59 protein-coding genes and 1 pseudogene (1 of these 60 running past the window's edge) are annotated in these 55,094 nt (G+C 71.5%); 44 read left to right on the top strand and 16 right to left on the bottom strand.

What is annotated here, in order from left to right; translation table 11 throughout:
* The 4 genes in view from zwf to tkt are tightly spaced (at most 25 nt apart) and all read right to left on the bottom strand, a layout consistent with a single transcriptional unit that may run on beyond the window.
* Positions 1 to 589: the 5' portion of a glucose-6-phosphate dehydrogenase gene (gene zwf / locus AC3A3L_RS17200; protein WP_487641263.1), read on the bottom strand. The gene continues 935 nt to the left of window position 1, outside the view; 589 of the gene's 1,524 nt are visible here — the first part of the coding sequence; its start codon is at positions 587 to 589; its stop codon lies beyond the left edge, outside the window.
* Entirely contained in the window at positions 589 to 2,247 is a 1,659-nt protein-coding gene (gene pgi, locus AC3A3L_RS17195; protein WP_487641262.1) for a glucose-6-phosphate isomerase, read from the bottom strand. The genes zwf and pgi overlap by 1 nt, the downstream gene beginning before the upstream one ends.
* Positions 2,244 to 3,359, bottom strand: coding sequence for a transaldolase (gene tal / locus AC3A3L_RS17190; protein ID WP_487641261.1), 1,116 nt, complete (start codon positions 3,357 to 3,359; stop codon positions 2,244 to 2,246). Before tal ends, pgi begins: the two co-directional genes overlap by 4 nt.
* Before the next feature lie 25 nt (positions 3,360 to 3,384).
* Positions 3,385 to 5,484 (bottom strand): transketolase, encoded by a 2,100-nt coding sequence (tkt, locus tag AC3A3L_RS17185; protein WP_487641689.1) that lies wholly within the window; start codon positions 5,482 to 5,484, stop codon positions 3,385 to 3,387.
* A gap of 223 nt (positions 5,485 to 5,707) precedes the next feature.
* Here tkt and AC3A3L_RS17180 point away from each other — a divergent pair, with 223 nt between their 5' ends.
* From AC3A3L_RS17180 to AC3A3L_RS17170, 3 genes are all read left to right on the top strand, one after another.
* Entirely contained in the window at positions 5,708 to 6,676 is a 969-nt protein-coding gene (locus AC3A3L_RS17180; RefSeq protein WP_487641260.1) for a heme o synthase, read from the top strand.
* Positions 6,677 to 6,925: 249 nt separating this feature from the next.
* Positions 6,926 to 7,849 (top strand): hypothetical protein, encoded by a 924-nt coding sequence (locus tag AC3A3L_RS17175; protein ID WP_487641259.1) that lies wholly within the window; start codon positions 6,926 to 6,928, stop codon positions 7,847 to 7,849.
* Positions 7,846 to 8,337 (top strand): class F sortase, encoded by a 492-nt coding sequence (locus tag AC3A3L_RS17170; protein WP_487641258.1) that lies wholly within the window; start codon positions 7,846 to 7,848, stop codon positions 8,335 to 8,337. The genes AC3A3L_RS17175 and AC3A3L_RS17170 overlap by 4 nt, the downstream gene beginning before the upstream one ends.
* Positions 8,338 to 8,358: 21 nt before the next feature.
* Here the strand turns inward: AC3A3L_RS17170 and AC3A3L_RS17165 are convergent, their stop codons facing one another.
* From AC3A3L_RS17165 to AC3A3L_RS17155, 3 genes are read right to left on the bottom strand one after another with little or no spacing between them, the layout of a single operon-like run.
* On the bottom strand, positions 8,359 to 9,294 hold the full coding sequence (locus AC3A3L_RS17165; protein WP_487641257.1) for a COX15/CtaA family protein: 936 nt from the start codon (positions 9,292 to 9,294) through the stop codon (positions 8,359 to 8,361).
* Entirely contained in the window at positions 9,294 to 10,097 is an 804-nt protein-coding gene (locus AC3A3L_RS17160) for an ABC transporter permease (protein WP_487641256.1), read from the bottom strand. Before AC3A3L_RS17160 ends, AC3A3L_RS17165 begins: the two co-directional genes overlap by 1 nt.
* Entirely contained in the window at positions 10,094 to 11,092 is a 999-nt protein-coding gene (locus tag AC3A3L_RS17155) for an ABC transporter ATP-binding protein (protein ID WP_487641255.1), read from the bottom strand. The genes AC3A3L_RS17160 and AC3A3L_RS17155 overlap by 4 nt, the downstream gene beginning before the upstream one ends.
* A 64-nt stretch (positions 11,093 to 11,156) precedes the next feature.
* Between AC3A3L_RS17155 and AC3A3L_RS17150 the strand changes: the two genes are divergently transcribed.
* The 20 genes from AC3A3L_RS17150 to AC3A3L_RS17055 all read left to right on the top strand — a co-directional run bounded on the left by AC3A3L_RS17150 (position 11,157) and on the right by AC3A3L_RS17055 (position 28,214).
* The gene (locus AC3A3L_RS17150) at positions 11,157 to 12,176 is read left to right on the top strand and encodes an ATP-binding cassette domain-containing protein (protein ID WP_487641254.1); all 1,020 of its coding nucleotides are present in this window, start codon (positions 11,157 to 11,159) and stop codon (positions 12,174 to 12,176) included.
* Positions 12,173 to 13,000 (top strand): ABC transporter permease, encoded by an 828-nt coding sequence (locus AC3A3L_RS17145; RefSeq protein ID WP_487641253.1) that lies wholly within the window; start codon positions 12,173 to 12,175, stop codon positions 12,998 to 13,000. The genes AC3A3L_RS17150 and AC3A3L_RS17145 overlap by 4 nt, the downstream gene beginning before the upstream one ends.
* Before the next feature lie 88 nt (positions 13,001 to 13,088).
* Positions 13,089 to 13,796 carry a helix-turn-helix transcriptional regulator gene (locus tag AC3A3L_RS17140; protein WP_487641252.1) on the top strand — a complete coding sequence of 236 codons (708 nt, stop codon included), beginning with the start codon at positions 13,089 to 13,091 and terminating at the stop codon, positions 13,794 to 13,796.
* Complete coding sequence (gene sufB / locus AC3A3L_RS17135; protein WP_487641251.1) at positions 13,793 to 15,211, top strand: Fe-S cluster assembly protein SufB; 1,419 nt, start codon at positions 13,793 to 13,795, stop codon at positions 15,209 to 15,211. Before AC3A3L_RS17140 ends, sufB begins: the two co-directional genes overlap by 4 nt.
* Before the next feature lie 45 nt (positions 15,212 to 15,256).
* Positions 15,257 to 16,480 carry a Fe-S cluster assembly protein SufD gene (sufD, locus tag AC3A3L_RS17130; protein WP_487641250.1) on the top strand — a complete coding sequence of 408 codons (1,224 nt, stop codon included), beginning with the start codon at positions 15,257 to 15,259 and terminating at the stop codon, positions 16,478 to 16,480.
* Positions 16,480 to 16,815 (top strand): non-heme iron oxygenase ferredoxin subunit, encoded by a 336-nt coding sequence (locus AC3A3L_RS17125; RefSeq protein ID WP_487641249.1) that lies wholly within the window; start codon positions 16,480 to 16,482, stop codon positions 16,813 to 16,815. Before sufD ends, AC3A3L_RS17125 begins: the two co-directional genes overlap by 1 nt.
* Positions 16,812 to 17,570, top strand: a complete 759-nt coding sequence (gene sufC, locus AC3A3L_RS17120) for a Fe-S cluster assembly ATPase SufC (RefSeq protein ID WP_487641248.1) — start codon at positions 16,812 to 16,814, stop codon at positions 17,568 to 17,570. The genes AC3A3L_RS17125 and sufC overlap by 4 nt, the downstream gene beginning before the upstream one ends.
* Before the next feature lie 111 nt (positions 17,571 to 17,681).
* A complete protein-coding gene (locus AC3A3L_RS17115) occupies positions 17,682 to 18,920 on the top strand; it encodes a cysteine desulfurase (protein WP_487641247.1) in 1,239 nt (412 codons plus the stop codon).
* Positions 18,917 to 19,372, top strand: coding sequence for a Fe-S cluster assembly sulfur transfer protein SufU (gene sufU, locus AC3A3L_RS17110; protein ID WP_487641246.1), 456 nt, complete (start codon positions 18,917 to 18,919; stop codon positions 19,370 to 19,372). The genes AC3A3L_RS17115 and sufU overlap by 4 nt, the downstream gene beginning before the upstream one ends.
* Positions 19,369 to 19,752 (top strand): metal-sulfur cluster assembly factor, encoded by a 384-nt coding sequence (locus tag AC3A3L_RS17105; protein WP_268113701.1) that lies wholly within the window; start codon positions 19,369 to 19,371, stop codon positions 19,750 to 19,752. The genes sufU and AC3A3L_RS17105 overlap by 4 nt, the downstream gene beginning before the upstream one ends.
* A gap of 482 nt (positions 19,753 to 20,234) precedes the next feature.
* On the top strand, positions 20,235 to 21,017 hold the full coding sequence (locus AC3A3L_RS17100; protein WP_487641245.1) for an aminoglycoside adenylyltransferase domain-containing protein: 783 nt from the start codon (positions 20,235 to 20,237) through the stop codon (positions 21,015 to 21,017).
* Positions 21,018 to 21,034: 17 nt separating this feature from the next.
* Entirely contained in the window at positions 21,035 to 21,433 is a 399-nt protein-coding gene (locus tag AC3A3L_RS17095; protein WP_487641244.1) for a hypothetical protein, read from the top strand.
* 31 nt (positions 21,434 to 21,464) lie between these two features.
* Complete coding sequence (locus tag AC3A3L_RS17090; protein WP_487641243.1) at positions 21,465 to 22,010, top strand: NYN domain-containing protein; 546 nt, start codon at positions 21,465 to 21,467, stop codon at positions 22,008 to 22,010.
* A gap of 62 nt (positions 22,011 to 22,072) precedes the next feature.
* Positions 22,073 to 22,999 (top strand): ABC transporter ATP-binding protein, encoded by a 927-nt coding sequence (locus tag AC3A3L_RS17085; RefSeq protein ID WP_487641242.1) that lies wholly within the window; start codon positions 22,073 to 22,075, stop codon positions 22,997 to 22,999.
* On the top strand, positions 22,999 to 23,871 hold the full coding sequence (locus AC3A3L_RS17080; RefSeq protein ID WP_487641241.1) for an ABC transporter permease: 873 nt from the start codon (positions 22,999 to 23,001) through the stop codon (positions 23,869 to 23,871). Before AC3A3L_RS17085 ends, AC3A3L_RS17080 begins: the two co-directional genes overlap by 1 nt.
* Positions 23,868 to 24,110 (top strand): helix-turn-helix transcriptional regulator, encoded by a 243-nt coding sequence (locus tag AC3A3L_RS17075; protein ID WP_487641240.1) that lies wholly within the window; start codon positions 23,868 to 23,870, stop codon positions 24,108 to 24,110. The genes AC3A3L_RS17080 and AC3A3L_RS17075 overlap by 4 nt, the downstream gene beginning before the upstream one ends.
* A 20-nt stretch (positions 24,111 to 24,130) precedes the next feature.
* Positions 24,131 to 24,736 (top strand): acVLRF1 family peptidyl-tRNA hydrolase, encoded by a 606-nt coding sequence (locus AC3A3L_RS17070; protein ID WP_487641239.1) that lies wholly within the window; start codon positions 24,131 to 24,133, stop codon positions 24,734 to 24,736.
* 61 nt (positions 24,737 to 24,797) lie between these two features.
* Positions 24,798 to 25,721: an ABC transporter ATP-binding protein gene (locus tag AC3A3L_RS17065; protein ID WP_487641238.1), complete on the top strand. Its 924-nt coding sequence runs from the start codon at positions 24,798 to 24,800 to the stop codon at positions 25,719 to 25,721.
* Positions 25,718 to 27,295 carry an ABC transporter permease gene (locus AC3A3L_RS17060; RefSeq protein ID WP_487641237.1) on the top strand — a complete coding sequence of 526 codons (1,578 nt, stop codon included), beginning with the start codon at positions 25,718 to 25,720 and terminating at the stop codon, positions 27,293 to 27,295. Before AC3A3L_RS17065 ends, AC3A3L_RS17060 begins: the two co-directional genes overlap by 4 nt.
* A gap of 10 nt (positions 27,296 to 27,305) precedes the next feature.
* Positions 27,306 to 28,214, top strand: a complete 909-nt coding sequence (locus AC3A3L_RS17055) for a phosphotransferase (protein ID WP_487641236.1) — start codon at positions 27,306 to 27,308, stop codon at positions 28,212 to 28,214.
* Between the two features lie 9 nt (positions 28,215 to 28,223).
* Here the strand turns inward: AC3A3L_RS17055 and ypfJ are convergent, their stop codons facing one another.
* Complete coding sequence (gene ypfJ / locus AC3A3L_RS17050) at positions 28,224 to 29,159, bottom strand: KPN_02809 family neutral zinc metallopeptidase (protein WP_487641235.1); 936 nt, start codon at positions 29,157 to 29,159, stop codon at positions 28,224 to 28,226.
* A gap of 109 nt (positions 29,160 to 29,268) precedes the next feature.
* Here ypfJ and abc-f point away from each other — a divergent pair, with 109 nt between their 5' ends.
* The 4 genes from abc-f to AC3A3L_RS17030 are packed head-to-tail and all read left to right on the top strand — an operon-like array spanning position 29,269 to position 34,363.
* Positions 29,269 to 30,867 carry a ribosomal protection-like ABC-F family protein gene (gene abc-f, locus AC3A3L_RS17045; RefSeq protein ID WP_487641234.1) on the top strand — a complete coding sequence of 533 codons (1,599 nt, stop codon included), beginning with the start codon at positions 29,269 to 29,271 and terminating at the stop codon, positions 30,865 to 30,867.
* A 30-nt stretch (positions 30,868 to 30,897) separates the two neighbouring features.
* A complete protein-coding gene (locus AC3A3L_RS17040) occupies positions 30,898 to 31,683 on the top strand; it encodes an enoyl-CoA hydratase/isomerase family protein (protein WP_487641233.1) in 786 nt (261 codons plus the stop codon).
* Positions 31,684 to 31,699: 16 nt separating this feature from the next.
* A complete protein-coding gene (locus AC3A3L_RS17035) occupies positions 31,700 to 33,583 on the top strand; it encodes an ABC transporter ATP-binding protein (RefSeq protein ID WP_487641232.1) in 1,884 nt (627 codons plus the stop codon).
* A 9-nt stretch (positions 33,584 to 33,592) separates the two neighbouring features.
* The gene (locus AC3A3L_RS17030) at positions 33,593 to 34,363 is read left to right on the top strand and encodes an SDR family oxidoreductase (protein ID WP_487641231.1); all 771 of its coding nucleotides are present in this window, start codon (positions 33,593 to 33,595) and stop codon (positions 34,361 to 34,363) included.
* Here the strand turns inward: AC3A3L_RS17030 and AC3A3L_RS17025 are convergent.
* Complete coding sequence (locus AC3A3L_RS17025; RefSeq protein ID WP_487641230.1) at positions 34,307 to 35,212, bottom strand: SURF1 family cytochrome oxidase biogenesis protein; 906 nt, start codon at positions 35,210 to 35,212, stop codon at positions 34,307 to 34,309. The two genes, AC3A3L_RS17030 and AC3A3L_RS17025, sit on opposite strands and share 57 nt — an antisense overlap.
* Before the next feature lie 70 nt (positions 35,213 to 35,282).
* Here AC3A3L_RS17025 and moaA point away from each other — a divergent pair, with 70 nt between their 5' ends.
* Positions 35,283 to 36,272 (top strand): GTP 3',8-cyclase MoaA, encoded by a 990-nt coding sequence (moaA, locus tag AC3A3L_RS17020; RefSeq protein ID WP_487641229.1) that lies wholly within the window; start codon positions 35,283 to 35,285, stop codon positions 36,270 to 36,272.
* Positions 36,273 to 36,285: 13 nt separating this feature from the next.
* On the opposite strand, the gene AC3A3L_RS17015 is transcribed toward moaA, so the two are convergent.
* The gene (locus AC3A3L_RS17015; protein ID WP_487641228.1) at positions 36,286 to 36,489 is read right to left on the bottom strand and encodes an acetone carboxylase; all 204 of its coding nucleotides are present in this window, start codon (positions 36,487 to 36,489) and stop codon (positions 36,286 to 36,288) included.
* Positions 36,490 to 36,684: 195 nt separating this feature from the next.
* Entirely contained in the window at positions 36,685 to 36,987 is a 303-nt protein-coding gene (locus AC3A3L_RS17010; protein ID WP_487641227.1) for a DUF3099 domain-containing protein, read from the bottom strand.
* A gap of 76 nt (positions 36,988 to 37,063) precedes the next feature.
* Here AC3A3L_RS17010 and AC3A3L_RS17005 point away from each other — a divergent pair, with 76 nt between their 5' ends.
* From AC3A3L_RS17005 to AC3A3L_RS16985, 5 genes are read left to right on the top strand one after another with little or no spacing between them, the layout of a single operon-like run.
* Complete coding sequence (locus tag AC3A3L_RS17005; protein WP_129473603.1) at positions 37,064 to 37,276, top strand: dodecin; 213 nt, start codon at positions 37,064 to 37,066, stop codon at positions 37,274 to 37,276.
* 44 nt (positions 37,277 to 37,320) lie between these two features.
* Entirely contained in the window at positions 37,321 to 38,058 is a 738-nt protein-coding gene (fabG, locus tag AC3A3L_RS17000; RefSeq protein ID WP_487641226.1) for a 3-oxoacyl-[acyl-carrier-protein] reductase, read from the top strand.
* A gap of 44 nt (positions 38,059 to 38,102) precedes the next feature.
* Complete coding sequence (gene fabI / locus AC3A3L_RS16995) at positions 38,103 to 38,873, top strand: enoyl-ACP reductase FabI (RefSeq protein ID WP_487641225.1); 771 nt, start codon at positions 38,103 to 38,105, stop codon at positions 38,871 to 38,873.
* Positions 38,874 to 38,892: 19 nt separating this feature from the next.
* On the top strand, positions 38,893 to 40,593 hold the full coding sequence (locus AC3A3L_RS16990; protein ID WP_487641224.1) for a Mur ligase family protein: 1,701 nt from the start codon (positions 38,893 to 38,895) through the stop codon (positions 40,591 to 40,593).
* Positions 40,590 to 41,231, top strand: a complete 642-nt coding sequence (locus tag AC3A3L_RS16985; protein ID WP_487641223.1) for a class I SAM-dependent DNA methyltransferase — start codon at positions 40,590 to 40,592, stop codon at positions 41,229 to 41,231. The genes AC3A3L_RS16990 and AC3A3L_RS16985 overlap by 4 nt, the downstream gene beginning before the upstream one ends.
* A gap of 2 nt (positions 41,232 to 41,233) precedes the next feature.
* Here AC3A3L_RS16985 and AC3A3L_RS16980 read toward each other — a convergent pair whose 3' ends face one another.
* From AC3A3L_RS16980 to AC3A3L_RS16970, 3 genes are read right to left on the bottom strand one after another with little or no spacing between them, the layout of a single operon-like run.
* Positions 41,234 to 41,599, bottom strand: coding sequence for a cupin domain-containing protein (locus AC3A3L_RS16980; protein ID WP_487641222.1), 366 nt, complete (start codon positions 41,597 to 41,599; stop codon positions 41,234 to 41,236).
* Positions 41,596 to 44,382 carry a cyanophycin synthetase gene (gene cphA, locus AC3A3L_RS16975; RefSeq protein ID WP_487641221.1) on the bottom strand — a complete coding sequence of 929 codons (2,787 nt, stop codon included), beginning with the start codon at positions 44,380 to 44,382 and terminating at the stop codon, positions 41,596 to 41,598. The genes AC3A3L_RS16980 and cphA overlap by 4 nt, the downstream gene beginning before the upstream one ends.
* On the bottom strand, positions 44,379 to 45,353 hold the full coding sequence (locus AC3A3L_RS16970) for a cyanophycinase (protein WP_487641220.1): 975 nt from the start codon (positions 45,351 to 45,353) through the stop codon (positions 44,379 to 44,381). The genes cphA and AC3A3L_RS16970 overlap by 4 nt, the downstream gene beginning before the upstream one ends.
* A 33-nt stretch (positions 45,354 to 45,386) precedes the next feature.
* On the opposite strand from AC3A3L_RS16970, the gene AC3A3L_RS16965 reads away from it, so the two are divergent.
* Both AC3A3L_RS16965 and AC3A3L_RS16960 read left to right on the top strand, forming a co-directional pair.
* The gene (locus AC3A3L_RS16965; protein WP_487641219.1) at positions 45,387 to 45,932 is read left to right on the top strand and encodes a SixA phosphatase family protein; all 546 of its coding nucleotides are present in this window, start codon (positions 45,387 to 45,389) and stop codon (positions 45,930 to 45,932) included.
* On the top strand, positions 45,929 to 46,714 hold the full coding sequence (locus AC3A3L_RS16960; RefSeq protein WP_487641218.1) for a putative protein N(5)-glutamine methyltransferase: 786 nt from the start codon (positions 45,929 to 45,931) through the stop codon (positions 46,712 to 46,714). Before AC3A3L_RS16965 ends, AC3A3L_RS16960 begins: the two co-directional genes overlap by 4 nt.
* Here AC3A3L_RS16960 and serB read toward each other — a convergent pair.
* Positions 46,704 to 47,921, bottom strand: a complete 1,218-nt coding sequence (gene serB, locus AC3A3L_RS16955) for a phosphoserine phosphatase SerB (RefSeq protein WP_487641217.1) — start codon at positions 47,919 to 47,921, stop codon at positions 46,704 to 46,706. The two genes, AC3A3L_RS16960 and serB, sit on opposite strands and share 11 nt — an antisense overlap.
* A gap of 167 nt (positions 47,922 to 48,088) precedes the next feature.
* On the opposite strand from serB, the gene AC3A3L_RS16950 reads away from it, so the two are divergent.
* Both AC3A3L_RS16950 and AC3A3L_RS16945 read left to right on the top strand, forming a co-directional pair.
* Complete coding sequence (locus AC3A3L_RS16950; protein WP_487641216.1) at positions 48,089 to 48,520, top strand: DUF805 domain-containing protein; 432 nt, start codon at positions 48,089 to 48,091, stop codon at positions 48,518 to 48,520.
* Between the two features lie 31 nt (positions 48,521 to 48,551).
* Complete coding sequence (locus AC3A3L_RS16945; RefSeq protein ID WP_487641215.1) at positions 48,552 to 48,908, top strand: VOC family protein; 357 nt, start codon at positions 48,552 to 48,554, stop codon at positions 48,906 to 48,908.
* Here AC3A3L_RS16945 and AC3A3L_RS16940 read toward each other — a convergent pair.
* A complete protein-coding gene (locus AC3A3L_RS16940) occupies positions 48,905 to 49,639 on the bottom strand; it encodes a hypothetical protein (RefSeq protein ID WP_487641214.1) in 735 nt (244 codons plus the stop codon). The genes AC3A3L_RS16945 and AC3A3L_RS16940 overlap by 4 nt on opposite strands.
* Positions 49,640 to 49,717: 78 nt before the next feature.
* Here AC3A3L_RS16940 and AC3A3L_RS16935 point away from each other — a divergent pair, with 78 nt between their 5' ends.
* The 7 genes and pseudogenes from AC3A3L_RS16935 to AC3A3L_RS16905 form a co-directional block, all read left to right on the top strand.
* The gene (locus tag AC3A3L_RS16935) at positions 49,718 to 50,524 is read left to right on the top strand and encodes an ABC transporter ATP-binding protein (protein ID WP_487641213.1); all 807 of its coding nucleotides are present in this window, start codon (positions 49,718 to 49,720) and stop codon (positions 50,522 to 50,524) included.
* A 29-nt stretch (positions 50,525 to 50,553) separates the two neighbouring features.
* Entirely contained in the window at positions 50,554 to 51,015 is a 462-nt protein-coding gene (locus AC3A3L_RS16930; protein ID WP_487641212.1) for an NfeD family protein, read from the top strand.
* Positions 51,016 to 51,084: 69 nt separating this feature from the next.
* Complete coding sequence (locus AC3A3L_RS16925) at positions 51,085 to 52,239, top strand: SPFH domain-containing protein (protein ID WP_487641211.1); 1,155 nt, start codon at positions 51,085 to 51,087, stop codon at positions 52,237 to 52,239.
* Entirely contained in the window at positions 52,236 to 52,997 is a 762-nt protein-coding gene (locus AC3A3L_RS16920; RefSeq protein ID WP_487641210.1) for a sulfite exporter TauE/SafE family protein, read from the top strand. The genes AC3A3L_RS16925 and AC3A3L_RS16920 overlap by 4 nt, the downstream gene beginning before the upstream one ends.
* 106 nt (positions 52,998 to 53,103) lie before the next feature.
* Positions 53,104 to 53,613 (top strand): hypothetical protein, encoded by a 510-nt coding sequence (locus AC3A3L_RS16915; protein WP_487641209.1) that lies wholly within the window; start codon positions 53,104 to 53,106, stop codon positions 53,611 to 53,613.
* Positions 53,614 to 53,636: 23 nt separating this feature from the next.
* Complete coding sequence (locus AC3A3L_RS16910) at positions 53,637 to 54,575, top strand: calcium/sodium antiporter (RefSeq protein WP_487641208.1); 939 nt, start codon at positions 53,637 to 53,639, stop codon at positions 54,573 to 54,575.
* Between the two features lie 228 nt (positions 54,576 to 54,803).
* Positions 54,804 to 55,094: pseudogene (locus AC3A3L_RS16905) on the top strand (IS481-like element ISAar28 family transposase); the annotation flags it as partial.

Below are 55,094 nucleotides of genomic sequence, written 5' to 3'. Positions count from 1 at the left end.
TCCGGAAGACCGACCCGGACGGGAAGACGCCGTCGAGGGTGCGGTTGAGCTCGCGGGCGGACTCGAGGTCGTGGCCGAACGGCTTCTCCACCACCACCCGGCGCCACTGGTCGGGGCCGGGCTCGGAGAGACCGTGCTCCTTCAGCTGGCCCACCACGGTGCCGAAGAACGCCGGAGGGATCGCGAGGTAGAACGCCATGTTGCCACCGGTGCCGCGCAGCTCGTCGAGCTCCTCGACGGTGCGGCGCAGGTGGTCGAAGGCGGCGTCGTCGTCGAAGTCGCCGGAGACGAAGCGGAAGCCCTCGGACAGCTGGTTCCAGACCTCCTCGCGGAACGGCGTACGAGCGTGCTGCTTGACCGCGTCGTGGACGATCTGCGCGAAGTCCTGGTCGGCCCAGTCGCGTCGGGCGAAGCCCACGAGGCTGAAGCCGGGCGGCAGCAGGCCGCGGTTGGCGAGGTCGTAGATCGCCGGCATGACCTTCTTGCGCGACAGGTCGCCCGTCACGCCGAAGAGCACCATGCCGCACGGCCCGGCGATCCGAGGGAGCCGGCGGTCCTGCGGGTCACGCAGCGGGTTGGCGTAGCGCATCAGCCTCGGTTCTCCTGGTAGTAGCGGATCAGCGACTGCGTGGAGGGGTCCTGCTCGGCGGCCACGGACGCGTCGCCCGAGATCGCCGGGCGCAGCTCCTGGGCCAGCTGCTTGCCGAGCTCGACGCCCCACTGGTCGAAGCTGTCGATGCCCCACACGGCGCCCTGGACGAAGGTGATGTGCTCGTAGAGGGCGATCAGCTGGCCGAGCACCGACGGCGTGAGCGCCGGCGCCATGATCGACGTCGTGGGGCGGTTGCCCGGGAACGTGCGCGCCGACACCAGCTCCTCGGCGACGCCCTCCGCGCGGACCTCGTCGGCACTCCTGCCGAAGGCGAGCGCCCTCGTCTGCGCGAGGAAGTTGGCGAGCAGCAGCTCGTGGACGTCGGTCTCGCCGTCCTCGGTGCGGTCCACGAGGTCGTACGACGGTCGCGCGAAGGCGATGAAGTCGGCCGGCACGAGCCGGGTGCCCTGATGTATCAGCTGGTAGAAGGCGTGCTGGCCGTTGGTGCCGGGCTCGCCCCAGAACACCTCGCCGGTGTCGTAGCCGACGGCCGTGCCGTCCCACCGCACGCCCTTGCCGTTGGACTCCATCGTCAGCTGCTGGAGGTAGGCGGGGAAGCGGTGGAGCAGCTGTGCGTAGGGGAGCACCGCGTGGGTGTGGGCGCCGAGGAAGTTGGTGTACCAGACGTTGAGCAGCCCCATCCGGAGCGGCACGTTGGACTCCGGCGGCGCGGTCCGGAAGTGCTCGTCCATGGCGTGGAAGCCGGCGAGCAGCTCGGCGAAGCGCTCCGGCCCGACGGCGACGACGAGCGACAGGCCGATCGCCGAGTCCATCGAGTAGCGTCCGCCGACCCAGTCCCAGAACCCGAAGGCGTTCTCGGTGTCGATGCCGAAGTCGGCGACCTTGTCGAGGGCCGTGGACACGGCGACGAAGTGCCGCGCGACGGCCTCGGAGTCGTCGGCGCCGGCGGGCAGGTGCTCGAGGAGCCAGGCCCGGCAGAGGCGGGCGTTGGTAAGGGTCTCGAGGGTGCCGAAGGTCTTGCTGGAGACGATGAAGAGCGTCGTCTCCGGGTCGAGGTCCGCGAGCGTCTGGCCGGCGTCGGTGGGGTCGATGTTGCTGATGAAGCGGCACGTCAGGCCGTCCTGGCGGTAGGGCTCGAGCGCCTCGTAGGCCATGACGGGACCGAGGTCGGACCCGCCGATGCCGATGTTGACGACCGTCGCGATCCGCTTGCCCGTGACGCCCGTCCACTCGCCCGACCGCACGCGCTCGGCGAAGGCGTAGACCCGGTCGAGGACCTCGTGGACGTCGGCCACGACGTCCTGGCCGTCGACGCCCAGCGAGGCGTCGGCCGGCAGCCGCAGCGCCGTGTGGAGCACGGCGCGGTCCTCGGTGACGTTGATGTGCTCGCCCGCCAGCATGGCGTCGCGCCGGCCGGTCACGTCGACCTCGTCCGCGAGCGCCAGCAGCGCCGCCTCCACGTCACGGTCGAGGAGGTTCTTCGACAGGTCGACGTGGAGGTCGGCGGCGGCCAGCGTCTGGCGGTCGACCCACTCCGGCGTCAGCGCGGCTCGCAGGTCGGGCTCGTACGACGCCGCGAGCTCCGCGAGCCGCGCCCACGCCTCCGTCGTGGTGGGGTCGACCGCGCTGCTCATGCGCGAGCGGCCTCGAGGGACTTCCCGAGCGTCGTCTGCAGCTCGTCCCAGGCGACGACGAACTTGTCCACGCCCTCCTTGATCAGCGCCTTGATGACGTCGTCGTAGTCGATGCCGGCGTCCTCCAGTGCCAACATGTGAGCCGCGGCGTCGTCGTAGAACGGGCGGACGCGGTCGCCGCGGACCTCGCCGTGGTCGGCCACGGCGTCGAGGGTCTTCTCGGGCATCGTGTTGACGGTGTCCTCGACGACCAGGTCGACGACGTACATCGTGTCGTCGTAGTCGGGGTTCTTCACGCCGGTCGAGGCCCACAGCGGGCGCTGCTTGCGCGCACCCTTCGCCTCGAGGGCAGCCCAGCGCTCGCCGCTGAAGAACTCCTCGTACATCTGGAAGGCCAGTCGCGCGTTGGCGACGCCCGCCTTGCCGCGCAGGTCGGGGTCGGTGCCCGGGCCGTCGGTCATGGCCTCGAGCCGCTTGTCGATCTCGGTGTCGACGCGCGAGACGAAGAAGGACGCGACCGAGTGGATGTCGGCGAGGTCGTGGCCGTTGTCGGCGGCCTGCTCGAGGCCGGTCACGTAGGCCTCCATGACGTTGCGGTACTGCTCGAGGCCGAAGATCAGCGTCACGTTGACGGAGATGCCCGCGGCGATGGTCTCCGTGATGGCCGGCCAACCCTCCTTGGTGCCCGGGATCTTGATCAGGAGGTTGGGTCGGTCGACGATCCGCCAGAGCTCGGCGGCCTCCTTGACGGTCTCCTCCGTGTCGTGGGCGAAGCCGGGGGAGACCTCGATCGAGACGCGGCCGTCGACGCCGTCCGTGGCGTCGAAGACCGGGCGCATCACCTCACAGGCGTCGCGCACGTCGTCGGTGGTGATCACCTGCGTGGCCTTGTCGACGTCGGCGCCCGCGGCGGCGAGCTCGCGCACCTGCGGGTCGTAGCGCTCGCCGTCGGCGAGGGCCGCCTGGAAGATGGCGGGGTTGGAAGTGACACCCACGACGTGGCTGTTCTTCACCAGGTCCGCCAGGTTGCCGGTCTCCAGACGCTCGCGGGAGAGGTCGTCGAGCCAGATGGACACCCCGGCGTCGGCCAGGGCCTTGAGACGGTCGTTCATGTGGTGCCTCCTGAGGTTCGGTGGGTCAGTCGGTCAGGGTGCGCAGGCTGTCGCGGGCCGCGTTGGCGACCGCCTCGCCCGTGATGTCGAACTCCTCGTAGATGCGGGCGAAGTCCGCCGAGGCGCCGTAGTGGTCGATGGAGACGATGCGGCCGTGGTCGCCGACGTACTCCCGCCATCCCTGCTTGACGCCGGCCTCGACCGAGACGCGGGCCTTGACGGTGGGCGGCAGGACGCTCTCGCGGTAGGCCTCCTCCTGCTCCTCGAACCACTCGAGGCAGGGGAGGGACACCACGCGGGCGCGGATGCCGTCGGCCGCGAGGAGCTCGCGGGCGGCGACCGCCACCTGCACCTCGGAGCCGGTGCCCATGAGGATCACGTCGGGCTCGCCCTCGTCGACGTCGAGCAGCACGTAGCCGCCGCGGTGCACGTTGGAGGTGTCGCTGAAGCCCTCCTCGCCGCGCGGGAAGACGGGGACGTTCTGGCGGGTCAGCGCGATCCCGGCCGGGTGGTCGGTGCGCTGGAGCACGGCGTGCCACGCGGCAGCGGTCTCGTTGGCGTCCGCGGGGCGTACGACGTCGAGGCCGGGGATCGCGCGCAGGGCGGCGAGGTGCTCGATCGGCTGGTGCGTCGGGCCGTCCTCACCGAGGCCGATGGAGTCGTGGGTCCAGACGTAGGTGACCGGCAGGCCCATCAGCGCCGCGAGCCGCACCGACCCACGCATGTAGTCGCTGAACGTCAGGAAGGTGCCGCCGAAGACCCGCGTGCCGCCGTGGAGCGCGATGCCGTTGAGGATGCCGCCCATCCCGTGCTCGCGGATGCCGAAGTGCAGCACCCGGCCGGCGAGCGGGTCGCCGGTCCACTGGTCGGTCGAGCGGCTCTCGGGGATGAACGACGGAGCATCCTCGATGGTCGTGTTGTTGGACTCGGCGAGGTCGGCCGAGCCGCCCCACAGCTCGGGCATCACCCCGGCCACGGCGTTGATGACGGCGCCGGACGCCTTGCGGGTCGCAACGCCCTTGGGGTCGGCGTCGAAGGTCGGCAGCGCGTCGACGAGACCGGCGGGCAGGGCGCGGGTCTGCATGCGCTCGAAGGTCTGGACGGCCTCGTCGGACGCCGCACCCTTCCACGCGTCGAAGCGCTCCTGCCACGCGGCCTGCTGCTCCTTGCCGCGGGCGACGAGGGAACGGGTGCGCTCGATCACGTCGGTCGGCACCTCGAAGTGCTGCTCGGGGTCGAAGCCGAGCACCTCCTTGGTGGCGGCCACCTCCTCCTCGCCCAGGGCGGAGCCGTGCGACTTGCCGGTGCCCTGCGCGTTGGGCGCGGGCCAGGCGATGACGGTGTGCAGGACGATGAGGCTGGGCCGGTCGGTGACCTCGTCGGCGGCGCGGACGGCGGCGTAGAGCTCGGGCACGTCCTCGACGTACTCCGTGCCGCCGTTGGTCCAGTCGACGTGCTGCACGTGCCAGCCGTAGGCCTCGTAGCGCGCACCGACGTCCTCGGTGAACGCCACGTCGGTGTCGCCCTCGATCGAGATCTGGTTGGCGTCGTAGATCATCGTGAGGTTGCCGAGCTGCTGGGTGCCGGCGATCGAGGAGGCCTCGGCGCTGACGCCCTCCTCCAGGTCGCCGTCGGAGCAGATGGCGTAGACGTGGTGGGTGAAGGGGGAGTCGGCCTCGGCAGTGCCGGCGTCGAGCAGGCCGCGCTCGCGGCGGGCCGCCATGGCCATGCCGACGGCGTTGGCGACACCCTGGCCGAGCGGGCCGGTGGTCGTCTCGACTCCGGCCGTGTGGCCGTACTCGGGGTGTCCGGGCGTCTTGCTGCCCCACGTGCGCAGGGACCGCAGGTCCTCGATCTCGAGGCCCCAGCCGCCGAGGAAGAGCTGGGTGTAGAGGGTGATCGAGCTGTGTCCGCACGACAGCACGAAGCGGTCGCGACCGGTCCAGTGCGGGTCGGCGGGGTTGTGCCGCATCACCTTCTGGAACAGCAGGTACGCCGCCGGCGCGAGGCTCATGGCCGTGCCGGGGTGGCCGTTGCCGACCTTCTGGACCGCGTCCATCGCCAGGACCCGGGCCGTGTCGACGGCCCGGCGGTCGATGTCGTCCCACTCGAGGGTGGCGGGCAGGGCGGACTTCTTGGTCAACGCAGTTCCTCTCGTGGAGTGCAACCGGGTGCAGTCAGGATCACAGCCCAGCAGGGGTGGCCTCGACTGCGACCCTATCGTCGTGGCCGAGTAGACTCGACCGTGCCCGAGGGTCGTCCCGGACGCCGGAACAGCTGGCCGTTCATCCTTCGGTTCCCCTGCGCTCCGCGTCCCATCCGCCCACGTCCTCCCGAGGTTCTCCACCGTGTCCCACGCCGGCCCGAACGCTGCTGCGTCCGCCCGGCCGTCGACCGGTGACCCGGGTTCCCCGGCGGAGGCCCCGAAGACGTGGCGCGACGTGGTCGCCGCCTACGTCGGGCTGACCAAGCCGCGCGTGATCGAGCTGCTGCTGCTGACGACCGTCCCGGTGATGTTCTACGCCGCGCGCGGCGTGCCGGACCTCGACCTGGTCGTGTGGACCGTCCTGGGTGGCACGTTCTCCGCCGGTTCGGCCTCGGTCTTCAACTGCGTCTACGACCGCGACATCGACGAGCAGATGCGTCGGACCCGCCGGCGGGCGCTGCCGCGCCACATCGTGTCGCCACGGGCAGCGCTGGTCTTCGGGTTCGTGCTCGGCATCCTGTCGACGGTCGTGCTCTACCTCGGCGTGAACGGTCTGTCCGCGCTCCTGTCGGTCACCGCCATCGCCTTCTACGTCTTCGTCTACACGATGCTGCTGAAGCGGCGCACGACCCAGAACATCGTCTGGGGTGGCATCGCGGGGTGCTTCCCGGCGCTGATCGGCTGGACGGCCGTGACCGGCTCGCTGGCCTGGACGCCGGTCGTGCTGTTCCTCGTCGTCTTCTTCTGGACGCCGCCGCACACGTGGGCGCTGGCGCTGCGCTACCGCGAGGACTACGCGAACGTCGACGTGCCGATGCTGCCGGTCGTCAAGCCCGCCAGCGAGGTCGGCCGCCAGGTCGTGGTCTACAGCTGGGTGATGGTCGCCACCTCGCTCCTCCTGTGGCCGGTCGCCGGGACGAGCCTGGTCTACCCGGTCGCGGCCGCCGCCCTGGGCGCGGTCTTCCTGGTCGAGGCCCACCGGATGTGGAAGCGCGCGAAGGGCTCCGAGGCCCTGTCGGAGATCAACCCGATGCGGCTGTTCCACGCGTCCAACCTCTACCTGTCACTGCTCTTCGTCGCCGTAGCACTCGATCCCCTGCTGGTCCGGTAGCGCATCTCGCAGGTCTTGTCAGGAGAATCCGACAAGTCTGGAGATCATCTTGAGACAACGTGCCGTGTCCACGGACGCAATCCCACGTTGAATGCTCCGCAGGGGGAGGCAGCGGGCCACCCCCGCGGGAGCAGGGGGTAGTTCTGCATGTCTTCATCACGTGAGCGACGACACCGGACCGCGGCCGCGGCACGGGTGGGGGTTCGTCGCCGTCCGATCCATCGCGGTGTCTCGAGGGCCGTCACCCTCGTGCTGGCCGTATGCTTCGCCGTCGTCGGCGTGGCCGGGGCCGCCAGCGCCCACCACAACACGATCACGGGCGACGTGGTCTGCAAGACGGGCGGCGGCTGGGCGGTCAGCTGGCGGGTCGAGAACAGCGAGGCGCGCACCGAGTGGATCACCGCGTCCAACCGACCCGGCGTCGTCCCGGTCAACACGCAGCTGACGGCCAACCAGACGCGCACCTTCTCCGAGACCGTCACCACCAAGCCGACCTCGCAGCTGACGCTGACGCTGTCGGCGAAGTGGAGCAACGGCGCCACCAACACCAGCTCCGGCTACATCCCGGTGTCGAAGTTCCAGGACGCCTGCAACGTCACCACCGTCCAGCCGCCGAGCATCCCGGTCGTCGACGACTGCGGCCCGGGCAACGCCCACTACGGCACGGTCCCGTCCGGTCCCTGGACGTCGGTCACGAACCCCGACGGCAGCGTCACGGTGAAGGCCAACCCAGGCACCCAGTTCCCGGGCGGCAAGACCAGCATCACCTACCCGACCCCGACCGACAGCAACGAGCCGTGCCCGACGCCGCCAGTCGTCCCGCCCACGCCTCCGGTGCAGCCCCCGGTCGTGACCCCGCCGGTCGTCGCTCCGCCGGAGGTGCTGCCCGCCGAGGCACGCGCCGTGTCGGCCCGGGCCCGCAAGATCGACAAGTGCGGCACCCGCGGCGACGTCTACAAGGTGGTCAAGCGGACGGGCGTCGTCTACACGTCGAAGGGCACGGTCCTCCGACAGGGCGTGTGGCTCAAGGCGGGCGCGAAGCGCGTCGTCGTCCGTGCCCACGCGGCCGACGCGTCCTACCGGCTCCAGGGGAAGCAGCAGTGGCGGATGACCTTCCGCACCCGCCCGTGCGCCAAGGCCCCGGAGGTCGCACCCAGCACCGGACAGCGATGACCCGCTCCCGGGCTGCCGGGATCGTCGCCGCGGTGGTGCTCGGCGCCACCGTGGTGGCCGGTCAGGGCGCGGCACACGCCGCCCCTGACCGGCTGACGATCGCGCGCACCGGCACGGACGCCAGGATCATCAGGGTCCCGGCGCGCAACGACACCCTGGCGGTCGGCAACCAGCTCCGCGGGGCCGTCTACACCTGGTCGAAGGGCGACCCGCCCTGCGACCCCACCGGCAGCACCGTCTACGCCGGTCACGCCTGGCGGGCCGGCAACGGCGTCGCCGACCGGTGGGGATCGCTGCGCCGTGGCGACGTCATCAAGGTCGCCGGATGCCGGTTCGAGGTCACCCGTCGTGAGTACTGGCCGGCGTCACGGCGGATGGGCTCGCTCTACTCGGTCGCCGGGCCCGCGCGGATCGTGCTCGTCGGCTGCAAGGCCGACGACTACTCGCGGCGCACGGTGGTCTTCGCGCGCAAGATCGGCCGGTCCTGACCGGACGCCCACGCGCCGGGGCTACGACGGACCGATGCGGGTCGCGGCGTGGGTCTGGGTCACGCCGTCGGCGCGGGCCTCGTCGGAGCCGCGGTGGGGCAGCACCGCGAGCGCGATGCGGGCCAGCCCGGCGGCGAGGAGGCCAGCGCCGAGCATGTGCAGGGCGACCAGCCCGACCGGCAGGTCCAGCCAGTACTGCACCCAGCCGAGGACGCCCTGCAGCACCTCGATGAGCAGCACCAGGGCGGTCACGCGCGCCAGCCACCGGTGCCCCCCGCGCAGGGCCGCGACCAGCAGGGCGACGGTCAGCGCGACGAGGACGTAGACCGCCGTCGCGTGGACCTGCGAGACCGTCGCCGGGTCGAGGCCGTTGCGGGGTGAGTCGGTGTCGCCCGCGTGGGGGCCGGCGCCGGTCACGATGGTGCCGAGGTAGAGGACGACCCAGCCGGACGCGAACGTCGCCCAGGCGAGGGCTCGCGGGAGCAGCGGGGCGAGGTCGCGCGTGGGGCTGCGCAGCTCGTCGACGAGCGCGACGCAGACCGTGATGATCGCCATCGACAGCATGAAGTGGCCGGAGACGACCCACGGGTTGAGGTCGGTCAGCACGGTGATCCCGCCGAGCACCGCCTGCAGCGGGATGCCCAGGCCGATCACGAACGCCAGCCACGTCGCGCGGCGGTGGCGCGCCCCGAGGGCGGCGAGGAAGCACAGCACCGCGACGGCGGCCAGGACGAAGGTCAGCAGGCGGTTGCCGAACTCGATGGCACCGTGCAGGCCAAGCTCGCCGTGGGCGACGTACGACGCGTCGGTGCAGCGCGGCCACGTCGGACAGCCGAGCCCGGAGCCGGTGAGCCGCACGGCCGCGCCGGTGACGACGATGCCGATGTTGGCGAGCAGGTTGGCCACGGCGAGCGGCCAGAGGAACCGCGCGAGGCGGTCGAGCAGGGTGCGTCCCATCATTCCCACCTGAAGGTCTTGGCCGTGAGCAGGGCGCCGACCAGCGCCCACGCGGCGAGCACGAGCAGGGATCGGCCGTCGATCTCGGCGTGCACGAGCGCGGAGCGCATCGCCTCGCCGAGGGCTCCGGACGGCAGCCACTGGAGGAGCCCGCCGGCGGCGCCGTACGTGCTGGTCGGCAGGACCACGCCACCGCCGGCCATGAGGAGCAGGTAGACGAGGTTGGCGAGCGCGAGGGTCGCCTCGGCGCGCAGGGCGCCGGCGACGAGGAGCCCGAGGGACGCGAAGGCGGCGGTGCCGAGGGCCACCGTGAGCACCAGACCGAGCACCGTCCGCGGCGGATCGGCCAGCGAGGGCTCCCAGCCGAGGGCAAGCGCGACCACGACGAGCACGACGAGCTGCAGGACGACGACGTTGAGCAGTGCCAGCACCTTGCCGAGGAGCAGGCCGTGGCGGGGGAGCGGCGAGGAGCCGAGGAGCTTGATCACGCCGTAGCGGCGCTCGAATCCGGTGGCGATGGCCACCGAGGTGAACGAGGTCGACATCACGGCCAGGGCCAGGACGCCCGGCGTGAGGAGGTCGACCGGCGCGTGCCCCTCGAAGGTGCTGCCGAGGCGACCCGCCGCGGCGACGCCACCCACCAGCACGATCACCGGGATCACGATGGCGAGCAGCAGCTGCTCGCCGTTGCGCAGCATCAGCCGCGCCTCCATCCGGGCCTGCGCCACCACCATGCGCCGGAGGCCGGCGCCGCCGGGGGCGGGTGCGAAGGTGCCGGTCCCGCGGCTGTCCACGGTGCTCATGAGGGGGTCCCCGCGGCGTTGTTCGGAGGAGCGGAGCGGGGGAGAAGAACGTCGTGGGGTGTCTCCAGCTCCCGTCCGGTGAGCTCGAGGAAGACGTCCTCGAGGGTGCGCTGGCCCAGCGTGAGCGTCTGCGGCAGGACGGCGTGCTCCTCGCACCAGCGCGAGACGCGGCCGAGCGTGGTGGCGTCGGCCGGGCCGTGGATGAGCATGCTGACCTCGTCGAGCTGGCGCACCTCGGTGAGCGGGCCCAGCTCGGCGCGCAGCGACTCGGGCGCGCCGTCGGGGAAGGGCCGGTTGACGACCAGGCGGATGGTCGCCGAACGACCGCCCCGGGTGAGCTCGGCCGGGGTGCCGGAGGCGATCAGCGTGCCGCGGTCGATGATGTGGATGCGGTCGGCGAGGTGCTCGGCCTCGTCCATGTGGTGGGTCGTCAGGACGACCGTGACGCCGTCGGCGCGCACCTCCTCGAGCATCTCCCACGTCGTGCGCCGAGCCTGGGGGTCCATGCCGGCGGTCGGCTCGTCGACGAACACGAGCTCGGGGCGGCCCACGAGCGCGATCGCGAGACCGAGGCGCTGCTTCTGCCCACCGGAGAGCCGGCGGTAGGGCGTCCGACCGCACTCGGCCAGGCCCAGGCGGGCGACGAGCATGGCCGTGTCGAGCGGGTGCGCGTGGAGGGAGGCCATGTGCTCGAGCATCTCGACCGCGCGTACGCCGCTCCAGGCGCCGCCGCTCTGCAGCATGACGCCGATCCGCGGCAGCAGCCGCGCGCGGTCGCGCTGCGGGTCGAGGCCGAGCACGCGGACGGTGCCCCGCTGCGGCACCCGGTAGCCCTCGCAGGTCTCGAGCGTCGTGGTCTTCCCGGCGCCGTTGGGACCCAGCACGGCGGTGATGGAGCCGCGCGCCACCTCCAGCGACAACCCGTCGACGGCCACCTTGTCGCCGTACGCCATCACCAGGCCGTCGATCTCGACGGCGGGGGAGGCGGCTGGCACGCCTCGATTCTAGGTGCGCCTTGTCGGGAGGCCGCTGTCGGTCCCCGCGACTAGCGTGGTCGCCATGACGCGATCCCCAGCGATCGAGGCCGAGGGCCTCGTCAAGCACTTCGGTGACACGGTGGCCGTCGACGGGGTGTCCTTCGTCGTGCCCGAGGGCACGGTGCTCGGCCTGCTCGGGCCCAACGGCGCCGGCAAGACGACCACCGTCCGGATGATGACCACGCTCACCCGTCCGACGGCCGGCACGGGTCGCGTCGCCGGCCACGACATCCTGACCGACGCCGCCGCGGTGCGTCGCAGCATGGGGCTGACCGGTCAGGCGGCCACCGTCGACGAGCTCCTGACCGGCCGGGAGAACCTGCGCCTCATCGGCAGCCTCTACGGCCTCGACCCGGCCTACATCCGGCGCGCGAGCGACGAGCTGCTCGAGCGCTTCTCGCTCTCCGACGCGGGCGACCGCACGGCCAAGACCTACTCCGGCGGCATGCGGCGCCGGCTCGACCTCGCGGTCAGCCTCATCGCGACGCCACCCGTGCTGTTCCTCGACGAGCCGACCACGGGCCTCGACCCGCGCTCACGGGTGGAGCTGTGGGAGGTGCTGCGCGAGCTCGTCGCCGACGGCACCACCCTGCTGCTGACCACGCAATACCTCGAGGAGGCCGACCAGCTCTCCGACAACATCGTGGTGATCGACCGCGGCACGGTCATCGCCGAGGGCACCCCGCTGCAGCTGAAGGACCAGTCGGGTGCCGCAGCCCTCGTCGTGACGGTCTCGCACGCCGGCGACCTGCAGACGGCCGAGGCGCTGCTGCGTCCCCACGCGCGGGAGGTGCACGTCGACGTGGGTGCCCGCCAGCTCACGGCGCCGTCGGAGGGCCTGGCCCACATGACGCGCGTCGCCGGGATCTTCGACGAGAGCGGCATCGTGCTCGACGACATCGGGCTCAAGCGCCCGAGCCTCGACGACGTGTTCCTCCACCTCACCGGGCACCGTGCCGCGCACGAGCCCGACGAAGGCGTGGGCGACGGGGGCGACCACACCGACCAGCTCGACCAGACCGCAGGAGGCAGGGCCCGATGACCACCACCCTCGAGCGACCGGAAATCCGCACCACCGGGCTGCCGGCCCAGTCGTGGGCCATCGCCCGCCGCAACTTCCTCCACATCAGGCGCATGCCCGAGATGCTGATGGACGTCACGATCCAGCCGGTCATGTTCGTGCTGCTGTTCGCGTTCGTCTTCGGCTCGTCGATCGACGTGGCGACGCCCGCCGGATACCGCGCGTTCCTGCTCCCCGGGATCATGGCGCAGACCGTCGCCTTCGCCTCGTTCATCGTCGCCGTCGGGCTCACCGCCGACCTCGACAAGGGCATCGTCGACCGGATGCGGTCGCTGCCGATCAACCCGGCCGCCGTGCTGGTGGGCCGCAGCATCTCGAGCCTGGCCCACGCCTCGATCGGCCTGGTCGTGATGTCGTTGACCGGGCTCGTCATCGGGTGGCGCATCCACACCGACGTCCTCCAGGCGGCCTTCGGCTACCTCCTGCTCCTCGGCTGGGGGTTCGCGATGATCTGGGTCGGCATCTGGGTCGGCTCGGCGATGCGCTCCGTCGAGGCGGTCAACGGCGTCATGTTCGCCACGATGTTCCCCATCACCTTCCTGGCCAACACGTTCGCGCCGACCGACCAGATGCCGACCGTCCTGCGGTTCATCGCCGAGTGGAACCCGATCTCGTCGCTGACCCAGGCCGTGCGCGTGCTCTGGGGCAACGACCAGCCGCTCGCGGAGGGGGCCGCGTTCCCGATGCACCACCCGATCCCGTTCACGATCGGCTGGATCATCCTCATCACGGCCGTCGTGGCGCCGCTGGCCATCCGCACCTTCCGGTCCCGCACCTCCGACTGACGCGAGCCGGCGGTGGGTCCGCGGTGGGCCAGGTCACTTAGGTGACCCTTGCTTGAACGCCGGGAAGCAATAACGACACACTGGCGTTGTGGAATTCGTGAGGACGTCGACGGCACAGCGCGAGGGCGATGCGCCCACGCGTGACCGCGTGGCCCGCACGATCCTGGAGAACGGCCCCTCGACCGCCGCCGACCTCGCCCTCCGGCTCGACCTCACACCCGCCGCCGTACGCCGCCACCTCGACCACCTCGCCGACGAGGGGGTCGTGGAGTCGCGCGACCAGAAGGTCTACGGCACCCGCGGACGCGGTCGTCCCGCGAAGGTCTTCGCGCTCACCGAGGCGGGGCGCGACAGCTTCGACCAGCAGTACGACGACCTCGCCGTGCAGGCCATGCGGTTCCTGGCCGAGACGCAGGGCGAGGACGCCGTGGTCGAGTTCGCGCGGCGCCGGGTGGCGTTCGTCGAGCGCGACTACGCCGCGATCATGGCGGCCGACCCCGACCTGACGCCCGCCGAGGCGCTCGCGCGGGTGTTCACCCAGAACGGCTACGCCGCATCGGTGCGAGAGCTCCCGGTCGTGGGGGAGCAGCTGTGCCAGCAGCACTGCCCGGTCTCCCACGTCGCCCACGAGTTCCCGCAGCTCTGCGAGGCCGAGACCGAGGCGATCGCCTCCGTGCTCGGCACCCACGTCCAGCGGTTGGCGACCATCGCCCACGGTGACGGCGTGTGCACCACGTGCATCCCCCAGACCCTCAAGACGGACCGGAAGACGGACCCGACAAAGGAGCAGGCATGACCTCGATCGAAGAACTCAACCCCGAGCTCAAGGGCATCGGCAAGTACGAGTTCGGCTGGGCCGACCGCGACGACGCCGGCGCCGCCGCGACCCGTGGTCTCAACGAGGACGTCGTGCGCGACATCTCCTCCAAGAAGTCGGAGCCGCAGTGGATGCTCGACCTGCGCCTCAAGGGCCTCAAGCTGTTCCACCGCAAGCCGATGCCGACCTGGGGCTCCGACCTCGGCGCGATCGACTTCGACAACATCAAGTACTTCGTGCGCTCCTCGGAGAAGCAGGCCACGTCGTGGGAGGACCTGCCCGAGGACATCAAGAACACCTACGACAAGCTCGGCATCCCGGAGGCGGAGAAGCAGCGCCTGGTCGCCGGTGTCGCCGCCCAGTACGAGTCCGAGGTCGTCTACCACTCGATCCGCGAGGACCTCGAGGAGAAGGGCGTCATCTTCGTCGACACCGACACCGCGCTGAAGGAGCACGAGGAGCTCTTCAAGGAGTACTTCGGCACCGTCATCCCGGTCGGTGACAACAAGTTCGCCGCGCTCAACACCTCGGTGTGGTCGGGCGGCTCGTTCATCTACGTGCCGAAGGGCGTCCACGTCGACATCCCGCTGCAGGCCTACTTCCGGATCAACACCGAGAACATGGGCCAGTTCGAGCGGACGCTGATCATCGCCGACGAGGACTCCTACGTGCACTACGTGGAGGGCTGCACCGCGCCGATCTACTCCTCCGACTCCCTGCACTCCGCGGTCGTCGAGATCGTCGTCAAGAAGGGCGCCCGCGTCCGCTACACGACCATCCAGAACTGGTCGAACAACGTCTACAACCTCGTCACCAAGCGCGCGACCTGCGAGGCCGGCGCGACGATGGAGTGGGTCGACGGCAACATCGGCTCGAAGGTCACGATGAAGTACCCCGCCGTCTACCTCATGGGCGAGCACGCCAAGGGCGAGACGCTCTCGATCGCGTTCGCCGGCGAGGGCCAGCACCAGGACGCCGGCGCCAAGATGGTGCACGCCGCGCCGCACACCTCGTCGTCCATCCTGAGCAAGTCGGTGGCGCGCGGCGGCGGTCGTACGTCGTACCGCGGGCTGATCCAGGTCAACGAGGGCGCCCACGGCTCGAAGTCCAACGTGCTGTGCGACGCGCTCCTGGTCGACCAGATCAGCCGCAGCGACACCTACCCCTACGTCGACATCCGCGAGGACGACGTGTCGATGGGCCACGAGGCGAGCGTCTCCAAGGTCTCCGACGACCAGCTCTTCTACCTCATGTCGCGCGGCATGGAGGAGGACGAGGCGATGGCGATGATCGTGCGTGGCTTCGTCGAGCCGATCGCCAAGGAGCTGCCGATGGAGTACGCCCTCGAGCTCAACCGCCTGATCGAGCTGCAGATGGAAGGGGCCGTGGGCTGACGCCCGCTGCCGCTGACCCGTTCGACGTACGTAGAAAGTAGATCCTTGACCGTCACCACTGATTCCGTCCGCTCCGCGCTGGAGCAGGGCCCCGAGCACGGCAAGGTGGAGAGCCACCTCCACCCCGCCGGCTCGTTCGACGTCGCCGACCACGAGGTCCCGACCGGCCGCGAGGAGATCTGGCGCTTCACGCCGCTCAAGCGGCTGAAAGGCCTGCACGCCGACGCCGAGTTCATGCGCTCGGCGACCTCGTGCACGTGGAACACCCCCGCGGGCGTGCGCATCGAGGGCGTCTCCGGCGACGAGGCCCGTGGACTGCGAGGCATCTCCGGCCTCGTGCCCAACACCCGCTGGGCGGCCCGCGTGCTGGCCGAGGTCCCCGCGAGCCTGCTGATCGACGTGCCCGCCGACACCGAGGTGGCCGAGCCGATCGTCGTCGACCTCGACGGCGAGGACGCCACCGTCACCGAGGCCGGGCACGTGGCGATGCGCTTCGGAGCGCACAGCAAGGCCATCGTAGTCCTCAACCACACGGGCTCCTCGACGGTCGCCGCGGTGGTCGAGGTCGCGGTGGGTGACGGGGCCGACGTCACGGTCGTCTCGATCCAGGACTGGGCCGACGACGCCGTGCACCTCGCGCACCACCAGGCCCTCGTGGGTCGCGACGCGACCTACAAGCACGCCGCGATCTCCTTCGGCGGCGACGTGGTCCGCATGGACGCCAACGTCACCTACGACGGTCCCGGCGGCTCCGCGGAGCTCCTGGGCCTCTACTTCGCCGACGCCGGCCAGCACATCGAGCACCGGATCTTCGCCGACCACACCGCCCCGCGCACCAAGTCCCACGCGGTCTACAAGGGGGCGCTGCAGGGCGAGAAGGCGCACACGGTCTGGGTGGGCAACGTGCTCATCCGGAAGGTCGCGGAGGGTATCGAGACCTACGAGGAGAACCGCAACCTGGTTCTCACCGACGGCTGCCAGGCCGACTCGATCCCGAACCTCGAGATCGAGACCGGCGAGATCGAGGGCGCCGGGCACGCCTCGACGACTGCTCGCTTCGACGACGAGCAGCTGTTCTACCTGCAGTCGCGTGGCGTCTCCGAGCAGGAGGCGCAGCGCCTCGTCGTGCACGGCTTCTTCAACGACCTCATCCGCAAGGTCGGCGTGCCGTCCATCGAGGACCGCCTCCTCACCACCGTCGAGGCCGAGCTCGCCAAGAACGTCCTCAAGGACGTCGGCTCGCTCGCCGCGTTCGGATCGGACGACTGATGGCGTTCGAGCGCGCCTGCGCACTCGACGAGATCCGGGCCGACCAGGGCCTCGCGGTGACCTTGGGTCGCTACGAGGTCGTCGTCGCCCGCGACGGCGACGAGGTCTTCGCGCTGGAGAACGAGTGCAGCCACGCCGCGGTCGCCCTCAGCGAGGGCGAGGTCGCCGACTGCCAGATCGAGTGCTGGCTGCACGGGTCGATGTTCGACCTGCGCACCGGCAAGCCCACCAACCTCCCTGCGACCGAGCCGGTCGCCACCTTCCCGATCGAGGTACGCGGCACCGACGTGTACGTCGACACCGAGACCACCCTGAACGGAGTCACCCCCGCATGAGCAAGCTCGTCATCACCGACCTCCACGTCACCGTCGACACCGAGGACGGCCCCAAGGAGATCCTCAAGGGCGTCACCCTCACCATCAAGGAGGGCGAGACCCACGCCATCATGGGGCCCAACGGCTCGGGCAAGTCGACGCTCGCCTACTCGATCGCCGGCCACCCCAAGTACACGATCACGGGCGGCACGGTGACCCTCGACGGCCAGGACGTGCTGTCCCTCTCGGTCGACGAGCGCGCCCGCGCCGGCCTGTTCCTCGCCATGCAGTACCCCGTCGAGGTCCCGGGCGTCTCGGTCGCCAACTTCCTGCGCACCGCGAAGACGGCCATCGACGGCGAGGCACCCAAGCTGCGCACCTGGGTCAAGGACGTCAACGGCGCCCTCGAGGCGCTCAACCTCGACTCGTCGTTCTCGCAGCGCTCGGTCAACGAGGGCTTCTCCGGTGGTGAGAAGAAGCGCCACGAGATCGCCCAGCTCGAGCTGCTCGACCCCAAGGTCGCGGTGCTCGACGAGACCGACTCCGGCCTCGACATCGACGCGCTCAAGATCGTCTCGGAGGGCGTCAACCGCTTCCGCCAGCGCGAGGGCAAGGGCGTCCTGCTCATCACCCACTACACCCGCATCCTGCGCTACATCGAGCCCGACTATGTCCACGTCTTCGTCGACGGCAAGGTCGCCGAGTCCGGCGGCAAGGAGCTCGCCGACCAGCTTGAGGCCGAGGGCTATGACAAGTACCTCACGGCGGCGCGATAAGCGGCGCTGGGCTGCGTTGTCGTCACTCGACGACCCGCTCCGCTCAAAGGTCGCCTTCGCTCCTCCGCCTTGACCAGCACCGCTTCTCACACCGCCGAAAGGGGTAAGCCGATGGAAGGACTGCTCCCGGATCTCGACGTGATCCGCAAGGACTTCCCGATCCTCGAGCGCACGCTCGCGGGCGGAGTGCCGCTGGTCTACCTCGACAGCGCCAACACCTCGCAGAAGCCGCAGGTCGTCATCGACACGATGGTCGACCACCTCGAGCGGCACAACGCCAACATCGCCCGCGCCATGCACCAGCTCGGCGCGGAGTCGACGGAGGCCTACGAGGCGGCGCGCGACCAGGTCGCGGCGTTCCTCAACGCGCCGTCGCGCAACGAGGTGATCTTCACCAAGAACGCCACTGAGGCGCTCAACCTGCTGGCCCGCACGATCGAGCTCGGCCCCGGCGACAACGTCGTCATCACCGAGATGGAGCACCACTCCAACATCGTGTCGTGGCAGCTCGCCTGCGAGCGCTCGGGCGCGGAGCTGCGGTGGTTCGGGCTGACCGACGACGGTCACCTCGACCTGTCGAACGCCGACCAGCTGATCGACGACCGCACCAAGGTCGTCGCCTTCACCTGGGTGTCCAACATGCTGGGCACGATCAACCCGGTGACCGACCTCGTCGCCCGCGCCAGGGCCGCCGGCGCGCTGTCGGTCGTCGACGCCTCCCAGGCCGCGCCGCAGCTGCCGGTCGACGTACAGGCGACGGGGTGCGACTTCCTGGTCTTCACCGGCCACAAGGTGACCGGCCCGACCGGGATCGGCGTCCTGTGGGGACGTGAGGCGCTGCTCAACGAGCTGCCTCCCTTCCACGGCGGCGGCGAGATGATCGAGACCGTGACGATGGCCCGGTCGACCTTCGCCAAGGCGCCGCACCGCTTCGAGGCCGGCACCCCGCCGATCGTCGAGGCCGTCGGCCTGGGCGCGGCCGTCGACTACCTCGGCCACATCGGCCTCGACGCCATCCACCGCCACGAGCAAACGATCACGGCGTACGCCCTCGACGGGCTGCAGTCCGTGCCGGGCCTCACCGTCCTCGGCCCGCTCGACGCCACCCGGCGCGGTGGCGCGATCTCGTTCGAGCTCGCCGGCGTGCACCCGCACGACATCGCGCAGGTCCTCGACTCGCGCGGCATCGCGATCCGGGCCGGGCACCACTGCGCCAAGCCGGCGCACGCCCGCTTCGGCGTGCAGAGCTCGAGCCGGATGTCGTCCTACCTCTACACCACGCCGGCGGAGATCGACGCGCTCGTCGAGGGCCTCCACCACACCCGCAGCTACTTCAAGGTGGACGGATGAGCACCGACCTCGACGCGCTCTACCAGGAGATCATCCTGGACCACTACAAGAACCCGCACCACAAGGGCCTGCGCGACCCGTTCGAGTCCGAGGTGCACCACGTCAACCCGACCTGCGGCGACGAGGTCACCCTCCGCGTGCACCTGTCCGACGGTGTCGTCGAGGACGTGTCGTACGACAGCGTCGGCTGCTCGATCTCGCAGGCGTCGGCGTCCGTGCTGACCGACCTCGTGATCGGCAAGCCCGTCGACGAGGCCATGGGGATCCACCAGACCTTCCTCGAGCTCATGCAGGGCAAGGGACAGGTGGAGCCCGACGAGGACGTCCTCGAGGACGGTATCGCGTTCGCCGGTGTCGCCAAGTTCCCCGCGCGCGTGAAGTGCGCACTGCTCTCCTGGATGGCGTGGAAGGACGCGACCACCCAGGCCCAATCAGAAGGAGCCCCCTCATGACCGACACCCAGGGAATCGACCACGGCGACCTCCCCGACGTGCCCGAGGCCGGGCAGGGCGGCGGCACGTCGACGGTGACCGTCGACGACGTCACCGAGGCGATGAAGGACGTCGTCGACCCCGAGCTCGGGATCAACGTCGTCGACCTCGGCCTCGTCTACGGCGTGCACCTCGACGAGCACAGCAACGCCGTCCTCGACATGACCCTCACCTCGGCGGCCTGCCCGCTGACCGACGTGATCACCGACCAGACCGAGTCGGCCCTCGAGGGCCTCGTCGGCGACGTCGCCATCAACTGGGTCTGGATGCCCCCGTGGGGCCCGGACAAGATCACCGAGGACGGCCGCGAGCAGCTCCGGGCGCTCGGCTTCAACGTCTGAGCCTCGGCTGCACCTCTTGCACGTTCCGCACGAGCGGTGAGTGGGACATGTTCCGGACGTCCCACTCACCGCTCGCCCCCATTTCGGGCGGCCCCTCCCTAGGGAGGAACGTCCCCTGTGCCGGGCCCGCGGCGCTTACGGCGAACCGCCTGAGCGGTGTCCCAGCCACATTCCTGCTGCGCGCAATGTGGCTCAGCCACCGCCCGCCAGCGTGGCGACGTACGACACGCGCCTGAGCGGCGCCCCAGCCACATTCCTGCTGCGCGCAATGTGGCTCAGCCACCGCCCGAGCGGTGAGTGAGGCATGTTCTGTACGCCAGGAACCTGTCTCACTCACCGCTCGCGCGCATCACCCGACGTACGTAGGCCTCGAGCGGAGTGCTGGAGGCACTCGACGCCGCCGGAGCGCCCTCAGTCACCGCCCGACGGAGCAGGCCGATAATCCGTGGCGCCGGCGCCCGCCCCGAGCGCACACTCCATCCGTGCTCAACCCCCACCCCACGCGCTACGCCGAGCTCAACGGCGTGCTGCACGACCTCGTGACCGGTGCCCAGGAGGCGCTCGGCGGGTCGTTCGTCGGTGCGTACCTGCAGGGGTCGTTCGCGCTCGGGGCCGGTGACCTGCACAGCGACTGCGACTTCGTCGTCGTGGTGCGGGAGCGGCCCGACGGGGAGCAGGAGGCCGCGCTGCGTCGCCTCCACGCCGACCTGCCGCACCGCGACGGCTTCTGGCACGGCCACCTCGAGGGGTCGTACGCCGTCGCCGGTGACCTCGCGACCGTCGCCGGGCTCGGGCGGGAGTGGCTCTACGTGGACCACGGCTCGGACGTCATGTCGTGGTCGGAGCACTGCAACCAGCCGTGGACCCGCTGGATCCTGCGCGAGCACGGCATCACGCTCGTCGGCCCGTGCCCGGAGCAGCTGGTGGAGCCGGTCCCGGACGACGTGCTCCGGGACAGCGCGCGGGCGGGCCTGGCGACGCTCACCGACGACGTCCTGGGCTGGTGCCCACCGACCGTGGCGTGGTGCCAGCGCTACCTCGTCGTGCAGGCCAGCCGCAGCCTCTACACGATCCGCACCGGAGAGGTGGCCAGCAAGAGGGACGCGCTGCGGTGGGTGATGGTGCACGGCGACCCCGGCTGGCGTCCGCTGCTCCAGCAGGTCCTCGCCGACCGCGACCTCGGGCTCGACCCGCAGGCGCCGCCGCGGCCGGGGTCGATGGAGGCCGCGCGGGACTACGCGGCGTACGTCGCCCGCGTGGCCTGACTGGCTACCCTTCGGGCATGGATCCCGAGGTCGAGCCCAGCGCCGTCGAGCTGTCCGAGGTCGAGTTCGACCACGAGGAGCTGCGGGTCTTCTGGGACCTCGCCCGCTTCCACGCCAAGCTCAACGCGGCCCCGACCTACTTCGGTCCGACCACGCTGGAGTCCGTGCCACCGCCTGCGTGGGCGTACGGCGACTCGGCGGAGGAGTCCGACGCCTACGTCGCGACGGTGCTCGCCGCCGACGAGGGCAGCACGACGGCGGCGGTGGGCGACTACGCCGGCGACCTCCCGCAGGAGGGAGTCCTCTCGATCCTCTGCGACGGATCCGGCCGGCCGCGGGCACTCGTCGAGGTCAGCGACGTCAGCGTCACCGGCGACGAGGTGACCGAGTCGTTCAGGGTCGTCTACCAGGCCTGAGCGCTTCCCGGGCGTGTGGGAGAGTCCTCGCATGGCTGAGCGGATGACCTACCTCCTCGTCGACGGGGAGAACATCGACGCCACCCTGGGCACCTCGATCCTGGGCCGGCGTCCGCGTCCCGAGGAGCGGCCGCGCTGGGACCGGTTGCTGGAGTGGGCCGAGCGGGCCTTCGACCAGGACGTGACCGGCCTGTTCTTCCTCGCCGCCAGCACCGAGCTCCCGATCAGCTTCGTCCAGGCCCTGCTCGCGATCGGCTTCAAGCCGATCCCGCTGAGCGGCGAGGGCAAGGTCGTCGACATCGCGATCCAGCGCACCGCCGAGGCGTTGGTCGACCGACCCGCGGACGTGGTGCTGGTCAGCCACGACGGCGACTTCGTCGACCAGGTCTCGGCGCTCTGCGACGGCAGCCGCCAGGTCGGCGTCATCGGGTTCACCGAGTTCGTGAACTCCCAATTCCGCAACCTGCCGGGCCTGCGCATCTTCGACCTCGAGTACGACCTCGGGGCCTTCAACACCGCCCTGCCGCGCGTCCGGGTCATCCCGATCGACCAGTTCGACCCGCTCGAGTTCCTCTGAGCCCGGATCCTGTCGATGTAGCATTCTTGCTACATCGATAGCACTGGAACTACATTGGTCGGGTGAGCACCGCACCCGGTCCCGCCATCGAGGTCCGCGACCTGCGCATGCGCTACGGCGACAAGGACGTCCTCACCGGCGTCGAGTTCTCCGTCGAGCCCGGTGAGGTGGTCTGCCTGCTCGGCCCCAACGGCGCAGGCAAGACCACGACGATCGAGATCCTCGAGGGCTTCCGCGACCGCTCGGCCGGCGACGTCCGGGTCCTCGGGGAGGACCCCCGGCGGGCGAGCGAGGAGTTCCGCGCGCGCACGGGAGTGGTGCTGCAGTCCTGGCGCGACCACGCGCGGTGGACGCCGCGGGCGTTGCTCGACCAGGTGGGCGGCTACTACCGGCCGTTCTCCACCCCGGACCGGTCCCGACCGGTTCCCACCGACGAGCTGTTGGAGGTCGTCGGCCTCGTCGACCTCGCGGACCAGAAGATCGCCACCTTCTCCGGAGGTCAGCGCCGCCGGCTCGACGTGGCCATGGGGATCATCGGTCGGCCGGAGCTGCTCTTCCTCGACGAGCCGACCGCCGGCTTCGACCCGCAGGCGCGCCGTGACTTCCACCAGGTCGTGCACCGCCTCGCGGACCTCGAGCACACCACGATCCTCCTGACCACCCACGACCTCGACGAGGCGGAGAAGCTCGCCGACCGGGTCCTCGTGCTCGCCGGCGGTCGCATCGTCGCGGACGACACGGCCGAGCAGCTGGCCCTGCGTGCCGCACTGGGCGTCGAGGTGAAGTGGACGCGCGGTGGCGAGCGCTTCGTCCACTCGACCGACGACGCGACCGACTTCGTCCGCCGGCTGCTCAACGAGCCCGGTGAGCCGGTGGTCGACCTGGAGGTGCGTCGGGCGAGCCTCGAGGACGCCTACCTCGACCTGGTCCAACGACACGAGGCGGGACAGGCCGACGAGGCGGTCCGCGCCTTCACGGAGGTGATGTGATGAGCGGCACGACGTCGACAGGTCCTGTCGTCCCGCACGCCGTGGGCCTCGGCCTGCGACGCGGGTGGACGGAGTTCGTCCTCAGCCTCCGCAGCTCCCAGGACCAGTGGTTCTACCTGTTCACCGCGTTCCTCGCCGTGGGCTACCTCTACCTCCGCCGGGACACACCCGTCGACGACACGGGGCTCCTGCTCCCGTCGGTCGCCCTGCCCAGCATCCTCGCCGGCCTCATCGCGTTCGGCCTCGTGATCGGTCCCGCCTACAGCCTGGCGATGGAGAAGGAGGACGGCACCCTGCTGCGCGCCAAGGCAGTCCCGCACGGGCTCGTGGGCTACTTCTCGGGCCAGCTCGTGTTCCACTCCGCCAGCCTGGTCCCGCAGGCGGTCGCGGTCCTCGTCCCGAGCTTCCTGCTCTTCGACGACCTCATGGCCCACCCGAGCGGCTGGTTCACCGTCCTGTGGGTGACGGTCCTCGGCCTGCTCGCGCTGCTTCCGATCGGCATGATGATCGGCGCGCTGGTGCCGTCGGTGCAGAAGGTGGGCATGTGGGGGATGCTCCCGGTCATGGCGCTGGCCGGCATCTCGGGGATCTTCTACCCGGTGCAGGCGCTCTGGGGCTGGGTGCAGGTGGTCGCCCAGGTGTTCCCGATGTACTGGATGGGGCTCGGCATGCGCTCGGCCTTCCTGCCCGACAGCTACGCCGCCGCGGAGATCGGCGGATCCTGGCGCACGCTGGAGACCGTGGCGGTGCTGGGCGTCTGGGCGGTCGTCGGCGCCGTGGTCGCGCCGGCCCTCCTGCGCCGGATGGCGCGGCGCCAGTCCGGGTCCACCGTCGCAGCGGCCCGCGAGGCCGCGGTGCAGTGGACCCGATGAGCGACGTCGTGCACAACCGCATCGCGCTGCTGCGCGCCGAGCAGGGCGTCTCGCGGCGCGACCTGGCTTCCGCGCTCGGCGTCCACTACCAGACCGTGGGCTACATCGAGCGCGGTGACAACAGCCCCAGCCTCGACCTCGCGCTCCGCATCGCGGCGTTCTTCGAGGTGCCGGTCGAGGCGGTGTTCTCGCTGACCCCGTTCCCACGGATCAGCGACCAGTCCGGCCACACCGCCTGACCGGCCGCTAGCGTTCAGTCGTGCCGTCCGTCCTGGTCCCCGTCGCGCGCTGGGAGCGGTGGGTCGCCAACTTCGCGACCGGTCACGGTGGGGCCGAGCTGTCGGTGTCCGACGGCGGGCTGAGCGGGGAGGCGGTCGACGGCTCCCACTTCACGGCCCGGCTCCCGTTCGCGAGGGCGTACGACGGTGCGCCGGGGGCGAGCGAGTTCGCGGCGGCGGCCGGTGCAGCGGGGGAGTGGGGCGTGCTCCTCGTGCGCAAGGGCGGCTTCGCGATCGCGCGCCTGGACGGGCCCACGCTGGTCGAGCACAAGATCGGCCAGCGCCACGTGCAGGGACGCACCAAGGCCGGCGGCCAGAGCCAGCAGCGCTTCGCCCGCCGGCGCGACAACCAGGCGCGCCAGGCCTACGAGGCGGCCGCCGACCACACGGCGCGGATCCTGGGCGGCGTACACCTCGTCGTCACCGGCGGTGACCACGCTGCGGTGGATGCCGTGCTGGCCGACCCGCGCCTGTCGTCGGTGACGGTCGTGGCCCCGTGGCTGCCGGTGCCGGACCCGCGCCGGGCCGTCCTCGACCGGGCGATCGAGGACGCGCAGTCGGTCGCCGTCGAGGTGACCAACGCCTGACGCCGACGAGACACACCGAGGCTGGCGACACCCGGAGCTCGGCCCCGATACCGTCAGGTGCGTGAGCAACGCGATCGAGGTCAGGGACCTGGTCAAGGAGTTCGGCACGACTCGGGCGCTCGACGGCCTCGACCTCGAGGTCGCCACGGGGGAGGTGCACGGGTTCCTGGGCCCCAACGGTGCGGGCAAGTCCACCACGATCCGGGTGCTGCTCGGCCTGCTACGGGCCAGCTCCGGCTCGGCACGGCTCCTCGGCGGTGACCCATGGGGTGACGCAGCCACGCTGCACCGGCGTCTCGCGTACGTCCCGGGCGACGTGACGTTGTGGCCCAACCTCACCGGGGGTGAGGTCATCGACCTGCTCGGCCGGCTGCGCGGCGGCATCGACGAGAAGCGCCGCGCCGACCTGGTCGAGCGCTTCGAGCTCGACCCGTCCAAGAAGGGACGCACGTACTCCAAGGGCAACCGGCAGAAGGTCGCCCTCGTCGCCGCCCTCGCCAGCGACGTCGAGCTGCTGCTTCTCGACGAGCCGACCAGCGGTCTCGACCCGCTGATGGAGGCAGTCTTCCAGCAGTGCGTCGACGAGTTCCGCGACCAGGGAGGCACGGTGCTGCTCTCCAGCCACATCCTCGCCGAGGTGGAGCGGCTGTGCGACCGCGTGAGCATCATCCGCTCCGGTCGGTGCGTCGAGTCGGGCACCCTCACCGAGCTGCGCCACCTCACGCGCACGACCGTGCGCGCGGAGACCGACCGGCCTGTCGACGGCCTGGCCGACCAGGACGGCGTGCACGACCTGCTCGTCGAGGGGCACCGGGTCGCCTTCGAGGTCGACACACCCGCGCTGTCCGCTGCGCTCGCCGTCCTCCAGGAGGCCGGGCTGGGTTCGCTCACCGCGACGCCGCCGACGCTCGAGGAGCTCTTCATGCGGCACTACGGCGACGACGTGGCCGCGGCCGCAGCAGAGGTGGAGGTCGACGCGCCGTGACCGGGACCTGGTTGCTCCTGCGTCACTTCCTGCGGCGCGACCGTCTCGTGGTGCTCGCCTGGGCGGCCGGCATCACCCTGCTCTACTGGTCGCAGGCGGTCAGCGTGAAGGGCCTCTACGCGACCCAGGCGGAGCTCGACAGGGCCGCCGCAGCCATGGAGGCCAACGCGGCCTTCGTCGCGATGGCCGGTCCTGCGCGGGCGCTCGACACGATCGGCGGGCAGGTGACGTGGCAGTCCACCGCCTTCGGCGCGATCACGGTCGGGCTGATGTCGATGTTCCTCGTCGTGCGGCACACGCGTGCGGAGGAGGAGTCCGGGCGGGACGAGATGCTGCGTGCCTCCGCAGTCGGGCGGGAGGCCACCACGATGGCCACCGTCCTCGTCGCCCTGGTCGCCAACCTCGTCACCGGAGGCCTGGTCGCCGTCAGCCTGGCGACCTTCCCGCTCGCGGTCGCCGACTCCGTCGCGCTCGGCGTCGGCCTGGCGGCCGTCGGCATGGTCTTCGCAGGAGTCGCGCTGCTCGCCGCCCAGCTCACGTCGAGCGCGCGGGCGGCGTACGGCATCACGGGCGCCGTCATCGGTGCCGCGTATGTCCTACGGGCCGTGGGCGACCTCGGCTCACCGGTCCTGACCTGGCTCTCGCCGATCGGCTGGTACCAGGGCATGCATGCCTTCTCCGGGCTGAGGTGGTGGCCACTCCTGCTGCTTCTGGCCGCGGCCGCCCTCTTCGTGGCGGCCGCCGGTGCCACGTTCCGACGTCGTGACCACGGTTCGGGGGTCCTCGCCGCGCGTCCCGGCCCGAGCCGGGCGGCCGAGCGGCTCACGACCCCGTGGGGGCTGGCTTGGCGCCTGCAGCGCGGGTCGCTGATCGGCTGGGCCCTGGGCCTCCTGCTCACCGGACTCTCCTACGGCTCCCTGGGCAGCGACGTCGGGGACCTGCTCGGCGACTCCGACGCGACCCGCGAGGTCTTCGCGCAGGGAAGCGGCGACCTCACCGACGGCTTCTACGCCACGGCCATCCTGATGCTGGCCCTCATGTCCTCGGGGTACGCAGTCTCGGCGGCGCTGCGCCCCCGCCACGACGAGGCGTCCGGAGTCGTCGAGGTCCTCCTGGCCACCGGCCTCTCGCGGCGCCGATGGCTGCTGACGCAGGTGCTCTTCACCGTGTGCGGGACGGTCATCGTGCTGCTGGCCGCCGGAGTCGGCCTCGGCGTGGGGTACGCACTGACGACCGGCGACGCCAGCGTGGCCGGCACCTACCTGGTCGCACTCGCGCCCTACCTCGCGCCCGTCCTCGTGCTCAGCAGCCTGGCCTGGCTGCTCTTCGGCATCCGCTCCCGCCTGGCGCCGTTGGCGTGGGTGGGCCTGCTGTTCGCCGTCGTGGTGATGCTCTTCGGGCAGGTCCTCCGGATGCCGGAGTGGCTGCAGGACATCTCGCCCTTCCACCACCTGGCGCTGACACCGGTCGAGGACGTCCGGTGGGCACCGGTCGCCGGGCTGGCGCTCGTCGCCGTCGCGCTCAGCGCGGCCGGGGAGCTGCTCTTCCGCCGTCGCGACGTGGAGGTGCACTAGCGTCACGCCCATGTGGCAGCCGGAGCCGGGATGGCAGCGCCTCCCGGGTGCAGGTCCGGCCACCGTCGGCGTGTGGTCGGCCACCCACCTCGGCCAGGACGTGGTCGTCAAGCGGCTGCGCCGGCCCGAGGCGCACGACGCGCCGGGCGTCCTCGTCCCGGGCGACGTGAACTACTGGCGGCGTGCCGCCGACGTCGCCCTCAGCGGCGTGGTGACCGACGCGCCCGGGCTGCGCGAGGCGCCGGTCGTCCGCGTGGACGAGGACGAGGAGGGCATCACCCTCGTCCACGAGCGGGTCGAGACCGCCGACCCGCCTGGGCTGTGGCTGGCCGCCTGCCTCGGACGCTTCGCCGCAGTCGACCTCGGGGACCACCCGTGGCTCGCGCGCGACCAGCTGCGCAGCCGGCTCCGCCTCGTCGAGCGCCGCGGTGGCTGGCGCACCCTCGCCCGCACACCGGTCGCCGACATCGCCGACCACCTGTGGTCGCGCCGCGACATGTGGCTGGACCGCTGCGACGCCCTCCCGCAGGTGGCGCAGCACGGCGACCCGTCCGCCGCCAACATCCCGGGGCGCCACGGGGACGGCGCCGTCGCGATCGACTGGGCCCACCTCGGCCGGGGACCGGTCGGCGCCGACCTCGGCTACCTGTCGCTGGCGACCCGCGAGGACGTCGAGCCCCTCGTCGAGGCGTACGTCGCCGCGCTGCCCGCCGGCCTGGCGACGAACGAGGACGTCGTGACGGGAGCGCGCGTCATGGCCGTGTACACCGCCCTGACCCGGCTCGACTGGGCGCTCGCCCGGGTCGCCGAGGGCGAGGGGGCGCTGGCCGGCAAGTTCCGCCACCCCAGCGTCGCGCCGTACATCCGCTCCATGCAGCGCCAGGTCGGCCAGATCGAGGCGCTGCTCAGCGACCGCTGAGCGCCCCGGTCAGAGCGAGGAGGCCGAGAAGGTGTCGCACGCCTCGAGCGTGCCCTCCTGGTAGCCGCGGGTGAACCACGCCATCCGCTGCTCCGACGAGCCGTGCGTCCATCCCTCGGGGTCGACGCCCTGGCCGGACTTCTGCTGGATCCGGTCGTCGCCGACCGCCTTGGCCGAGTCGAGCGCCTCGCGGATGTCGCCCTCGTCGAGCCCGGTCAGGATGCCGTCGCCGCCGCTGGCGTCCTTCGTCCACATGCCGGCGTAGCAGTCGGCCTGCAGCTCGAGGCGCACGGCGTCGGAGTCGGCGCCCTTCTGGGTGCGGACCTGGCCCATGGTGCCCATCAGGTTCTGGATGTGGTGGCCGTACTCGTGGCCGAGGACGTAGGGCTCGACGAAGTCGCCGCCCTGGCCCCCGAGCTGCCCCTCGAGGACGTCGGCGAAGAAGGTCGTGTCGAGGTAGATCTGCTGGTCGGGCGGGCAGTAGAACGGGCCCACCTGCGACGACGCCTGGCCGCAGCCGGTCTGGACGGCGCCGGCGAAGGTCCTGATGTCGGCCGGGGTGAACTCCGTGCCGGCCTGCTCCGGGAGCGTCTCCGCCCAGTACTGCTCGAGCGAGAGCGCCACGGCCTTGCGGGCGCAGTCGGCGTCGGTGTTCGCGTCTGCGCCGGTCTTGCAGTTCGCGTAGCGCTCGTCGCCGGTGTCGATGCCGTCCGGCTCGCCCTGTCCCTGGCCCTGCGGGCTGGCGCCACCATCGCCGCCGGGCAGGCCGCCGCCCATGCACTGGGTCAGCACCACGAACAGGATGATGATGATGAGGCCGCCGATGCCGCCGCCGGCCCGGGTGCCGCCGGGCAGCGGGATGCGCATCGGGCCGCCCCCACCACCGCCGCGACCGGCGTCGCTGACGCGGCCCCCGCTGATGTCGGCCTTCGGGTTGAAGCGCATGGGGGTTGCCTTTCCGCAGGTCATGGGGTCGATCCGACCTCTGCGCACAGTAGCGCGTGCGTCGCCGATGGGACTCCTTGCTCCACCCCTTCGTAGGATGTCGCCCGAGATGATCACCGCCCAGAAGCTCGAGGTCAGAGCCGGCGCGCGGCTCCTCATGGAGGACGTCACCTTCCGCATCGCCGCAGGCGACAAGGTCGGCCTCGTGGGGCGCAACGGAGCCGGCAAGACGACCCTCACCCGCATCCTCGCCGGCGAGGGCCAGCCCGCCTCGGGACAGGTCCTGCGCAGCGGCGACATCGGCTACCTGCCGCAGGACCCCCGGGTCGGCGACCCGGCGGTGATCGCCCGCGACCGGATCCTGTCCGCGCGCGGCCTCGACGAGGTCGTACGCCGCCTGCGCGAGGCCGAGGTCGACATGGCGAGCGATGACCCGAAGGTCCACGAGCGTGGCATGAAGCGGTGGTCCCGCGCCGACGCCGAGCTGCACGCGGGCGGTGGCTACGCGGCCGAGTCCGAGGCCGCGCAGATGGCTGCCGCGCTCGGCATCGAGGAGCGCCTGCTCGCCCAGCCGATCGGCACGCTGTCGGGCGGCCAGCGCCGCCGGGTCGAGCTCGCGCGGATCCTGTTCTCGGGGGCCGAGATCATGCTGCTCGACGAGCCGACCAACCACCTCGACGCCGACTCGATCGTCTGGCTCCGCGACTTCCTCAAGGCGCACCGGGGCGGCTTCGTGGTCATCAGCCACGACAACGCCCTCCTCGAGGCCACCGTCAACAAGGTGTTCCACCTCGACGCCAACCGCGCCGTCATCGACGTCTACAACATGGGCTGGCACAACTACCTGACCCAGCGCGAGGACGACGAGAAGCGCCGCCGGCGCGAGCGCCAGAACGCCGAGAACAAGGCGAAGGTGCTGACCGACCAGGCCAACAAGATGCGGGCCAAGGCCACCAAGGCGCAGGCTGCGCAGTCGATGCTCAAGCGGGCCGAGAAGATGATGGCCGGCATCGAGACCGAGCGACAGGCAGACAAGGTCGCGCGCATCGCCTTCCCGGAACCGGCGCCGTGTGGCAAGACGCCGCTGATGGGCACGGAGCTGTCGAAGTCCTACGGCTCGCTCGAGGTCTTCACCGCCGTCGACCTCGCGATCGACCGGGGGAGCCGCGTGGTCATCCTCGGCCTCAACGGCGCCGGCAAGACCACGATGCTGCGGATCCTCGCGGGAGTCGACCAGCCGGACACCGGTGAGGTGGTGCCGGGCCACGGGCTGAAGATGGGCTACTACGCCCAGGAGCACGAGACGCTCGACGTCAACCGCACCGTGCTGGAGAACATGCACAGCGCCGCGCCCGAGCTCACCGACACCCAGGCACGCTCGGTGCTCGGCTCGTTCCTCTTCTCGGGCGACGATGCCCACAAGCCGGCCGGTGTGCTGTCCGGCGGCGAGAAGACCCGACTGGCGCTCGCGATCCTCGTGGTCTCCAGCGCCAACGTGCTGCTGCTCGACGAGCCGACGAACAACCTCGACCCGGCCTCCCGCGAGGAGGTGCTCCACGCGATCCGGAGCTACACCGGGGCGATCATCCTCGTCACCCACGACGAGGGTGCCGTCCGCGCGCTCGACCCCGATCGCGTGCTGCTCCTGCCCGACGGCGACGAGGACCTCTGGAGCGAGGACTACGCGGACCTGGTGTCCCTCGCCTGAGGGTTACTCACGAGTAGTAACCTGCTCGACATGACTCCCGAAGAGCTCGCCGCGGTCGGCCTCCGCCTCGAGGTGGACGGCCCCGTCGCCACGATCACGCTCGACCGGCCCGAGGTGCGCAACGCCCAGACCCCGGCCATGTGGCTGGCGCTGGCCGAGGTCGGTGCCGCGCTGCCCGACGCCGTACGCGTCGTGGTGGTGACGGGGGAGGGCGACACCTTCTCGGCCGGTCTCGACCGCGCGATGCTCGACCCGGCCAACGCGGGGGAGGGCACCGTGCTGGGGTTGCTCGCCCTGAGCGACGAGGAAGCCTCGGCCCGGATCGGGGAGTTCCAGCGCGGCTTCACCTGGCTGCGCGACCCGCGCTTCGTCTCCGTCGCCAAGGTGCGGGGGTACGCCATCGGCGCCGGCTTCCAGCTGGCGCTCGCCTGCGACCTGCGGGTCGCCGCCGACGACGCGAAGTTCTCCATGAAGGAGTCGGCCCTCGGGCTGGTGCCGGACCTCACGGGAACAAAGCCGCTGGTGGAGCACGTTGGATACGCCAGGGCCCTGGAGATCTGCGCCACCGCTCGGGTGGTGGAGGCTGCCGAGGCCCAGGCCATCGGGCTGACCACCCACGTCGTCCCGACGGCCGACCTCGACCGCGCCGTCGCCGACCTCGCAGCCGCCCTGGCTGCGCCGATGCCCGACGTGGTCACCGAGACCAAGTTGCTGCTGCAGGGCGCCGCGGACCGCGGCCTCGACGAGCAGCGCCGCCTCGAGCGCGAGGCCCAGGTGCGGCGGTTCCGCGCCCTGGCCGCAGCGCTGGGAGGCTGAGGCGAAGGGGAACCCGATGTCGATGATGGGAGCCGGTGGACCACCCTGGCGGCACCTGCGCCAGGACCGCAGCGTGGTCGAGAACCGGATCGAGCGGGAGACGGTCCGCCGCGTCATCGGCTTCGCCAGGCCGCACCGTCCGCTGATCGTCGCATTCCTCCTCGTCACGGTCGTCGACGCCGCCCTCGTGGTGCTGCCGCCCCTGCTGCTCGGCCTGATCATCGACAAGGGCGTCAGCCAGGGCGACGTGTCGGTCGTCATCGGGCTCGCGGCGCTCGTCGCGCTCGTTGCCGTGGTCGACTCCTGCTTCGGCCTGGTCACCGGCTGGCTCTCCAGCCGCATCGGCGAGGGACTGATCTACGACCTGCGCACCCAGGTGTTCGCCCACGTGCAGCGCCAGTCCCTGGCGTTCTTCACGCGCACGCAGACCGGTGCCCTGGTGAGCCGGCTCAACAACGACGTCATCGGTGCGCAGCGAGCCTTCACCTCGACGCTCCAGGGCACCGTCTCCAACATCATCTCGGCGATCGTCGTCGGCGTGACCATGCTGTTCCTCAGCTGGCAGGTCACCCTGCTGTGCCTCGCGCTCTTCCCCGTGCTGCTCGTCGCCTCCCGGGCGGTCGGCAACCGGCTCGCCGGCCTCTCCCGCGAGCAGATGGACGGCAACGCCGACCTCGGCAACGCGATGACCGAGCGCTTCAACGTGGGCGGCGCCATGCTGCTCAAGCTCTTCGGCCGCCGCGAGGAGGAGGACGTCGTCTACGCCGAGAAGGCCGCCGTTGTGCGCGACCTCGGCGTCCGGATCGCCCTCCTCACCCGCATCTTCTTCGCCGCGATGACGCTGGTGCCCCAGCTGGCAGTCGCGCTGGTCTACGGCATCGGCGGCTGGCTGGCCATCCGCGGCGACCTCTCCATCGGCACCATCGTCGCGCTCGGCGTGCTGCTCCTCCGTCTCCTCGGGCCGCTGCAGGGGCTCTCCAACGTGCGCATCGACGTGATGACCGCGCTGGTCAGCTTCGACCGGGTCTTCGAGGTCCTCGACCTGCCGTCGCTCATCCAGGAGAAGCCGGACGCCGTCGCGCTCGCGCCCACCGCCTCCCGCCTCGAGTTCGACCACGTCGCGTTCACCTACCCGCGCGCCGACCAGATCTCGCTCGCCTCGCTCGAGACCGTCGCGCGGACTGAGTCGCGCGACACCGGCCAGGTGCTCCACGACGTGACGTTCACCGCCGCTCCGGGCCAGATGGTCGCCCTCGTCGGGCCCTCGGGAGCCGGCAAGACGACGGTCACCCACCTCGTGGCCCGGCTCTACGACGTCGAGTCCGGCGCGGTGCGGGTCGGTGGCCACGACGTCCGCGACGTCACCCTCCAGTCGCTGGAGGACGTGGTCGGCTACGTCACCCAGGACGCGCACATGTTCCACGACACCATCCGCGCGAACCTCCTCTACGCCCGCCCATCGGCGTCCGAGGCCGAGGTCTGGGAGGCCCTCGAGGCCGCCCAGGTCGACCGCCTGGTCCGGTCGCTGCCCGACGGCCTCGACACGGTCGTCGGCGACCGGGGCTACCGGCTCAGCGGGGGAGAGCGACAGCGGCTCGCGATCGCGCGCCTGCTGCTCAAGGCGCCCGCCATCGTGGTGCTCGACGAGGCCACCGCCCACCTCGACAGCGAGTCCGAGGCCGCCGTCCAGCAGGCGCTCGACGCCGCGCTCGAGGGACGTACGTCGCTGGTGATCGCGCACCGGCTCTCCACCGTGCGCAACGCCGACCTCATCCTCGTCCTGGACGACGGTCGGGTCGTCCAGCACGGCACCCACGCCGAGCTGCTCGCCGCTGGCGGGCTCTACGCGACCCTCCACGCCACCCAGTTCCGCGAGGAGAAGGTCGAGCTCCCCGGCTAGGGTCGAAAAATGGACCTGCAGCTGACCGATCGAGTCTTCATCGTCACCGGAGGGGCCCGTGGCCTCGGCCGCGCGAGCGCCGACGTGCTGGTCGCCGAAGGCGCGCGCGTGGTGCTGTCCGGCCGGTCGCAGGAGTCGCTCGACGAGGCGGCCGCGGCGCTCGACGAGGTCGCGGGACGCCGGGCAGCTGTCGGCGTCGTGGCGGACAACGCGGACCGTGGGACCCCGGGACGGCTGCTCGCGGCCGCCGACGAGGCGTTCGGCCGCGTCGACGGTGCGCTGATCAGCGTCGGCGGGCCGCCGAAGGGTCCGGTCACGACGATCTCCGACGACCAGTGGAGCGCCGCCTTCGAGTCGGTCTTCCTGGGCGCCGTACGCCTCGCGCGCGAGGTCGGCACCGCGCTGCCCGAGGGTGGCTCGCTCGGCCTCGTGCTCTCCTCCAGCGTGCGCGCGCCACTGCCCGAGATGGCGATCTCCAACGGCCTGCGGCCCGGTCTCGCGATGGTCGCCAAGACCCTGGCCGACGAGCTCGGCCCTCGCGGCGTGCGGGTCAACGGCCTCCTGCCCGGCCGGATCGCCACCGAACGGGTCGCGGAGCTGGACGCCTCGACCGGCGACCCGGAGGCGGCGCGACGGGCCGCGGAGGCGTCGATCCCGCTGGGTCGCTACGGCGAGCCGGGGGAGTTCGGCGCGGTCGCTGCCTTCGTCCTGTCGCCGGCGGCGTCATTCCTGACGGGCGTGATGCTCCCGGTCGACGGGGGACTCCTCCGAGCCCTGTGAGTCGTCCGGCTCGTCGCCGGAGTCCAGGCGCTCGCGCCACGTACGACGTCGGGGCCGTGCCGGCTCCGGCCGGCCGCTGGGCGTCGTCCCCGGCGCGGGTGCCTCCTTGTTGCCCCACGGACCGCGGCCGCCGCGCCACTCGTCGTAGATGAGGTAGAAGAAGCCGAAGATCGCCATGGCGCCGAAGAACCACCACTGGAGGCCGTAGAAGAAGTGCGGCCCGTTGTCGAGCTCGGGGAGCTCGACCGGCTCCAGCGCCGTCGCGGGCTCTGGCGACTCCGAGCGCAGGTCGACCCAGCCGCCGAGCACCTCGCGGTCGAGCGCCTCGCCGATGCGCGCGCTGTCGACGGCGCGGGTGGACTGGTCGGTGACCTCGGTGCTGTCGCCCTCGGCGTCACGTCGTACCCACCCGGTGACGTCGACCTCGCCCTCCGGGGGCGCGGGCACGTCGGCGGTCGACGCCCCGCGGTTGTCGGTGGCGAACCAGCCGCGGTCCACCAGCAGGCTGGTGCCGTCGTCCAGCTCGAGGGGTACGACGACGTCGACGCCGGCCGCACCCTCGCGGGTCCGGTAGCGCACGATGACCGTGTCCTCGACGGCGTACGTCCCCGTGGCCTCGACGATGCGCCACTCGTCCGCCGCGGCGACCCGCCGGCCGGGGGCCAGCACGTCGGCGACCGGGTCGGCGCCGGCCTCCTCGTTGCGCTGGATGATGTCGTTGCGCTCCTGCCGGTCGGCGAGCCGGTGGAACTGCCACTCGCCGAGCCGCCACGCGACCCATGCCAGGAAGACCACCACGAGCGCGAAGGCGATCCAGCGGCGCGAGACCAGGAACCGCAGCTTGTGCACGCGGCGAGGCTATCCGTCCCGTCCTGAGCGTCCGGCGGGTGGTACGGCACCCGTCGTTAGACTTGTGACCGTGACGACACCCCTGGCGGACCGCTTCGGTCGCGTGGCCACGGACCTGCGGGTCTCGCTGACCGACCGGTGCAACCTGCGCTGCAACTACTGCATGCCGGCCGAGGGCCTCGACTGGCTGCCCACCGAGCAGACGCTGACCGACGACGAGGTCGTCCGGCTGATCACGATCGGCGTGGAGCGGCTCGGCATCCGCGAGGTGCGGTTCACCGGCGGTGAGCCGCTGCTGCGCCGCGGGCTGGTCGACATCGTCGCCCGGACGCACGCCCTCGGCGTCGAGACGTCACTGACGACCAACGCCCTCGGGCTCACCCACACGGCGCAGGCCCTCGCCGACGCCGGGCTCGACCGGATCAACGCGAGCATCGACACGGTGCGTCCGGAGACTTTCGCCACCATCACGCGCCGCGACCGCCTCAAGGACGTCGTGGCCGGCCTCGAGGCGGCCAAGGCCGCCGGGCTGGGTCCGATCAAGCTCAACGCCGTGCTCCTGCGCGGCACCAACGACGACCAGGCCGCCGAGCTGCTGCGCTGGAGCATCGAGCACGGCTACGAGCTGCGCTTCATCGAGCAGATGCCGCTCGACGCCCAGCACGACTGGAGCCGCGCCGCGATGGTCACGGCCGACGAGATCCACGAGGCCCTCGCCGCCGAGTTCACCCTGACGCCGCACGGCGCACCGCGGGGAAGCGCGCCCGCCGAGCTGTTCGACGTGGACGGGGGACCTGCCACCGTCGGGATCATCGCCTCGGTCACGCGCCCCTTCTGCGGTGACTGCGACCGGGTGCGGCTCACCGCCGACGGCCAGGTGCGCAACTGCCTCTTCGCACGCGAGGAGTCCGACCTCCGTACGGCGCTGCGCTCCGGCGCCGGCGACGAGGAGATCGCCGAGCGCTGGGTCATCGCGATGCGCGGCAAGCGGGCCGGCCACGGGATCGACGACGAGACGTTCCTCCAGCCCGACCGCCCCATGTCGGCCATCGGCGGGTAGTCGCCGGCGTACGTCAGTCCGCGGGCGCGTGCGGGACGACGTCCTTCAGGAACCCGCGCGCACCGAGGAAGTCCGAGAGCGAGGCCCGGTGCTCGTCGCAGGCGAGCCAGGACTTGCGGCGCTCGGGGGTGTGGATCTTCGGGTTGTTCCACTGCAGGTCCCACACGGCGTCGGCCTGGCAGCCCTTGGCCGAGCAGATGTCACGGTCGAGCTCCATCGGCGTCCTTCCGGCGGGGGCCTCGTCGCCGCGCGGGGGCGGCGTAGACGTGAGAAGTGCCGGACAGCCACGGGGGGAAGCTGTCCGGCACCTCGATGCAGACGCAGACGGGGGATGCTGCGCTCGCGTCGAAGATCATTCCATGGGACTGGGTGAAAACCAAACTTTCGTCACGGCGTCGTCGTGTCGGCGTGGTCAGGGGTTTCCTCGGTCTTCATCTTCGCCTGCCGTCAGTTCGTGGGCGCCGGCGTTGGTCGGCAGGCTGAATCCGTCGTCCCGCTGGTCGTTGGCGTTCGCCATGATGACCGCGAAGAGAGGCAGGAACACGGCGGCGCCGACCAGGACCCACCGCAGGACGCCCGGGCCGACCGCGACGGCGGCCACGAAGCACACGAGCCGGATCGACATCGAGATGGCGTAGCGGCGCTGGCGCGACCGCATGTCGTCAGCGGCGCTGCTGCGAGCCGTGGTGATGCGCACGGCGTCGGACTTGGCCATGCTCCGAGTCTACGTCGCTAGGCTCGCAGGACCACGGGCCGGTGGCGGTCCGCGCAGCCGTCGACCAGGAGGAACCATGACCAACCGCACCTATCGCGTCACGGAGATCGTCGGCACCTCGCCCGACGGCATCGACCAGGCCATCCGCAACGGCATCGAGCGTGCCGGCCAGACGCTGCGCCACATCGACTGGTTCGAGGTCACCCAGGTCCGCGGCCAGGCCAAGGACGGGGCCGTCGAGCACTTCCAGGTCGGGATGAAGGTGGGCTTCCGCCTCGAGGACGAGTGACGGGATTGACCGATACCCCCCGGTAATCACTAGCGTCGGGGAGCGTGAGCGAGATTCCCGGATCCAGCACCCCGACCGAGCCGCGATCGGTCCTGGTGACCGGCGGCAACCGCGGCATCGGCCGCGCCATCGCCGAGGCGTTCATCGCGCAGGGTGACAAGGTCGCGGTCACGACGCGCAACGGCGGCGCCCCCGAAGGTGCCCTCGACGTCCGCTGCGACATCACCGACGCCGACCAGGTCGAGGCAGCCTTCAAGCAGGTCGAGGAGGCGCACGGCCCGGTCGAGGTCCTCGTCGCCAACGCCGGCATCACCAAGGACACGCTGCTGCTCCGGATGAGCGAGGACGACTGGTCGTCGGTCATCGACACCAACCTGACCGGTACCTTCCGGCTGGCCAAGCGGGCGGCCAAGGGCATGCTCCGGCTGCGTCGCGGACGGATCATCCTCATCTCCTCGGTCGTCGGGCTGCTCGGCTCCGCCGGTCAGGTCAACTACGCCGCGTCCAAGTCCGGCCTCGTCGGCATGGCCCGCTCGCTGGCGCGCGAGCTCGGCAGCCGGTCGATCACGACCAACGTGGTGGCGCCCGGCTTCGTCGAGACCGACATGACCGACGTCCTGACCGACGACCAGAAGACCGCGATCAGGACGCAGGTCCCGCTGGGCCGCTACGCCTCGACGGCCGAGGTGGCCTCGGCGGTCACCTGGCTCGCCTCCGACGGCGCGTCCTACGTCACCGGCGCCGTGATCCCGGTCGATGGCGGCCTCGGCATGGGCCACTGATCCTCCTCCTGCGAGACACGACCACTGACGAAAGGCCCAACGACATGGGAATCCTCGACGGCAAGCGCATCCTCGTCGCCGGCGTCACGATGGACAGCTCCATCGGCTTCGCGACCGCCAAGATCGCCCAGGAGCAGGGCGCGACGGTGCTGATCTCCAACTTCGGCCGCGCGCTGGGCATCACCAGGCGCATCGCGAAGCGCCTCCCGCAGGAGCCGCCGGTGCTCGAGCTCGACGTGACCGACGAGGACCACCTCGCGGGCCTCGCCGACCAGGTCCGCGAGCACGTCGACGGACTGGACGGCGTCGTCCACTCCATCGCGTACGGCAACCCGGAGACGTTGCTCGGCGGGAAGTTCATGGACGGTCCGTGGGACGACGTGGCGCAGGCCGTGCAGGTCTCGGCGTACTCCCTCAAGTCGCTCGCCGTCGCCACCAAGCCGCTGCTCTCGCGGGGCTCGTCGATCGTCGGGCTCACCTTCGACGCCACGACCGCGTGGCCGGCGTACGACTGGATGGGCGTGGCGAAGGCGGCGCTGGAGAACACGTCTCGCTACGTCGCCCGTGACCTCGGTCCGGAGGGCATCCGCTGCAACCTCGTGTCCGCCGGCCCGCTGAAGACCCTGGCCGCGAAGGCGATCCCGGGCTTCGAGGACCTCGAGTCGTCGTGGAAGGACCGCGCGCCGCTCGGCTGGGACGAGACCGACCACACGCCGACCGCACAGGCCGTGTGCGCGCTGCTCAGCGACTTCTTCCCGGCGACCACCGGTGAGATCGTGCACGTCGACGGCGGCTTCCACGCGATGGGCCTCTGACGTTCGGTAGTTTCCCCGCGTGACCTCTCTCGTCGAGCTGCGCGTCCTCGAAGGCCCGAACCTCTACTTCCCGCGCGCCGCGGTGAAGCTGACGCTCGACGTCGCGACGATCACCGAGGCCGGCGAGGAGGCGGTGCTGCGCTTCGCCCGTCGCATCGGGCTCCGCACCACGCGCCCGGGCGCGCCGGGCTCGGGCTTCCGGCAGCGGTTCGCCCTGCGGGCGGTCGAGCGGCTGGTCCGGGCCATCGCGGCGGAGGCGGGGACGCGTCGCCTCGCCGTCCGCGTACGTCCCACCAGCGACCCCGACGTCGTGATCGTCGCCTTCCCGTGGCGCAACCGCGGCCGGGCCCGGGCGCTCGGCGAGGCGGTCGCCCACGCCCTCGACGCCCTCCCGACGCCCGACGTCGAGGAGGCGGTCAGCGCAGCGGCCGCCGAGGTCGCGGCCGCCCCCCGAGGCGACCGGCCCGGCACCATCACGCCGACCATCCCCGTGGTGGCGGTGACCGGCACCAACGGCAAGACCACGACCAGCCGGATGATCGCGCACATCGCGCGCACCAGCGGGCTGGTCGTCGGGTGGTCCAACACCGACGGCATCTACCGCGACGGGGTGCTCGTCGAGGCGGGCGACTACTCCGGGCCCTCGGGCGCCGGGCGTGCGCTCGGGCTCGAGGGCGTGCAGTTCGCCGTGACCGAGACCGCCCGCGGTGGCATCCTGCTCAAGGGCATCGGGATCACCCGCAACGACGTGTCGGTGGTGACCAACGTGACCGCCGACCACCTCGGCCTCCAGGGCATCGACACGGTCGACCAGCTCGCCGAGGTGAAGTCCGTCGTGCCCCGGATCACCCGCAAGGACGGCTGGTCGGTGCTCAACGGCGACGACCCGCGGGTGCTGGCGATGCGCGGCGTGATCTCGGCCCGGCCGTGGATCTTCAGCCGCGACCCCGACTCGCCGGCGGTGCGCGAGGTGCTCACCGACGGCGGCCGGGCCACGACCGTCATCGACGGCTGGATCACCGTGCTGGCGCCCGGCGTCGACCCCGATCCGCTGGTCGAGCTCGTCGACGTGCCGATGACGTTGGCCGGGCTGTCGCGCTTCAACATCGAGAACGCGCTCGCCGCGGCCTCGGCAGCCCTCGCGGTCGGTCTCGCCCGCGACGCCGTGGTCGCGGGCCTCACGTCGTTCCGCCCCGACGCCGAGCACAACCCGGGCCGGATGAACTTCTTCTCGCTGCCGGCCGGCGACGGTGGAAGCGTGTCGGTCGTCATGGACCTCGCGCACAACGAGGCCGGGCTCGAGGCGCTGCTGGAGATCATGTCGGGCGTACGACGTCCCGGCGCCCGCCTGCTGCTCGGCCTGGGTGCCGTCGGCGACCGCACCGACGAGCTGATCGACGCGCTCGGCGAGATCGGTGCCAAGGGCAGCGACGTCGTGGCCATCGGCCACAAGGAGTGGTACCTCCGCGGTCGCACCATGGACGAGATCGACGCCCTCCTGCGGGCGGGCGCCGCCCGGGTCGGGGTCACCGACATCGACACCTTCACCACCGAGGTCGCCTGCCTCGCGGCCCTGGTGGAGCGCGCCGAGCCGGGCGACGTCGTCGGCCTGATGTGCCACGCGGAACGGCAGGAGGCCTACGACTGGATCGCCGAGCACGGCGGCACGCCCGACAGCCCCGAGGTCCTCTCCCAGAAGGTGCGGGCGGCGCAGGGGTGAGCGACGGCTGGGCCCGGGTGTACGACGCCCTCGCGCCGACGTACGACGAGATGACCGCCGGCAACGGCTGGTCGGCCAACCGACGCGTCCGGGACCTGCTCGCCCCGCTCGGCCTGGCGCCGGGGCGGGTGCTCGACCTCGGTGCCGGTACCGGGCAGACCGCGACGATGCTCCGCGGGCTCTTCCCCGCAGCCACCCTGACGCTCGTCGACCCGTCCTCCGGGATGCTGGAGCAGGCCCGCGGCAGGGTGGCGGGTGCCGAGGTGGTGACGGCGGACGCCGCGTCGTTCCTCCGTGGTGACGACCGCGAGTGGGACCTCGTCGCCGCGGTCGGCTTCCTCGAGCTGGTGCCCGACCTGTTCGAGGTGTTCCGGCTGGCGGCATCGCGGCTGGCGCCCGGCGGCCACCTCGTGGTGAGCCACGAGCCCCTCCTCGACGACGGGTCCGTGCAGGCGTCGCCGGTCAGCGTCGTGGGTGGCGACCAGCGGGTGCGCCGCCACCCGCGTGAGGAGGTCGAGCGTCACGCGGCGTCGTACGGCCTCGAGCGCGTCGCGTCGGACGACGGGGTCGCCTTCGAGCGCAGCGGGGGCGGTGGCCCGGCTGTCAATGAGCTCGTGGTGTGGCGCGTCGAGCGGTGAGGTCAGGTGTCGCCCGGGTCCACCTGCTCGCCGGGCGCGCCGATGTCGAGGTCGCCCTCGACGATGAGGGCGGAGAGCCCTGACGCCGAGCGGGTCTCGTGCGGCTCGCCGGGCTCCCAGACCGCGGCCTGGCCGGGGGAGAGGCGCCGTACGGAGCCGTCCGCCCCACTGACCTCGGCCTCGCCGGCGAGGACCACCAGCAGCTGGCGCCCGACGGCCGGGTGGCGCCCGATGACGCCGCCGGGTGCGAGCGCCACCGACACGAGGTGGGCGTCGGCGCTCAGCCCGAATGCGCCGACGGAGAAGCCGCGGCTCCCGTGCGCCTCGATCGGGCGGTGCGGGAGGTCCGTCAGGTCGAGGATCCTCACTCGCCGGCCGCCGCCTGGTCGGCCGGGGGCGTGTAGTCGGGGTCGGCGGACGGCGCGTCGGGGTTGGTGGTCGAGCCCGCCTGGGCGACGTCCGACCAGTTCTCCAGCTCGGCCATGACCTCGGCGTGCTTGTCGACGCAGACCACGACGAGGTCGCCGCGGTTCGCGCGGCTCATCGCGTGGCGCACGGCCTCGATCTCCTCGAGCACGAGCTCGGCCTGCTTGCAGCGGGCACCCTCGGCCATCGCAGCGCGTACGCCGTCGAGGACGAGCTGGGCGGTCGCCCCGCGCTCGCGGCCGCGGAGCGCCACGTCCTCGCGCACGATGCACACGTCGAAGTGCTGCGCGGCAATCTGGCCGAGCTCGCGCATGTCCTGGTCGCGGCGGTCGCCGGCGGTGGCGATGATGCCGATCCGCGAGGGCCGGGCCAGGTCGTGCGACGACTCGAGCGACTCGCCGACACGGTCCACGAAGTCGCCCAGCATCTTCATGCCGGGCGCGTTGTGGCAGTAGTCCACGATCACGTTGACGCCGTTGACCTCGACCTCGTTGAGGCGGCCGGGGGAGAGGTAGTAGTTGGTCGAGAAGGTGCGCAGGCCCTGCCGGATGTCGTGCAGCGGCGCCCCTGCGGCGAAGGCGGCGGCCGCCGCGGCCAGCGCGTTCTGCACGTTCATCCGCGCCCGACCACTGAACGTCGACGGCAGCAGGTGGGTCCACGCCAGCTGCATCGCGCGGCGGCCGTGCAGCACCACCATCATCTCGCCGCGGTCGCTGGGGTCGAGCACGATCGCCTTGCCGCCCCGGCGGCAGTGCGCGTCGATCATGTCGCGCACCTCGCTGCCGGGCTCCTCCATCGAGAACCACACCACCTGGCCCGAGCACTTGCGGCGCATCTCGCGCACCAGCGGGTCGTCGGCGTTGAGCACGGCGTGGCCGTCGCGCGGCACGGCCTCGACGATGACCGCCTTCACGTCGGCGAGCTGCTCGACGGTGTCGATGCCGCGCAGGCCGAGGTGGTCGGGCTGCACGTTCAGGACGACAGCGACGTCGTTGCGCTCGTAGCCGAGGCCCTCGCGCAGGATGCCGCCGCGGGCGACCTCGAAGACGGCGAAGTCGACGCGTGGGTTCTGCAGCACCATCCGCGCCGACCGCGGACCGGACGCGTCCGCACGGATGAGCAGCCGCTCGTCGATGACGACGCCGTCGGTCGACGTCATGCCCACCTTGCGCCCCATCCCCTTGAAGATGTGGCTGATCATCCGGCTCGTGGTCGTCTTGCCGTTCGTGCCGGTCACCGCCACGATCGGGATCCGCGACGTCGCCCCGGGCGGGAAGAGCATGTCGACCACCGGCTTGGCGATGAACTGCGGCTCGCCGATCGTCGGGTGCGTGTGCATCCGGAAGCCGGGTGCGGCGTTGACCTCGCAGATGGCGCCGCCCGCCTCGCGGACGGGCTGGGTGATGTCGGGACAGATGAAGTCGATGCCGGCGATGTCGAGGCCGACCATCCGCGCGGCCTCCTCGGCGATCTCGACGTTCTCCGGGTGCGCCTCGAAGGTGCGGTCGATCGAGATGCCGCCGGTGGACATGTTGCCGGTCAGGGCGAGCTTGACCATCTCGCCCTCGGCGGGCACGGAGTCGAGCTTGTGCCCCTGGTCGGCGAGCACCTCGATCGCGGCGTCGTCGACCTTGATCCGGGTGAGCACCTTCTCGTGGCCGACACCGCGGCGCGGGTCCGCGTTGGTGAGGTCGACGAGCTCCTGCACCGTCGACGTGCCGTCACCGGTGACCGAGGCGGGCACGCGCTCGGCGATCGCGACCATCCGCCCGTCGATGATCAGGCAGCGGTAGTCCTTGCCGGTCACGAACGACTCGACGATGACGTTGCCGCGCCGTGACTGGCCGTGCGCGATCGGGAAGGAGGCGCGTACGTCGGCCTCGTCCTGCAGGTCGAGGCACACCCCTCGCCCGTGGTTGCCGTCGAGCGGCTTGAGCACGACGGGGTAGCCGATGCGGCGGGCTGCGGCGACCGCGCCCTCCTCGGTGCGGACCGACTCCTGCTTGGGCACCGGAAGCCCCGCCGCGCCGAGGAGCTTGGTGGTCAGGTCCTTGTCGGAGGCGATGTCGACGGCGATCGACGAGGTCTCCGACGTCATCGTGGCGCGGATCCGCTTCGCGTGGACGCCCTGGCCGAGCTGGACGAGGGAGTACTGGTTGAGCCGGATCCACGGGATGTCGCGCGAGACGGCCTCGTCGACGATGGCCTGGGTCGACGGTCCGAACGCCGTACGCTCGGCGCGGCGGATGAAGTCGTCGCGCTCGGTCTCCCAGTGGAAGTCGGGGTCGCCCTCGACGAGGTGGTTGACCAGGCGGACGGCGAGGCGGCCGGCGGTCAGGCCGACGTTCTCCTCGATGTAGCCGTAGATGATGTTGTAGCGACCGGGCTGGCCCTTGACCTGACGGGTCTTGCCGCGCCGGATGTCGTGGCCGACGAGCTGCTGCAGCGCGAGCGCGACGTGCTCGGCGACGTGCCCCAGCCAGGTGCCCTCGTTGAGGCGCTCGAGGAAGCCGCCGCGGCGCCCGCGCGAGCAGGAGTGCTCCCGCAGGCCGGGCAGCATCGCGACCAGGTCGTCGGTGAAGCCGGGGATCGTGTTGGTGGGGAACTGCTCGAGCGAGCCCAGGTCGACCACGAGGTGGATCGACTTGTCGTAGGACCAGACGTTGGGCCCGCGGTAGACGCGGGTCTCGACGATCTCCAGGTCCGGCGTGGGTCGCTCGCTCATGCATCTTCTCCTTGGTCGGAGGCGGGGGTCTGGGGGGTGCGGCGCAGCTTGAGCCGCCGGCGGATCGCGGCGGGGGTCGCGTCGGCTGCGGCGATGTCGCGGGCCAGCTGGCGCAGGTCGCGGCTGGCCTCTTCCAGCTCGTCGGCGTCCTCGGGCTGGACGGACGGCTCCTGCGGCACGAGCGCGCGGGTGGTGAGGTTGAAGACGGTGCCGGCGGGGAGCGTGTGGAACACGACGCCGCTCGCCAGCAGCGGCGACGACCGGGTCGCCTCGTAGGCGTTGGACACCATGCGCGACCCGTCGAAGATCGTCACCGCGCCCTTGCCCAGCACGCGCATCACCAGCTCGTCGTCCAGGTCCTCGACGAGGCCGCACGTGTCCTCGTCGACGCCGATGCCGAGCAGCTGTGGACTCTGCGCCACGATCATCAGCAGCCGGCCGTAGCGGTTGCGCTGGTCGAAGTGCTGGTCGATGACGGCCGTGTCGACCAGGCCGAGGCCGGCTGCCACCTGGGTCATCCGCTGCTTCGGCGTCGCGCCGCCCACGCCGAAGGCGACCATGTGGGAGGACTGGATGCTGGCCCCCGCCGAGGTGCCGGCCACCACCGCGCCGCGCTCGTGGGCGCGCATGATCGCGTCGCCGACCGGGGTACCGCAGACGATGGACGACAGCTTGAGCTGGTTGCCGCCGGTCATGAAGATGCCGGTGGACTCGTCGACCGCCTTCACCAGCGACGGGTCGTGGGCCTGGTCGCGCGACTCCGGACGTACGGCGTCCACGCGGGCCGCGCCGAACTTCGTGAAGAGCGCGTCGTACACGTCGACCACCTCGCGTCCGAGCGAGGAGGCCGTCGGGATCACGGCGATGCGGGCGTCCCGCCCTCCGCTCAGGGCGACGAAGTGCTTGAGGATGGTGGGCTTGCGCACCTTGTCCTCGGCGCCCCCGATGATCATGAGTGGTCCCCTGGGCATGACAGGCAGGCTAGCGGCTGGAAGGGTGAGGGAATGCAGGAGTCAGTGAGGGACACGTCGGACGCCGTCGCGCGCCGCCTCGTCGTCATGCGCCACGCCAAGGCCGAGCACAGCGCGAGCACCGATCACGCGCGTGCCCTGGCGGAGCGGGGGATGGGCGACGCGAAGGCGGCCGGACGCTGGATGAGCGACCACGGCGTCGAGCCGGACGCCGCGCTGGTCTCCGACGCTCTCCGCACCCAGCAGACGTGGCAGCAGGTCGCAGCCGGAGCGGGCTGGGACGAGGGCATCGTCCTCTTCTCCGACGCCCTCTACGCCGCCGGCACCGACTCGGCGTTCGACCTGCTGCGCGAGGTCGCCGACGACGTACGGACCCTGGTGGTGATCGGTCACAACCCGACGATGGGGTCGCTCGCCGAGCTCGTCGACGACGGCGAGGGCGACACCGAGGCGACGACGGCCATGCTGACGCGTGGGTTCCCGACCTCGGCCGTGGCGGTCTTCACCATCGAGGGTGCCTGGTCCGACCTCGGTCCCGGCACCGCGCGGCTCGACGCCTTCCACGTCGGGGCTGCATGAGCGATCCACGCGTCGTGGCGCGGTTGCGCGCTGCCGGCTGCGTGTGGGCCGAGGAGGAGGCGGTGCTGCTGGAGGAGGCCGCGACGTCGACCGACGAGCTCGACGAGCTGGTCGCGCGACGGGTCGGCGGCGAGCCGCTGGAGACGGTGCTGGGCTGGGTGGAGTTCCTCCGCCGCCGGCTCGCCGTCGCCCCCGGTGTCTTCGTGCCCCGGCGCCGCACCGAGCTGCTCGCGAGGACCGCCCTGAGGTGCACCGCTGCCGTGACGGCGCCTGGCCGCCCCGTCGTGGTGGAGATGTGCTGCGGTGTCGCTCCGGTGGCCGCGACCCTGGAGGGCGCCGGCGCCGATGTGCACGGGTCCGACGTGAGCGCGACGGCACTCGCGTGCGCCCGGTCCAACGCCCCGTCCGCTGCGCTCCACCTCGGTGACCTGTACGACGCACTGCCGTCCCGCCTGCTCGGCCGGATCGACGTGCTCGCCGCCAACGCGCCCTACGTCCCCCGCGACCGGGTCGCCGACATGCCGCCGGAGGCCCGCGACCACGAGCCGCTCGTGGCACTGGACGGTGGCGCGGACGGCACCGACCTGCACCGTCGGATCGCTGCCGACGCCGCCCGCTGGCTGGCGCCCGGGGGAGTGCTGCTCATCGAGACCAGCCCCGGACAAGCGCACCTGACGACCGGTGCGATGGCGGCCGCCGGGCTCTCGACCCACGTCGAGACCGACGACGAGGTGGGCGGGTGCGTCGCGGTCGGCGTACGCCCCGACGGCGTCAGCCGATGAGCGGCGGCGCGGGTGTCGTGATGCCGACCGCCGCGTCGGCCTCCTCGATCTGCTCGCGCGAGATGCCGAGCAGGTAGAGGATCGCGTCGAGGTAGGGCACGTTGACGGCGGTGTCGGCGGCGTCGCGCACCATCGGCTTGGCGTTGTAGGCGATCCCGAGCCCGGCGGCGTTGAGCATGTCGAGGTCGTTGGCGCCGTCGCCGATGGCGATCACGGCGTCGAGGGGTACGCCGACCTCGCCGGCGAACTCGCGCAACGCTGCCGCCTTGCCCGCCCGGTCGACGACGTCGCCGACGATGCGGCCGGTGAGGCGGCCGTCGACGACCTCGAGCTCGTTGGCACGCGCGAAATGGATGCCGAGGTCCGCGGCGAGGCGGTCGGTGATCTGGGTGAAGCCGCCGGAGACGATCGCGAAGCGGTAGCCCAGGCGGCGCAGCGTGCGCACCATCGTGCGGGCACCGGGCGCGAGCACGATCGAGTCGTAGACCTCGTCGAGCGCGGACTCCGGCACGCCCTCGAGCAGCGCGACCCGCTCCCGGAGGGACGCCTCGAAGTCGAGCTCGCCGCGCATCGCGGCCTCGGTCACGCGGGCGACCTCGGTCTCCTGGCCGGCGTGGGCGGCGAGCATCTCGATGACCTCGCCCTGGATCAGGGTCGAGTCGACGTCCATGACGATCAGCCGGATGCCGCGCCGGTGGAGGGAGTCGCGCTGGACGGCGAGGTCGATGCCCTGCTTGACCGCCTCCACCGACAGCAGCGGGCGCAGGGTGTCGGCCGGAGCGCCCGAGACGTGCAGCTCGATGGCGGTGACGGGGTAGCGCGCCATCCGCTCGATCTTGTCGATGTTGGCGCCCGAGTCGGCGATGCGACCTGCGATCGCGGACATCGCCGAGGCCTTGAGCGGGCTGCCGATGATGGTGATGTGCGAGCGCTCGCCCCGCCGGCTGCGGTTGTCGCCGGCGCCGCGGTCCACCTCGACCACCATGTCGAGGTCGGCGGCGGTGCGCTCGATGACGTCGCGCAGCTTCTTCCAGTCCCGCGGCGCGGTGACCAGGATGCCGAGCACCAGCCTGCGTCGCAGCACGATCTGCTCGATGTCGATGACCTCGACACCGGCGCCGGCGAGCGCGGCGAAGATCGCTGAGGTGACGCCAGGTCGGTCCTTGCCCGTGAGGGTGACCAGGAGAGTCTTCGGCTCGTCTTCCATCGTGTGACGAAGGCTAGACCCGCTGACGGGGCGGGCGGCGCCGGGTCCGCGCCTCGGGCGATCCCTCGACAGGGCGCTGGCGGGCGGCGGCGCGGTCCCCTACGTTGGTGCTGCAGGCGGTCCGGGCGTCGAACCGCCCACAGAACCGGGGGTGTGGCATGGACTTCATGACGGCAGTGCGCACGTGCCTGTCCAAGTACGTCGACTTCTCGGGCCGCGCGCGGCGCTCCGAGTACTGGTACTTCGCGCTCTTCTCCTTCCTGGTCAGCATCGTCACCAGCGTCCTCGACATCGTGCTCGGCACGGACTACGACGGCAGCACCAGCGGTGGTCTGATCAGCACCCTCGTGAGCCTCGCGCTGTTCCTGCCCAGTCTCGCGGTCGGCATCCGGCGGCTGCACGACACCGGTCGCAGCGGGTGGTGGATCCTCATCGGCATCATCCCGATCATCGGCTGGATCCTCCTCCTTGTGTGGTTCTGCACGGACTCCAAGCCCGACAACCAGTACGGCCCCAACCCCAAGGGGGCCGGGTCCGGCTACGCCGGTGACTACCCGCCGCCCCCGCCGGCCTACGGGAGCGGCCAGTACGGCGGCTGACGGTGTCGGTGGCCCGTCCTAGCGTCAGGGCATGAGCCAGACCCACCACACCATCGACTACATCGAGATCAACGTCTCCGACCTGGCCGCGGCGCGCGAGTTCTACTCCCGGGCGTTCGGGTGGACCTTCAACGACTACGGCCCGACCTACTCCGGCATCCGCGCCGCGTCCGGCGAGGGCGAGGTCGGCGGCCTCAACTCAGGCGGGACGCCGGGGCCGGGCGGCCCGCTGGTCCTGCTCTTCTCCGACGACCTCGACGCCACGGTGCTCGCGGTCGAGTCGGCCGGCGGCACCGTCACGTCCGGCCCCTACGAGTTCCCGGGCGGGCGCCGGTTCGAGTTCAGCGACCCGAGCGGCAACGTGCTGGGGGTCTGGGCGACGTCCTAGCGGTCCGGCCACACCTCGGGCGAGCAGGCCGCCACGATCGCGCGCCGGGCGGCCCGGCCCAGCGGCTGCAGGAGGTCGCGGCGTCGCTCCACCTCGTACGACGAGAGCGCGCCGCCGTCGTCGACGAGGGCGAGGTCGACGATGGCCCACGCCTGCAGGCCGCGCGCCGCGAGGTCGACGCACCGTGGGGGAGTGCCGAGCGGGGCGTCGAGCTCGGGACGGCGGTGCAGGTTCATCAGGGCGTCGGCGGCCTCGGGGCGCCACTTCGCCACGTCGAGGTCGGCCAGGTCGCCGGCGGTGCCGACGAGGGTGGCGCGGAGCGTGCGGTCGGCGTCGCCGACGTCGGGCAGCTGGCGCCGCGACGCCTCGAGCGGACGCCACTGCACGGTCTCGCCCTGCTGCTCGGGCACCAGGCCCAGGTCGCCCACCACGACGGCCTGTCCGGCCTCGAGCGCCGCGGTGTTGAAGTCGCGCGGGCCGCCCAGGCCGAGCGGGTCGCCGTCGACCGGCAGTGCCAGTCCGGCGTACGACGCCCCGGTGCCGCGTGCGCGCACCAGCAGGTCGAGCGCGGAGCCGCCCGCCAGCAGGTGGGTGTCGTCGGCGAGGACGTCGAGCACGTGGTCGGTCTGCTCGTGGCCGCGCAGCCACGCGGTCAGCCACCAGGCGAGGGTCGCCGAGTGGGGCAGGGCGTGGGGGAGGGCATCGGACTGGGAGTGGGGCGTGCGCGACATCGCGGGCGAGGCTACTCGCCGGCCCGCACCGCCGTGTCCGGGACGGCACCGTGGCCCGTGCTGGATAGGGTGACGCGCATGGTCGCCGTCATCGAGTTCGCAGGGGTCACGGTGCGCCGGGGCCAGTCGCTGCTGCTCGCCGACGTCGACTGGCTGGTCGAGGAGGACGAGCGCTGGGTGGTCCTCGGTCCCAACGGCGCCGGCAAGACCACCCTCCTCCAGGTCGCCGCCGCGCAGCTGCACCCGACCTCGGGCGTCGCCGGCATCCTCGACGAGGTGCTCGGCACCACCGACGTCTTCGAGCTGCGCCCGCGCATCGGCCTCACCAGCGCCGCGCTCGCCGACCGCATCCCACGGTCCGAGCTGGTCAAGGACGTCGTCGTGTCCGCCTCCTACGGCGTCCTGGGCCGCTGGCGCGAGGAGTACGCCGACCTGGACCACGACCGGGCCGCCGCGCTGCTCGCCGAAGTCGGTGCCGACCACCTGGCCGAGCGCACCTTCGGCACCCTGAGCGAGGGCGAGCGCAAGCGCGTGCAGGTGGCCCGCGCGCTCATGACCGACCCCGAGCTGCTGCTGCTCGACGAGCCCGCCGCCGGTCTCGACCTCGGCGGACGCGAGGACCTGGTGGCGACGTTGTCGCAGGTGGCCCTCGACCCCGACTCCCCGGCGACAGTGCTGGTCTCGCACCACGTCGAGGAGATCCCGCCCGGCTTCACCCACGCGCTGCTGCTGCGTGAGGGCCGGGTCGTCGACTCCGGCCCGGTCGACGACGTCGTCACCGCCGAGTCGCTGTCGGAGACCTTTGCGATGCCGCTGGTGCTGACCCGCTCGGGCGATCGCTTCGCGGCACGCCGGCGCCCCGCCGAGCGCGTCGCTCCCGCCTGACCTCACGCCCCACTGGATAGGCTCGCGCCATGGACTGGATCCGCGACCACCTCTGGGAGACCTGGCTCGGTCTCTCGATCGTGCTGGGCGTGGTGGAGATGTTCAGCCTCGACCTGATCTTCGCGATGCTCGCGGCCGGAGCCGTGGTCGGCATGGTCGTCGCGATCATTGGCCTGCCCGTCGCCGTGCAGATCATCGCGGCGCTGGCCGCGTCCATCGCCATGCTGGCGCTCGTGCGGCCGGCGTTCGTCAAACGGCTCCACAGCGGTCCCGAGCTCGCGCTCGGCCACGGCAAGCTGGTCGGCACCCGCGGGCTCGTCACCCAGGAGATCACCGGCCTGGCGCCCGGCCGCATCAAGGTGGCCGGCGAGGTCTGGTCGGCGCTGCCCTACGACGAGCACATCACGATCGCCCCGGGCGAGACCGTCGAGATCTTCCAGATCAAGGGCGCGACCGCCTACGTCCACCCGGTGGGCACGCTCGAGCCCTGACCCGGCGTCGTACGCCGCTCGCGACCGCTCCACCGCCAGCCACCGCAACACACAAGATCGGGGGAACCCATGGGGACTGCTCTACTGGTCCTGCTCCTGCTCGTCGTCCTGTTCGTCGTCGTCATGCTCGCCAAGACGGTCCGCATCGTGCCCCAGGCACGTGCGGGCATCGTCGAGCGCTTCGGCAAGTACAAGGGGACGCTGCCGGCAGGACTCAACATCGTCGTGCCGTTCATCGACAAGGTGCGCTACCTCATCGACCTGCGCGAGCAGGTCGTGAGCTTCCCGCCGCAGCCGGTGATCACCGAGGACAACCTGGTGGTGTCGATCGACACCGTCATCTACTTCCAGGTCACCGACCCGGTGGCGGCGACCTACGAGATCGCCAACTACATCCAGGCTGTCGAGCAGCTCACGATGACCACCCTGCGCAACATCGTCGGTGGCATGGACCTCGAGCAGACGCTGACCTCGCGCGAGGAGATCAACAACGGCCTGCGCGGCGTGCTCGACGAGGCCACCGGCAAGTGGGGCATCCGCGTCAACCGTGTGGAGATCAAGGGCATCGACCCGCCGCCGTCCATCAAGGACGCGATGGAGAAGCAGATGCGCGCCGACCGCGACAAGCGTGCGTTGATCCTCAGCGCCGAGGGACAGCGGCAGTCCGCCATCCTCACCGCCGAGGGCAACAAGCAGTCGCAGATCCTCAACGCCGAGGGTGACCGGGAGTCGCAGATCCTGCGGGCCCAGGCCGACCGCGAGGCCGCGATCCTGCGCGCCCAGGGTGAGGGTCAGGCGATCCAGACGGTCTTCCAGGCCATCCACGACGGGCAGCCCGACCAGTCGCTGCTGGCCTACCAGTACCTCCAGATGATGCCGAAGATCGCCGAGGGCAGCGCCAACAAGGTGTGGGTCATCCCCTCGGAGATCACCAAGGCGATGGAGGGCCTGGGATCGTCGATCCACGAGATCGCCGGCATCCCCAAGAACGCCACCCCGCGCACGCGCGTCGACATGGGTTCCTCCGAGCCGCAGCTGCCGCGCGGGTCCGACGACCCGGAGACGCGGGCCACCAGCGAGGCCGTGCAGGAGGCCATCGCCGCTGCCGAGAGCGCCGCCAACCCGGGCCGCACCGCCAGGTCGATCGATCCGGCCGCGACGGCCACCGACCCGCTGTCCGGGCCGGCCGACACCGATGAGCCAGGAGCACCTGCCGGCCAGTGAGTCCGACCGAAGCGGTGCTGATCGCCCTCGCAGGAGTGGCGGCCGGCACCATCAACACCGTGGTGGGGTCGGGGACGTTGATCACGTTCCCGACCCTCCTCGCGTTCGGCGTACCCCCGGTCACCGCCAACGTCAGCAACACCGTGGGGCTCGTCCCGGGCAGCATGTCCGGGGTCTTCGGCTACCGCCGCGAGCTGGCCGGCCAGCGGGGCCGGGTGCTCCGGCTCGGCGCGGCGTCACTGCTCGGTGGCATCGCGGGGGCCCTGCTGCTGCTCTGGCTGCCGTCGTCCGCCTTCGACGCGATCGTCCCCGTGCTCATCGCCTTGGGGGTGGTGCTCGTCGTGCTCGGTCCCCGCATCCAGCGCTCCGTCGCCGCCCGCGCCGAGTCGCGCGGCGGCATCCCCGACCACGGTGTGTGGTGGGTGTGGCCGGCGGTCGCTGCGGCCGGGATCTACGGCGGCTACTTCGGCGCGGCCCAGGGCGTGCTGCTGATGGCGATCCTCGGCATCGGCGTCGCCGACTCGATGCAGCGGCACACCGCCACCAAGAACGTCCTCGCCCTCATCGTGAACGCCGTCGCCGCGCTGGTGTTCATCGCCGTCGCGGACATCGACTGGACCGTCGCCGGCCTGATCGCCCTCGGCTCGGTCGTCGGCGGGCAGATCGGCGCCACCGTAGGGCGCCGGCTCCCGCCCACCCTCCTCCGCGCCGTGATCGCCGTGGTCGGCGTCGTCGCGCTCGTGGCGCTGCTCGCCTGACCCTCCCGGCCTCCCTCGCTCGTCGTACGCCATGTCGGATGCCCGACGATTGCGGCAGGATGGCGGGCAGGGACGCCCGGGCCCGGGCGCCGGCGGGAGGAATGCCATGGACAAGGCGCTACTCGGCTCGATGACCAACGCGGAGCAGAGGCTGCTCGCGGAGACGACACGGCCGGCACTGGCCGAGCTCGACGAGGAGGAGCTGCTCGCGCTCCACGCTCGAGTCCGGCGTGCGCGTGCCAAGTACGTGACGATGTACCGCCGCAGCGCCAGCGGTGGCGTCGTCAAGCGTGGGGGACGGGGTTTCAGCTACCCGAAGAACCAGCGCGACCGTGACAAGGCCGAGGCGTTCGAGGGAGCCCTCGCCTCTGTGAGCAAGCAGGTCGCCGTCCACGCCGCCCGAGCCGCGGCGGAGCTCAAGGCCTCCCGGCTCGAAGCCGCGCGCGGTGGAGGGAGCAGGCCACGGTCGAAGACGTCCACCCTGGTGTCCGACGCTCCCGAGCTGTCGCGGCCGCGGGGCGTGAAGAAGACGACCGGCGGGCTGAAGCGCGACGCCTCCAGCCGCGCCGCGGGCGACCGTCGGCAGGTCGCGCGCGACACCCGCGCGGCGGACTGACCCCGCCCGGCGCGCGTCGAGCGATGTCGAGCGTGCTGCTGGTCGCTGCCGGGCTGGTCGTGCTGCTGACCGGCGCCGAGGTGCTGGTCCGGGGCGGCACGGGGCTCGCCGCGTCGTTCGGCGTCTCGCCGATGCTCATCGGGCTGACGGTCGTGTCGCTCGGCACCAGCGTGCCCGAGCTGGCGGTCGGGATCGACGCCGCAGTCAGCGGGAGCCCGGGTCTGGCGGTCGGCAACATCGTCGGCACGAACCTCGTCAACATCCTCTTCATCCTGGGCCTGAGCGCGCTCCTGGTCCCGGTGGCGCTCCAGACCCGGACCCTGCGCTTCGACCTGCCTGCGATGACCGCGGCGGCCGTGGTCCTGGTCCTGCTCTCCCTCGACGGCGCGCTCGACCGGGTGGACGGCCTCGTGCTGCTCCTCGGGGGCGTGATCTACACGGTCCTGCTGGTGGGGCGCGAGCGTGGGGATCGCGAGAGGGAGCCGACCTCCCCGACGTCGGACGGCATCGGCGGGTCGGTCGTCCGGCTGGTCGTCGGGATCGTGGCCGTCGTGGTCGGCGCGGAGCTGCTCGTCGAGGGCGCGGTGGCGGGCGCCGAGTCGCTCGGCGTGAGCGAGGCCGTCACCGGCCTGACGGTGGTCGCGATCGGTACGTCGGCGCCGGAGCTCGTCACCACCCTGCTTGCCACGGCGCGCGGCGACCGGGATCTCGCGCTCGGCAACCTCGTCGGCTCCAGCACGTACAACATCGCGCTGGTCCTCGGTCTCACCGCGGTCGTGGCCCCGGACGGACTGCCGATCCCGGACGAGGTGCTCGCCTCGGACCTCGTGCTGCTGCTCGCAGCGGCGCTGGCGACGCTTCCCGTCTTCCTGACCGGCTCCCGGATCAGCAGGGCCGAAGGAGCGCTCTTCGTCACGGCGTACGTCGGCTACGTGACGTGGCTCGTCGTCGCGCGGACGTGATCGCGCGGGTTGCGGCCTGCCCCCCGCGCTGGTCGAGGAGGGACGACGTCCCGTCAGGAAACCGGTCCGAGAAAGGCTGGCCACCGACCGTCCACGGCCATCGCCGCTGTCGGTGTCATGTCGCAGGACATCGGTGACAGTTCTGCATCAGGACATCGGTGACACTTCAGGTGGTCTTGGTGGTGACACTTCAACCGCGAGTCTGCGGCGGTGGCAGCCAATGAACCCATCGATCCTCGTGTCCGCCTTGTCATTTCGCAGTGGCCTGATGACGCTCCGCGGGGCGCGGTCGCGACGTTTTGTATTGAGCACGACATCTCGCGCAAGTCGTTCTACGAGCTGCGGAAACGCACGAAGGAAGACGGGCCGGCCGCGGTGCTCGAGCCACGATCTCGACGTCCAGCGTCGAGCCCGACCAGACTGACCGACGAGGTCAAGGCCTAGGCTGTCCAGATCCGCGCTGCCTTGGAGTCATCCGGCTTGGACCACGGGCCGATCAGCGTGCACGACAAGATGCAG

It is taken from the genome of Nocardioides sp. Soil_C_8 (genome assembly GCF_057656315.1).
The sequence above is the reverse complement of the archived record's forward strand: the minus strand, read 5'-3'. Positions and strand labels throughout refer to the sequence as shown.

Coding starts and splice junctions, on each gene's coding strand:
- AC3A3L_RS17055 (WP_487641236.1), top strand. CDS start 27,306: ATGTGGCAGCCGGAGCCGGGATGGCAGCGCCTCCCGGGTGCAGGTCCG.
- AC3A3L_RS16910 (WP_487641208.1), top strand. CDS start 53,637: ATGTCGAGCGTGCTGCTGGTCGCTGCCGGGCTGGTCGTGCTGCTGACC.
- AC3A3L_RS17035 (WP_487641232.1), top strand. CDS start 31,700: ATGTCGATGATGGGAGCCGGTGGACCACCCTGGCGGCACCTGCGCCAG.
- AC3A3L_RS16970 (WP_487641220.1), bottom strand. CDS start 45,353: ATGCCCAGGGGACCACTCATGATCATCGGGGGCGCCGAGGACAAGGTG.
- AC3A3L_RS16915 (WP_487641209.1), top strand. CDS start 53,104: ATGGACAAGGCGCTACTCGGCTCGATGACCAACGCGGAGCAGAGGCTG.
- pgi (WP_487641262.1), bottom strand. CDS start 2,247: ATGAGCAGCGCGGTCGACCCCACCACGACGGAGGCGTGGGCGCGGCTC.
- AC3A3L_RS17145 (WP_487641253.1), top strand. CDS start 12,173: ATGACCACCACCCTCGAGCGACCGGAAATCCGCACCACCGGGCTGCCG.
- AC3A3L_RS16935 (WP_487641213.1), top strand. CDS start 49,718: ATGGTCGCCGTCATCGAGTTCGCAGGGGTCACGGTGCGCCGGGGCCAG.
- AC3A3L_RS17040 (WP_487641233.1), top strand. CDS start 30,898: ATGACTCCCGAAGAGCTCGCCGCGGTCGGCCTCCGCCTCGAGGTGGAC.
- AC3A3L_RS17010 (WP_487641227.1), bottom strand. CDS start 36,987: ATGGCCAAGTCCGACGCCGTGCGCATCACCACGGCTCGCAGCAGCGCC.
- AC3A3L_RS17125 (WP_487641249.1), top strand. CDS start 16,480: ATGGCGTTCGAGCGCGCCTGCGCACTCGACGAGATCCGGGCCGACCAG.
- AC3A3L_RS17115 (WP_487641247.1), top strand. CDS start 17,682: ATGGAAGGACTGCTCCCGGATCTCGACGTGATCCGCAAGGACTTCCCG.
- AC3A3L_RS16965 (WP_487641219.1), top strand. CDS start 45,387: ATGCAGGAGTCAGTGAGGGACACGTCGGACGCCGTCGCGCGCCGCCTC.
- sufB (WP_487641251.1), top strand. CDS start 13,793: ATGACCTCGATCGAAGAACTCAACCCCGAGCTCAAGGGCATCGGCAAG.
- AC3A3L_RS17160 (WP_487641256.1), bottom strand. CDS start 10,097: ATGAGCACCGTGGACAGCCGCGGGACCGGCACCTTCGCACCCGCCCCC.
- abc-f (WP_487641234.1), top strand. CDS start 29,269: ATGATCACCGCCCAGAAGCTCGAGGTCAGAGCCGGCGCGCGGCTCCTC.
- AC3A3L_RS17080 (WP_487641241.1), top strand. CDS start 22,999: ATGAGCGGCACGACGTCGACAGGTCCTGTCGTCCCGCACGCCGTGGGC.
- AC3A3L_RS16930 (WP_487641212.1), top strand. CDS start 50,554: ATGGACTGGATCCGCGACCACCTCTGGGAGACCTGGCTCGGTCTCTCG.
- sufC (WP_487641248.1), top strand. CDS start 16,812: ATGAGCAAGCTCGTCATCACCGACCTCCACGTCACCGTCGACACCGAG.
- AC3A3L_RS17150 (WP_487641254.1), top strand. CDS start 11,157: ATGACGCGATCCCCAGCGATCGAGGCCGAGGGCCTCGTCAAGCACTTC.
- AC3A3L_RS17005 (WP_129473603.1), top strand. CDS start 37,064: ATGACCAACCGCACCTATCGCGTCACGGAGATCGTCGGCACCTCGCCC.
- AC3A3L_RS17105 (WP_268113701.1), top strand. CDS start 19,369: ATGACCGACACCCAGGGAATCGACCACGGCGACCTCCCCGACGTGCCC.
- tal (WP_487641261.1), bottom strand. CDS start 3,359: ATGAACGACCGTCTCAAGGCCCTGGCCGACGCCGGGGTGTCCATCTGG.
- AC3A3L_RS17075 (WP_487641240.1), top strand. CDS start 23,868: ATGAGCGACGTCGTGCACAACCGCATCGCGCTGCTGCGCGCCGAGCAG.
- AC3A3L_RS17170 (WP_487641258.1), top strand. CDS start 7,846: ATGACCCGCTCCCGGGCTGCCGGGATCGTCGCCGCGGTGGTGCTCGGC.
- AC3A3L_RS16960 (WP_487641218.1), top strand. CDS start 45,929: ATGAGCGATCCACGCGTCGTGGCGCGGTTGCGCGCTGCCGGCTGCGTG.
- AC3A3L_RS16945 (WP_487641215.1), top strand. CDS start 48,552: ATGAGCCAGACCCACCACACCATCGACTACATCGAGATCAACGTCTCC.
- AC3A3L_RS16925 (WP_487641211.1), top strand. CDS start 51,085: ATGGGGACTGCTCTACTGGTCCTGCTCCTGCTCGTCGTCCTGTTCGTC.
- AC3A3L_RS16950 (WP_487641216.1), top strand. CDS start 48,089: ATGACGGCAGTGCGCACGTGCCTGTCCAAGTACGTCGACTTCTCGGGC.
- fabI (WP_487641225.1), top strand. CDS start 38,103: ATGGGAATCCTCGACGGCAAGCGCATCCTCGTCGCCGGCGTCACGATG.
- ypfJ (WP_487641235.1), bottom strand. CDS start 29,159: ATGCGCTTCAACCCGAAGGCCGACATCAGCGGGGGCCGCGTCAGCGAC.
- AC3A3L_RS17165 (WP_487641257.1), bottom strand. CDS start 9,294: ATGGGACGCACCCTGCTCGACCGCCTCGCGCGGTTCCTCTGGCCGCTC.
- AC3A3L_RS17095 (WP_487641244.1), top strand. CDS start 21,035: ATGGATCCCGAGGTCGAGCCCAGCGCCGTCGAGCTGTCCGAGGTCGAG.
- AC3A3L_RS16940 (WP_487641214.1), bottom strand. CDS start 49,639: ATGTCGCGCACGCCCCACTCCCAGTCCGATGCCCTCCCCCACGCCCTG.
- AC3A3L_RS17015 (WP_487641228.1), bottom strand. CDS start 36,489: ATGGAGCTCGACCGTGACATCTGCTCGGCCAAGGGCTGCCAGGCCGAC.
- serB (WP_487641217.1), bottom strand. CDS start 47,921: ATGGAAGACGAGCCGAAGACTCTCCTGGTCACCCTCACGGGCAAGGAC.
- AC3A3L_RS17090 (WP_487641243.1), top strand. CDS start 21,465: ATGGCTGAGCGGATGACCTACCTCCTCGTCGACGGGGAGAACATCGAC.
- sufU (WP_487641246.1), top strand. CDS start 18,917: ATGAGCACCGACCTCGACGCGCTCTACCAGGAGATCATCCTGGACCAC.
- AC3A3L_RS17030 (WP_487641231.1), top strand. CDS start 33,593: ATGGACCTGCAGCTGACCGATCGAGTCTTCATCGTCACCGGAGGGGCC.
- cphA (WP_487641221.1), bottom strand. CDS start 44,382: ATGAGCGAGCGACCCACGCCGGACCTGGAGATCGTCGAGACCCGCGTC.